We start from the raw sequence: 54,922 nt of genomic DNA on the forward strand, positions 1-54,922 counted from the left end.
ATGGTCGCGTCGGGGTGCTGGGCATGCCCGCGTAGCGCCTCGATCGTCCCGTCGTCGATCCGGGCGTGGAAGACCTCGTCATCGATCCGGAACTCGTACACCGCGCGCAGCCCTGCTGCGGCTTCGGCGTCGAAGCAGGCCCGGAGACCGAGCACGGCCCACCCCGGATGGAAGGCCTCGGTCTCGCGCCGTTCGCCCATGGCCCACTTCAGGCCCCAGCGGGCCAGTCCCAGGATCGGTGGTCCGAGTTCCTCGCCGGCCTCGGTGAGGGCGTACGCCGGGGTACGGGCGGGCGGTGGGAGCGTGATCTTATGCGCGAGTCCCTCGCGTTCGAGGTGTTTGAGGCGGGCGGCGAGTAGGCCGGTGCCGAGGCCGCGCAGACTGGTCTGGAGATCGCCGAATCGTTTGGGGCCGGTCAGCAGTTCGCGGATCAGCAGCAGGGTCCAGCGCTCGCCGACGAGGTCGAGGGTGCGCGCGGTCGCGCAGTACTGGTTGTAGGTTGCGCGGGGACGGGGTCCGGCTCGACATGGAAGTCGAGCCCAGGCCGGCGTCCAGCCGCCGACCGTCGGCGACAGCGACGCCCTCAGAGCTGTGCCGCAGCCGATCGGACCTTCGGAATACGCGGTGGTTACTTCTTCCTCAGTCCGTCCAGGGCCCGCTGGGCTTGGCTTCTGGCGATCGTGCCGAGCTCGTCCAGGTCTACCGAGGGCTCGCCGTGCTGGCGCAGGATGGGGATTCGGACTCGCACCGAGACGTTGCTGTCCTGCACACCGACGACGTAGTCCATTCCAGTGGTCTGACTGGAATCCGATACCGCGGTGTGCCAGTAACCCTGGGCGCCGATTCCGGTGATCTCGCCGGAACCCGCCCCGGACCCGGTGGTGGTGTCTTGGCGTTTCCAGTCGTCATAAGCGGGTGCGGCTCCGGCTGTTGTGAACTCGACGCGGAGGTCGATGGCCGCTTGATTCCAGTGGACACCGTCGCTCGCGAGGCTCTTGTAGCTGAATTGGCATGACAGGCGGCCGGTGTCATAGGCGCTCGGCGAGGTTTCGTGATGGTAGGGCGGCTGGTCCGGTGTGGACGACCATTTGTGCAATGGGGCAGGGTCGACCAGATCGCACGCATCGGCGATTCCGTTCATCGAATAGATTCCCGGCTCCGGCTCCGGACGCGGAGTAGTCGTGGCGGTAGATGATGTCGCCGGCGCTCCGGCGGGCCCCTCGACAGCGGCGGACCGACTGCCACTGCCGCCGTCGGCGATGACGATGCCGATCACCACACCGGCGCCCAGCGCAGCCGCCAACGCCACGACACCGGCGGCGATCAGGCCTGGCTTACGATGACCGGCAGGCGAGGACGGGCCCTGCGGAACAAGCGGCGGATATCCACGACCAGGTCGGCCGTGTTCGGTGTCGGGCCGTGTCCAGTCGCCGCTCGCCAAATGTGGTTGCCGCGCAGTGATATCGGAGTCGTCCGGAATGGGGTGGTCGGGTGTGTGCCGCGGGTCTGTCATCTCTCGCAGCCCTTCGATTCCTCGACGTGCTCCCCGTCGAGACTCCTCAACTCAGCGCCGATCGTACTTTGCCGGTGGCCGTATAGTCACCTGACCGTCCTCATCGGCCCGTTCGATTCGATGGTTGCTAGTTCTGTCGCAGTCCGGCCAGCACCTCGCGGGCTTGTGATCTGGCGACCGAATCGAGTTGGTCTCTATCCACCACCGGGGATTCCTTCTCGCGGGAGAGGTCGATCTCCACCCGCACCGCGACACCGCCGTCCCATACGCACATCACATATTCGGCGTCCACGATGCCACCGAAGTTGTCGGCTTCGAACTGCCAGTAACCTTGGGTGCCGATGCCGGTGAACTCCCCGGATGTCACCACCGATCCGTCATCGGCGAGGTCGGCGGCGCTGCGTTTCCAATGGTCGTACGTTCGCGAAGCCGAACCGTCCATGACGTCAGCCCGGACCCTGACCGCCGCGGTGTTCATCGGAAAGGTGTCGTCGGTCGAATTGCCATAGTTGATAGTGCAATTCAGGATGCCGAAGTTGCCGGACGACGCAGTTTCCTCATGTTCGGGATCGCCGAGCGGCGCGGAGGCCCACCTGGTCAGAGGAGTGCGATCGACAAGGTCGCACGCATTGGTGATCGCCTTCATCGAATAGGTCGCCGGTACCAGCGGCGCGGTGGCCGAGGCGCCGGCGGGAACGGTATCGCTTTCTCGATCACGCACGGCGACACCGATCACCACCCCGATCGCCAGCACCATCGCTCCTAGCCCGGCAACACCGGCAACAACCAACCCCGGCTTGCGGCGACCGGCCTGCTGCGTCGGATACGCCTGTAGCAAAGGTTGTTGCGGCGGCCAGTGCCCCCGACCGGCGTGCTGGTGCCCGACGAACGGCTGATCGGAGGACGAAGCCGCCATGTGAGAGTGGACGCCCGAATCCGGAGCCGGCTCATCTGTCGCCGATTCAGGTTGCCGTGCAATAAAAGCGGCGTTGCCCGCCCGCACCTGATCACCCGGATCGTACGGACCACCAGTCATTCCCGTAGCCCCTCCGGTCCTGGACGGACCCCCGCCACGTCGTCGAGTCGGCCTGATCATAACTGTTCGATCGAAACCGGTCGAATACGTCTACCGCTCCTACGAGCAGTCCGCCGCCGGCCCCAAACGGCAACTGCGCGTATTCGGTCCGGCCGAAGCGGGAATGACATTGTGATCGGTTTGGGTTGCGGGTGGGCGCGGTAGGTGCTCGGCTTGGCTGCCGATGGGGTTGATCGGTGTGCTGGCGGGCGGGTTTCGTGGCGACGAGGGTGTTCGCGGACGAGGAGTCGACGCGTCTTCGGGAGCTCCCGGAGATCAGCCGCGAGGAGTTGTTCCGGTTCTTCACGTTGCCCCCCCGGCGGACCTCGCGTTCGTCGCGCCGGGGCGGGGGCGCGGTCCGGGGGATCAGCTCGGCCTTGCGGTGGCGTTGTGCGCGCTGCCGTGGTTGGGTTCGTGCCGGACAAGGTGGTTTCGGATGAAGTGGTGCACGTCACAAGGGTTCGTGTCATGTTTCGGCGGTCCATGGTGTCTTGAGGGCATGACCCAAGAAGGAACTCTCCACAACGTCGTTGTCATCGGTGGCGGCTACGCTGGAACACTCGCGGCCAACCGTCTGCGGATGCGCACCGATACCACCATCACGCTGGTCAATCCTCGCCCGGAGTTCGTCGATCGAGTCCGGCTGCATCAGTTCGTCGCCAGGACCGGCGACGCGACGATCGACTACGGCACGCTGCTCGGCGAGGGCATCCGGTTGGTCGTCGACAGCGCCACGCGCATCGACGTCGCTGCCCGTACGGTGCGGCTGGCGTCGGGTCGCACGCTGGACTACGACCACGTCATCTACGCTGTCGGCAGCACCGCGGCGATACCGGCCGTGCCCGGCGCGGCCGAGTTCGCTTTCCCCATCGCCGAAATCGAGTCCGCGCAGCGGCTGCGCGCCAGACTGGACGAACTGCCCCTCGATGCTCCGATCACGGTGGTCGGTGGTGGGCCGACCGGCATCGAGACGGCCGCCGAACTGGCCGAACAGAAACGCACAGTCACGCTGGTGTGCGGCGGAACCCTGAATCCGTCATTGAGCCCGCGCGGTCGCCGGTACGTCACCAAGTGGCTGTCCCGGCACGGTGTCGCCGTGCTCGGAACCGGCCGGGTGAGCGAGGTCGGGCCGGATGCGGTCGTCTTGGCCGACGGTGCGGTGCGTGCGAGCGCACTCACCATCTGGACCGCGGGTTTCGGCGTCCCCGGATTGGCCGCCGCGAGCGGGCTCCGAACCGACACGCTCGGCAGGCTGCTCACCGATGAGACGCTGACCAGCATCGACGACGACCGCATCGTCGCAACCGGCGACGCCGCCGCACCCTCGGGTCAACCGCTGCGGATGAGCGGCCAAGGCGCCGGGCCGCTCGGAGCGCAGGCCGCCGATACCGTGCTGAGCCACATCGCGGCCACCCAACCCGAGGTGATCGACCTGGCCCTCACCGGGACGTGCATCAGCCTCGGCCGTCGTGTGGGCATCCGGCAGCTCGCCCGCAAGGATGACACCGCGGTGAACCTCTACATCGGCGGCGGCGCTGGCGCCAGGATCAAGGAGCTGACCTGCAAGATCGGGGTCGGGAAGATCCGCCGTGAGGCCCGCAAGCCGGGTTCGTTGCTCTGGCCCAAGGGCGGCCCGCGACCCGCACAGCCCAACTCCTCCGCACAGGTAGTCACCTCCGCATGACGACCGACGAGCATGCCGAACGATTTACCCTGCTGCGGCCGCTGCTGTTCACGATCGTCTACGAAATCCTCGGCTCGGCGACCGAATCCGACGACGTGCTGCAGGACAGCTACCTGCGGTGGGCCCAGGTGGACCTGGCGACGATACGCGACACCAGGTCGTATCTGGCACGGCTGGTGACCCGCCAGGCGCTCAACGCGGTGCGGGCCGGCGCGCGCCGTCGCGAGGACTACATCGGCCCGTGGCTGCCCGAACCGCTGCTTCTCGACGAGAACGAGGCCTCAGCGGATCTGATACTCGCCGAATCGGTATCGATGGCGATGCTCGTGCTGCTGGAAACACTGAGTCCCGACGAGCGTGCGGTCTTCGTGCTGCGGGAGGTATTCGAGTTCGGCTACGACGAAATCGCAGTGACGTTAGGGAAATCCGTGATGACGGTGCGTCAGGTGGCCCACCGCGCCCGCTCCCATGTGCACGCGCGGCGCAAACGTTTCGAGCCGGTCGACGCGGCCGAGATCGCACAGATCACCCAGCAGTTCATGACAGCGGCGACCACCGGCGACACACAAGGACTGCTCGCGCTGCTCGCTCCCGAAGCCACCTGGACCGCCGACAGCGGCGGCAAGGTCACCGCGGCGCGCCGACCGGTAGTTGGTGCCGAGAAAGTGGCCGCGGCCCTGGTCAACATCTTTCACAGGAGGCGACGGGCGTCGGACGTGCGGATCGAGATGGTCAACTACAACAACACGCCCGCGATGCTCGCCTACAGCGGCGGCCATCTGGAAGGGGTCTTCCTGATCGAGATCCTCGACGGCAAGATCACCAACGTCTACGCCATCCGCAACCCCGACAAACTCGCCACCGTCGCGGTTCCGCGCCGGATCAGCCGGTAGTCGACCCGCCGCTGTGAAGTGACCTGCTCGGGCGGGAGAAGGTTCAGCGCACGGAATCGGTATTCCGTAAGCCGTTCCGCTCGAGCCGCACCGTAGCCCTGCAAACGCCGAGTTCCGAGCGAACGAGGTGGCCACTGAGCGAGTGCGCCTCTAAAATAGAGGCATGAATGAAAGTTTGGTTCTTCCCAGCTGGCGGAGCGGCGACATGAAGCGGGTCACGAGTTTGTTGTGCACGGACACGACGTTCTCCAGTCCAGTCGCCGACTACCGCGGACGCGCGGATGTGGCGCACATGCTGGGGTTGATCGCGGCAGTTCTGGAAGGAGTGGAACAGACCGGTAGGTGGGGTGGCGAGCGGGATCGCTTGTTCGCGTTCACCGCTCGGGTGGACGGCCACGAGCTGCAGGGCATATTGCGAGAAGAGTTCGCCACCGCGGGTGGGCTCGAACACGTGACGCTGTTATTGCGGCCCTATCGCGTGCTGCGCACGGCAATCGCGAAAATGGCGCAGCAGCTGAAGGTTTCGCCGTTGCCCGGGCAATCGGCATAGTGGTGGAAGCCACGGCTCCGCGCCCGGGGCGTCCGGTTCGAGGGTCGACGTCCGGGCGACCGATCATGGCCCTGTTCGACCTGATCGGGCGGCGGTGGATGTTGCGGATCATTTGGGAACTCGACCGAGCCGATCATCCTCCGACCTTCCGGGAGCTGCGGACGGCGTGTGGCGACATCTCGTCGAGTGTGCTCACCCGGCGGCTGCACGAGCTCGCCGAAGCGCGCATCGTCGAACACGTCACCGGTTATGCGCTTACACCGCTCGGCCGCGGGCTCGTCCGCCATCTCGAACCGGTCACCGAGTGGGCGGAAACCTGGGCAGAGCAACTCCATTGATACCGCCGTACCGCATGGAGACTTCGACCGCGGCGTACGCGGGGACTACACATCGTGCTCGCGTGCTCCTTCGCGGAGCGAGCGTGAGTGAGTTCATAGAGCGCGCGCCACATTCGCAAGTAGGTTCTGGAATATGGATAACGACGGACCCAGCCGGACCGCGCTCCTCACCGCGTACGCCCGCGCCTATCACCAGATCGCTGACCGACCACAGATCTTCACCGACCCCTTGGCGGCCCGTCTGCTCGGCGTCACCGCAGACGAACTGGTCGAATTGGGGACGCCCACAACCAATCACCTCGGTGACGGGGCCGGCGATCGTCCCCGCCGACTGTTTTTCGCCGCACGCGCGCGCTTCGCCGAGGACGCCGTGGCCACGGCCATCGCCGCTGGTGTGCGGCAGGTCGTGATCCTCGGCGCAGGTTTGGACACCTTCGCCTATCGCAATCCGCTCCCGGACTTGCGCGTCTTCGAGGTCGACCATCCCGCCACCCAAGCGTGGAAACGCGAACGCCTTACTGCCGCCGGAATCGACCTCCCTGAGACGTTGACCTTCGTGCCGGTCGATTTCGAAACCCACACGCTGGCAGAAGGATTGGAATCCACCGGATTCAAACGGACGGACCCGGCCGTATTCGTGTGGCTCGGCGTCGTCTTCTATCTGACTCCGAACGCCGCCCACGCCACTCTCGAATACATCGCTGGTCAGGCCCAGCCGGTCGAGGTGGTCTTCGACTACCTGCAGCCCGCGGACAGCGACGAGGACCGTGCGCACCAGCAGGCCCGTGCCGATCGGCTGGCCGGTGTCGGCGAACCCGTGTTCAGCTACTTCACGCCCGACGACATCGCCGCGCAGCTGCGCGCCCTCGGCTTCACCGACCTCGAAGACCACTCCGCCCCCGACCTCGTCACCCGCTACCTCGACGGATCCGAAGGATTCGGAGGCGAACCGCCCCGCGCGCTACGCGCGATCCGCATACTGCGCGCGAGCCGCTGACGATTGCCCGCCGCGTCGACCAGCACCATATCTGTCGCGACGGCTGGCATCTCCGGCATCAGCCTCGCGACGGCGTCTTCCTCCGCGCGCAGGCGCGCGATCGCCAGGTGCGGCCGTTTTGTCGTTCTCACCGACCGGATCGCAGCTCGTGGTCGGCACCGCGAACGGACAGGCACGGCTGCTGGACGCCAGCAGCCGTGAGCAGCTTCGGCTCCTGGCTTCGACGGATCTGCCGGGCCCGGTAACGGCCGCAGCGTAAGACCTTGGCAGTCGCCGGCGAGGGATCGGCCGAGCTCTGGCCGCCCCCGAGAGGTCTGGGTGACGCTCCGACGGCCAGACTGGCAGCACCCGGCGAAATCCGTTCGCTCACCTTCTCCGGGGATGCGCAGAACCTCATTGTCACCGACAGCTCTGGAACGGTGCAGACCTGGCGCATATTCACCCGCGGCGGCTGACAGCGTTGGTGTTCGGCTGGCGTGGTGCACAATCGGGCGTATGACACGATCTCTTCCCGAGGGCGAATCGCTTCTGGTGCGTACGGACTTCACCGACGACGTGGCGTGGTCCCAAACCCTCGCGGCGGTCATCGCGTCCTACGACGAAGACACGATGACAGAGCTGACACCCGTCGACGACGTGTCCTTCGAGGGGCTGACCCCTGCCGACCTGGCTGATCTGGTCGATGGCCGAACCTATGTGTTCCTCGCCGACGCCACCACGATGACCGCCCCCGAGCATCCACTGCTGGCGGTCGATACCAGCGACGCGGACGCCCGAGGTGACGGCAACCCGGTGTTCCGGATCGCGCCGATCGCGATGGCCGAGGTCGAGGTCAACTTCTTGCTCGCCAATATGGACTTCGAGGACTACGCGGGCGGCGTCGACGACGACGGTGTTTTCCGCGGCTTCGATCGGTGAACGCGGCCGGCTTCGTGGTCGGCCACAGTTCCATCTCAGTGGAGCTATGGATGGACGGAAGGGCAGCGAGGGTAGCCCTGTTTGGGGAAGGCAGACGCTGGTCGCGGCGATGATGATGGATTGGTGGCCAACACACGAGCAAATGATCTCGGCGGGTTTCTGCGCAGCCGCCGCGAACGACTGACTCCTCTGGAAGCGGGCATCGAACCCGGCGCTACCCACCGGCGAGTCCCGGGGTTGCGCAGGGAGGAACTAGCCGAGCTGGCGGGGGTCAGTGTGGGCTACTACACGCGACTCGAACAAGGGGTCAGCGATAGCGCGTCCGCCGCCGTGATCGACGCGTTGGCCGCGGCGTTGCGGCTCGATTCTGCCGAGCATGAGCATCTGCGCATTCTCGCTGCTCCGAGACGCCCGATTCGCTCTCGTTCCCGCAGGAGCAGACTGCGGCCCTCGATACGGGAGTTGCTCGCCGTCATCCCCGGAATACCGGCGATCGTAATCGACCACCGTGCCGACATCCTGGCGTGGAATCGCCTCGGTCACGCTCTCCTGGCCGCCCATGTCGACTTCGATGCCCCGGACACGAGGATCCGGCCGAACATCGCCCGAATGCTGTTCCTCGACCCCCATCACCGCGCGCTGTATTGCGACTGGCACGCCAAAGCGCAGGTCACAGTCGCGGCACTGCATCATGCGGTGGCGCGGCATCCGGGCGACCACCTGCTCGAACAGATCGTCGGCCGGCTTGCCGTCGACAGCGCGGAGTTCGCGAGAATGTGGGCGCGGCGCCCCGTCCAAACGTGCTCTTACTACGTGCGCGAGCTCGACCATCCGCTGGTCGGCCGAGTGACACTGGCGAATGAGACAGTGACCCTGACTGCTGACGACCAGCAGATCGGGCTGTTCTACGCGCGTCCGGGAACATCCGATGCCGACGCGCTCACCCTGCTGACGCAGAGCCTCGAGCCCAGCCTCGCACCGGCAACAACCGCGTCTCGGAAGGAGAACCCACTGTGAGAATCATCGTTGTCGGCGGCGCGGGCACCATCGGACGACGGTTGGCGCCCGCGCTGCGATCGCACGGCCATGACGTTGTCGTGGCCGGACGCACCTCTGGTGATGTGCGTGTAGATCTGACCTCACACGAAACCATCGAGTCCATGTATCGCGAGGTCGGGCCGGTCGACGGCGTCGTGAGCATCGCAGCGCATGGTGCGCTCGACGAGTTCAGCACGCTGACAACGGACGCGCTGTGCCACAACATGCGAGCCAAGTTCTTCGGGCAAGTCGATCTGGTCCTCACGGGGCAGCATCACTGTGCCGACGGTGCGTCCTTCACCCTGACATCCGGCATTTTCGCCGACCAACCGTGGCCGCACGTCACTGGCGGCGGCGTCATCAGTGGCGCCTTACACAGCTTCGTCCTCTCGGCTGCGATAGAGCTACCGCGGCGTATGCGGATCAACGTGGTGAGCCCCACCATGATCGCTGATTCCGTCGACGCCTTCGCCGGAGACTTTCCCGGTATGCGTCCGGTGCCGATGGACGAACTGGTCGACCACTACCTGCGCTGCATCGAAGGCAACGACACCGGCGGTGTCATCCGCGCATACGGATGACGCTCTATCCCATTCGAGCTGTATCCCCGCTGCACCACTCGCTCACCTCAGCGTCTTCAGTGCCGCCGCGTCGTACGGCTTCAACTCGTCGATCCGCCCTGCCAGCACCTTGGAGGCCCACTCCGGGTCCTGGAGCAGGGCACGACCGACGGCGACCAAGTCGAATTCTTCGCGCTCCAGGCGATCGAGGAGGTTGTCGATGCTGCCGAGTTCGGCGCCCTCACCGGTGAACGCGCGGAGGAAGTCGCCGTCGAGGCCGACCGAGCCGACGGTGATCGTGGGCTTGCCGGTGAGCTTTTTGGTCCAGCCTGCCAGGTTCAGGTCCGAGCCGTCGAACTCCGGGAGCCAGTAGCGACGGGTGGAAGCGTGGAAGGCGTCTACGCCGGCTGCGGCGAGCGGAGCAAGGATCGCCTCCAGGTCCTGCGGGGTCTCGGCGAGCCGCGCGTGGTAGTCCTCCTGCTTCCACTGCGAGTAACGGAAGATCACCGGGAAGCCGGGCGAGACGGCGGCACGGACCGCGGCCACGACCTCGGCGGCGAACCGTGTGCGGGCCGCGGTGTCGCCGCCGTAGGCATCGTTGCGGCGGTTGGTTCGCGCCCACAGGAACTGGTCGAGGAGATAGCCGTGAGCACCGTGCAGTTCGACGCCGTCGAAGCCGATGCGCTCGGCGTCCGCCGCGGCCTCGGCGAAGGCGCCGATGACGTCGTCCAGGTCACCCTGGGTCATCGCCTTACCGAGACCCTCGGTGCCGTCGAGGCGAATACCGGAGGGGCCCACGGCGGGCGCATCGGGGTAGGGTGCGTCGCCCTGGTTGCGGACCATGCCGATGTGCCACAGCTGCGGCATGATCGTGCCGCCTGCCGCGTGTACGTCCTCGGCGACCTTCGCCCACCCCGCCAACTGCTCTTCGCCGTGGAATCGTGGCACCCGATCACTCTGCCCTGCGGACTCGTGGCCGACGTAGGTGCCCTCGGTGATGATCAGGCCCACGCCGGCGGCGGCGCGGCGGGCGTAGTACGTCCGCACGTCGTCACCGGGAACGCCGTCGGGGGAGAACATGCGCGTCATCGGCGCCATCACGATGCGGTTGGGGACGGTCAGGCCGTTCAGCGCGACGGGTCGGGACAGGATCTCGGCTGTGCGAGAGGCGTCGGACGCGGTGACGATCACTGAATACTCCTCGGGGGTACGAGTGCGATGGTTGAGAACTTCAAGCAATAGCCACACGCTAGGGGTAGATATTTGAGATAGTCAAGTTTCTGCGGATAGGCTGGCTGTCATGGCAGAAGCCCCCCGCGTCGACACGGCCCAGCTGATGGAGCTGCTCTCGGTGTCGCTCGGCGTCTACTACGGCGACTTCACCGTCGCGGCGGCGAGTGAGAACCTGACAGCGAGCCAGGGCAAGGCGCTGACCGTGCTGCGCCGGGGGCCCGTCGCGATGCGCGCCCTGGCCGAGACCTTGGCCTGTGACGCCTCCAACGTGACCGGGATCATCAACCGGCTGGAAAAACGTGGACTCGTGCGACGGGAGGCCAGCGAATCCGACCGGCGCGTCACCAATCTCGTCATCACACCCGAGGGCGAGCAGGTAACCGACACGATCCGGGCGAAAATGCGCGCCACCCAAGACGGCCTGAACAGGCTCGATGACCAGGACCGGGACCGTTTGTACGCACTGCTGGAACGGGTTTTCGCGTCCCGGCCGGTCAGCCGATCGGACTCACCTACGCCGGTCGCGGATCACCGCTGCCCGGCCCCTCCGCGCCGGTGACCACCAGCCTGTTCGCCGCTTGCCCCCGGGCGAGGTCATCACGAGCCGGACCGGGGAGCGTCGGTAGGCGGAAACATACTCGCGTAACGAGGCGTCCATAAGTACCTCACCTGAGACCTGCGGTTCGATCCAGACGCTCGGCGCCGCTCAGGGATCGAGTTGCGGGGGCGATGTGAAGGACACCTTGGTCGAGGTCGAGCATCAGTGCCCCGGAGGTTGCTTGCAGCTTTCTGCGTAACTGATCGGGGATGTAGTCCATGGTGGCGATTCGATCGCGGTAGTTGAGAAAACTGTGGCATCCGATCGCCTTGACTCCCGACCAGCGGATGCTGGCCACAGCGTCCCTCAGGGTCCACAAGGCCTGTTCGGCCGGCTGGATGATATCGATGGCGTCGAGGTGCCGCGACCGGATCTGCCCCGCAAAGAATCTCGCAGCGAAGTGGCGGTAGAGCACATACTCCGAAGCGCCGGTCCACTTCTCGTGCTCTACCGTGGCCAGGAATGCCTCCCAGAACGGTCTCTCGTGCTGATCCTCGACTCGCCGCATCAGGTCCGCGAGTATCTGCCTGTCGAACACCATGTGATGCTGCATCCCGCTGTAGGGGTCGACCGGCTGCCACTCGGCAAGTAACCGAGTCGAGGCGGTGATCGCGGAGTGGCGGTCAGGGATCGCGTGCCGACGGGTGTCGAGGCGCCATTGCAGCGGGTATCCGAACGCCAGACAGGATTTGCCATCGTTTTCGACGAATACGACATCGTCGACGATCGCGTAGTCCGCATCGAGCACCAGGAGGTGTCGGCCCGTGCTCGGCAGGATGCGGAAGCAGTGCAGTTTGAGCAGCTGCTGGAAATACCACGACGAATTGCGGTGATGGCCACCCGATCTCCGCAGGGTCGCCTCGATGGCGGCCGGTGTGGGCGAGACCGCTTCCTCATCGATCCACTGCACCACGTGCTCGGTCCGCACCTGTGCGAGCAGTCGCGCGGACCCGACGACATTCACCGATCGGATCGGATTACGGCAGTGTGCCCTCAGCCCGGTGATACAGGCGTCGAGGCTGAGCAGGTCCTTGGTCGCTACCGGGATCATGACGTCGATTGCCGGTAGGGGCGCAGTGTCGGTGGCCACGTTCACACTCCGTAGGCTGGGTCGGCACTGGTAACCATAGCCAGGATTCGCGCTCGGAAAGCGCCGGAACGCCAGCGATTTTCGTCGCTCTGCGCAGCGGGTCAATCTGCCATCCTGCCGAAAGCGCGCCGCGTTCGACGGCGTTGCGGCCGCGGTAGATGTCGGCGTCGAATGTGAGGGCCCACTCGAGTCCTCGCGCGAGAAGAGCCGTGACCGCGGCGAAGTTCGCACCTTCCGCAGGCTGCTCGACGCTTATGAGAACGCGTAGGCGGGCGGGGCGCAGACGGCGGCCGCACCGACCGGAGCTGACTTCGGACAGAGCTGCCCGACTGGCGTGGCTCATTAGGCTGGCTGGGTGGAGTTCACAACGGATTTGGAGCGTGGTGGGTGGCTGCTGGCGCGTGTCGGCGAACACGGGGCCGGCGGTGTCGCTGGTACCGGCTTCGAGGCTTATGCGCGAATCCTGCACCCGGTCGACGCGACCCGCCGCGACTTCACTGTCACCGACGAGTGGCCCGAGATCGTGGAGGAGGCGATGTGGCCGTGGGCCGAGGTCGCCGTGCGCAACGGCAGAGTGATGCATCCGCTGGTGCAGTGGCGCAACCTCACCGATGGTGAGGACGAAGCGGCGATGTCATTCGATGACGGCTGGAGAGTCGGCCAGACTGTCGAGGGGTGGTTCGACCCGAGCCTGCTGGCCGCGCTCACTGTCCACCTTCGCGCAGCCACCGAGGCACCGGAAGAGGTGACGGCTGGAGTATGGAATGGATTCGGCGAGCTGAACACATCCTCGGGTGCGGTGTTCGTCGCGTCCACCGACGGCGATCCGCAGAACGTCGAGCGCGAGCGAGCTCGAATCGACGCCGAGCTGGCTGGGTCGGTCTCGCCGCAGGTCAGACGGGCGGTCGAGGCAGGGCCTTTCCTGCAGTGGCCGGGACGCGACTTCATGCTGTTCGACACCAGTCTCTCCGAACTCGCCGACCCCAGCTGGGTGCATGCGGCGGGCCTGGGATGGACGACCGACTTCCCCGGAGTGACGCCCCAGCTGCTGTGGCCCGCCGACCACGCATGGGTCGTAGCCAGCGAGATCGACTTCGACTCCACGATCGTCGCCGGCTCACGGGCTTTGATCGACGCGGTTTTGGCCGACGATCGTTTCGAGGCCTTCGAGATCGCCGAGGAATCGGATCTGAGCTGGTACGGCGACACAATCAACCCCGCGCCGAAGCATTGAGATGTCGGCGAGAGCTCGACCAGGGCTTGCAACCGAGGTCCACGACGATCTCGCGAACAGGACGGCAGTACTGATGGAGTCGGCGGCCGCACGCCCCGAGGCGGCTCAGTAGTCCGGGCGAGGAGCAGTGACCGGACGGCGACCGATGATTGCACCCACGCCGACACCCACGGTCCGCTTGCCGAACACACGACCTCCGCGCGCCCAGTCGGGGGCGGAAGGTGTCCTGCAATGAACCGAACGTACCCTGGCCCCTTGAGAACGCCGAGGGTCTCGGTCCTCACTCGAGGCGGTGGTTGGTCGCCCCCGTCCAGCTCGACGTCATGTATCAGGCCGACTGGACACCGATGCCCAAGGACGAGTTCCGGGCCGCGGTCGTCGACCAACTCGCACAGTGTGCGTTGGCGCCCCCTTGGGAACCACCACGGCAAGCCCGGCGATCTGGTGTGGATCGAATCGACGAGCGCGGCACCGGAATCCAGTTCGATTCCGCGAGCGGCGGGTGTCATGTGGCCGAGGCTGTGTAGGTCCGGTGGATATCAAGCGGCGGCGGGTGCGGTCGGGGCGCGCACCAAGGATCGGCGCGGCGGTGGCACAGTGGAGCGGAGGGGGCCCGGTGAGGAGGAACAGAGGATGAGCGGACGTACGCCCAGCCAGTGGGAGGAGATCACTGCTGCTGACCCTGCGCATTCGACGTGGTACGTGGAGCGGTTCCGCGCAATGGCGGCTGAGGGCAGGGATATCGTCGGGGAGGCGCGTATGGTCGACGCGATGCTCGACCGTGGGGGGCGAGTCCTGGATGCGGGGTGCGGGCCGGGACGTGTGGGTGGCTACTTGCATCGAGCTGGTCATGCGGTGGTCGGGGTCGACGTCGATCCGGTGTTGATCGCCGCGGCGGAGCAGGACCACCCCGGGCCGACCTGGGTAGTCGGTGATCTCGCCGAGTTGGACTTGCCGGGACGTGGGATCGCCGCCGACTTCGATGTCGTCGTGTGCGCGGGGAACGTGATGACATTTCTGGCGCCGTCCACCCGGGAGGCGGTGCTGGCCGGGTTCGCCCGCCACCTCGCCCTGACCGGTCGGGTGGTTGTGGGCTTCGGTGCCGATCGCGGTTACGAGTTCGCGCAGTTCTCGGCCGACGCCGAGAACGTCGGACTCACAATGGATTTGCGGCTTTCCACGTGGGACCTACGCCCATTCACCGACGAGTCCGACTTTCTGGTGGCGGTGTTCTCGCGCGCAAGCTGAAAGCTTAAGATCGATTCCGCTGGACAGGATTTCCTCGGCCACGGGCAGCCGGATGACGCGGCCTACGTGCCCGGCACCCGCGCTCGATCGGTGAATTCGCGCTGCGCAGTGTGGATCAGCTCGATCAGTTCGATGTCTATGCCGGTATAGCGAAGATCGCGCGGGCTTGCCGAACACATCGGGAGACCATAGGCACGCGAGAGATCCGGTACCGTCTTGCGGTGCTGCTGAAGCACACGAGGAGGTGGGCTGCATGGGCACTGTGCGGGATCTGCTGTATGCGACGAAACGACGGATGTATCAGGACAACCGGCCGGGGACGCTGGCCCGGGTGCTGAACCGGGCATCGGAATGGATGTATTCGGCGGGTGTGCTGTCCCCGGGCTATGCGATGACCCTGGAAGTGGTCGGTCGGCGCACCGGGCGCCCGGTGAAGCTGCCGATCGTGGTCGCCGAGTACGAGGGACAGCGATACCTGGTGTCGATGCTCGGCCGGGACGCGGGGTGGGTGCGCAACGTCTGCGCGGCTCACGGCCGCGCGTTCCTGCACCGGCGCGGTCGTGAAGCGGTGCAGCTCACCGAGGTGGAAGTGGGGGAGCGGGCGCCGATCCTGCGCCGTTGCCTCGCGGTGGCTCCCGGCGCCCGTCCGCACTTTCCGATCTATCGCACCGCCGCACTCGGTGAGTTCGCGCGGATCGCGGACCGGTACCCGGTCTTCCGGATCGACCCCGCAGGCCAGCTCGGGCCGACGCCAGCTGGCGAAGCTCCTGCGGCTGCGTGATGTGAAGGGAAGAGCTTCGCACACCCCCATGAGGCCTTGCGGCTTGGCGGGACGTTTCCAGGTTCCAGTAGTAGATCCGCGACCGGCTCGGGGGGTGCGGAGGGTGGCTCGCCCAAACATGTCATCAGCGTCGTCCCGGCGGCCGTGGTTCGCGCTAAGTCACCGATGACCCGGCAGGAGGTGGCCGAGGGCCCCTCGCCGGTAGTGCTTCGTGCGGTTACGGCCGAGTCTGTCGATCTTGTCCTTCTGGCTGTTTCAGCTTGGAGGCGAGTACCGCGGCTTGAGTGCGGCGTTCGACACCGAGTTTGCTCAGCAGTCTCGAGACGTAGTTCTTGACGGTCTTCTCTGCCAGGAACATTCGGCCGGCGATCTGCCGGTTGGTCAATCCTTCTGCGAGTAACGCGAGAAGGGTGCGTTCCTGGACGGTGAGGCCGGCGAGCGGGCCGGTCTCCGCTTCGGCACGGAGCTTGGCCGTGAGCGTGGCGGTCGCACGGTTGTCCAGCAGCGATCGACCGTCTCCGACGGCACGGATGGCATCGATGAGTTCGAGGCTCTTGATGTCTTTGACGACGTACCCGCCTGCCCCGGCCAGGATGGCATCGAGCTTGGCCTGTTCGTCGGTGAAGGAGGTGAGGATCAGGCAGCGCAGGCCCGGATCGACCGCGAGTAGTTCGCGGCACAGTTCGATGCCGTTGCCGTCGGGTAATCGCACGTCCAGCACGGCAACGTCGGGGCGGAGCGCGGGAATGCGGGCCAATGCTTGCGAGTAGCCGCCCGCTTCGCCGACGACATCCAGGTCGGGCTCGAGGTCGACGAGGTCCGCAACGCCGCGGCGGACGATCTCGTGGTCGTCGACCAGGAACACCTTGATCATGGACAACCCCTTCGTATGGTCACCCACAGGTTACGGAGTCCCTGGCCGGCGTATCTGGAAGTTGGAACCTCGGATGGGGACCGAGGTCTCTTGACAGATGCCTTCGACGCCATCGGATCCGATGACGTCGCGATCGTGGTGCGTGCAGGCGTAGCCGCCGATGTCAGTGCGCGCACGTTGCGAAGGCAACGGCTATTACCACGGCATGTCTCGAGATGTCACTTCGTCGAATACCGCGAAACCTGTGATATTCGTTACGCCCAAAGGGCTGCGACCGTTCGACGATGGAGGGGCTCGATGAAACCGCATTACGCGTATCGGTGGGTCAACAATCACGGGTTGATCCGCCTGTTCAACACGATGCTGCTCCGTCGTGGTGATCTGTTCGCTCGGTTGATCGGCAGCGCGGAGGGTATCGAGAATCCGTACGCTCTGATCGAGGAAATGCGCGGAGAGGGCGGATTGCACCGCACCCTTCCGGTGTGGACCACCTTCGATCATCATATGGTCCGGGAGATTTTGCGCGACAACCGTTTCGGTGTCGGTATACCGACCGTGTTCGGTATACCGCAGCCCTTGTCGCGCGCGCTGGAGCGTCGGCCCCTCCCACCGAATCCGGTGGATCCGCCGTCGATGCTGGTGCTCGACGAGGCCGAGCACGCCCGGATGCGCAAACCGGTCACTGCGGCCTTCACCCCGCGTGCCGTCGCCCGGCTGCGCGACAGGATCGAGTCGGTCACCGAGGAACTGCTCGCGGCGCTGCCCGACGACGGCCCCACCGATCTGGTGGGGCGGTACGCGGCACAGGTGCCCATCGCCATCATCTCCGAAATGCTCGGCTTCCCGGACTCCGATCGCGAGATGTTCCTGCGCTGGGGCGACGACATCAGTCCGTTGCTCGACCTCGGGATCTCCTGGCGAACGCACCAGCGGGCGATGGAATCGTCGGAGCGGGTGTACCGGTATCTCCTCGAGCACGTGGAGCGACTCCGCGCCGAACCCGGCGACGATATTCTCAGCAGCCTGGTCGCCGCGGGCGATCTGTCCACCTACGAGCTGTGCGCGTCGGCGACCCTGCTGATGGCCGCGGGTTTCGAGACCACGGTGAACCTGATCGGCAAGGGCATCGTCTGGCTGCTGCGCCACCCCGATCAGGTGGACCGGTTGCGCGCCGAGCCAGAACTCTGGCCCAATGCGGTCGAGGAGATCCTGCGGATCGATCCGCCGGTGCAAACCACCGCTCGCACCACCCGGACAGCGCTGGAGATCGGCGGTACCCGGTTGCGCGCGGGGTCGACCGTGGTGCTGTCGCTGGCCGGCGCGAACCGCGACCCCGCCGTGTTCACCGACCCTGCTCGTTTCGACATCACCCGGGACAACGCCAAGAATCATCTCTCCTTCAGCAGCGGTGCCCATGTGTGCCTGGGCGCGGCTCTGGCTCGTATGGAAGCGGCGCACGCTCTGCGCGCCCTGTTCGAGGCGTTTCCGGACCTGCGATTGACCGATCCGCCCACCCGACGGCCATTGTTCACCCTGCACGGTTACGAGCACCTTCCCGCCCACACCGGTCCGCGCGTCCGCAGCCACCAGTCCACCGGCTGACCGGCACCTGCGGCGTGTGTTCGCCGACCGGAACAGGGTTCACCGCGTCGGCGCGGACTGCTTTTCGGCCGCTGCGGTGGTCCGACCTCTTCAACTGCGGACACGAGTAGCCGGTCGGGCTCACTCGGCATCCGTTCGAGCGAGCGCTTCATCGGCGAGAGCTACCGCCGCCTCCTCCGGCGCGTAAGTGGCCAGCGCGGCGACGAGGTCACGGATATCGTTGCGAATCCACGGGGGCAGCTGCGCGTGGCGGGCGATGTCGAGTTCGTTGGCGATGGTCAGGACGGCGAAATCACGGAGTTCGGTTCCTTCGATCGTCTTCGATCCGCCGGTGAATCTATCGATCACGGGCAAGGGCCGTCGGCCGAGCTCGCGGTAGGTGCGCGAGCGATCGCATGCGCCGTAGAGGTACACCAGCGCCGCCGCGTCAGGGCCGATGACGTGGCACAGCTGTTGGTCATCCGTGGTCGGCAGCAGGGCGTGCCGGAACCCGTCGGTGCCGTATGACGCGTGACAGATCGACGCCAGGCGGGTTCGTGGCGCCGCGTTCCATTCGACGGTGAGGGCGTGCACCCGGCGAAGGTGCTCGAAAAGGGTCCCGCCTGGGTGATCGATCCGTTCGGCGCCGAGCGTGCGCTGCAGCTCGAACGCGCGACGGACGACGTCGTCGGTACCGAGCCACCTGGTGGCGTGCGTGGAGACGATGCGGGCGAGTTCCCCGGGGGCGTCGCGAGCGACGAGATGCCCGGCGTCCGGTACGCGGGTAACGGTGACGCGTCTGTTGGCCGTGCGTAGCCGGTCCACGTCGGCGTCGCCGAGCGGGGAATGCCGCCCTCCCCGCACGAGCAGGATGGGCAGGTCCGATGCCGCGATGATCGCGTGGAGCTCGGAGCGGGACGCGAGAATGTCATCGGTGAGCTGGGTGTTGCGCGCGAGTAGCCCGTGGTCGTCGAGCCAGCGGCGGGCCCGATCCGCATCGACATCAGGAACGACGTCCACGAGCACGAGGCCGGCGACGCGCTGCGCGACGGACCGCTCCGCGAGGGCGGTGACGGCGGCGAACCCGCCGAGGGAGGCGCCCACCACGACGATCGGCGCCGGTTCGCGAGCCACCATCTCGATCACGTCATCGGCGATCGCCCGCAAAGTGGTCGCCCGCCCGGAACTCTCGCCGTGGCCGCGTAGATCGAAGGCCACCGTCCGCAGTCCGCACTCGGTCATCCCCTCCGCGACCGGTGCCCAGACGTCGCGACGCTCTTCGCCCGCGTGAAGCAACAGGACCGTGGGCCCCGTGCCGGTCACCGTGGCTCGAAGTGTTACGTCGTGCAGCTCGAGGCTCATGTCTGTCATCGCCGATCCACCTCCTGGCCGAATTCCCCGCTCAGCTCTGCGATTTCGAACATCTACATGCCCCTCCGATCTACCTTGAGATGTCCAGGTAACGGTACGCGGTAGAACCTTGGCAAGTCAAGGTAAGATTCCGGCCGTGACCAACCCGAGAACGCGCAGATCACCGGATGAAGCCCGCCGGTTGATCCTCGATGCCGCGGCTTCGCTGCTGAGCGAGGGAGGCGTCGCCGCTGTACAGGTGCGCGCGGTAGCAGCGCGGGTCGGGATGACCGACGCCGGCGTCACGCATCACTTCGGCAATCGCGAGAAGCTGCTCGCCGAACTCCTTCGTCACGGTGGACGCCGGCTTCGGGCCGCGCTGCAAGACGTCATCGCCGCATGGCTGGAGCACGGCACCGATCTCCTCGACCTCATCGAGTCCCTCGGGACCGTGTATCGGGGCGGCTATGGCGAACTCGCGGTGGCGCTGCACGCGGCGGGATGGCGCGACCGTGGCGCCGGCATGCTCGACCCGGTCGTCGACGCTCTCCATCGGAGTCGGCCCCCCGGAAGTTCTCTCGACGAGACACGACTCGCGGTCGCGGCCCTTCACCAGGCGATGGCAACCGAGCCCCTCTACGGCAGCGACTTCCGTCGGAGCGCCGGCATCACCGGCGCCGCAGCACAAGACTCGACCGCTCAGCTGCGCTGGTGGGCCAGTCAGCTCCAACGCGCGCTCGACATCGAACCGGCGCGCCGTTGACCGGAGAGGCGGTCAGCGCCCCTCGGTATCGGCAGTGCGCACCGATTGCCGGTGAACTGGGATCAACAAGAAAGCATGACCGCGCTCGCGACGCCCGCAGCAACATGCCTCCGGCCTGCTCAGGGCACCCCGCTGGAGGCGGCATGCCGGATCATCGTCCTGGAAGACCAGCTCGCCGAAGCCCTCGAATTCTCCCGACAAGACCCACCCGCACGGACCCCGACAGCTGAACCTCACCAGCCCCCACACCGGGCGCCGAGTTCGGCCCACACTGTTTTGCCGCCGCCGTGATAGTTCACACCCCAGCATGTGGCCAGTTCATCGACCAGGATCAACCCGCGCCCGCCGGTGTGATCAGGTTCGCGGATGCGTGCCGGCGCGCGTGAGCCGTCGTCGGCCTCCACACGAAACCAGCCGCGACCAGCCCTGATCAACCGGCACCCGCGCGGGGCGCTGGCATGCACGACAGCGTTGGCGGCCAACTCGTCACACACCTGCACCGCGTCCTCGACGCCGATACCAGTGGCATGCTCGAGCAGGCGCCGCACCGCGGCCCGTACCTGCCCCAATGAGACGGCCTCGAGATCCAACTCCACAACAACGCCGTCCACGCGGTCACCGGTACGCGCCGGAACCAGTGTCGAAACGCCCACCCTGCACCCCCTCCTTCCACTCGTCCAGTACCGGCCTCCACACGGACGGCCCTACTCGGCGACGACATACCCCCACCGCACCCCGCGAAAACCACGCACCCCACACTCACCGGAGCATCAACGAGGTGTCGCAAACAATCCTTTCGCGACACCTCCGCCGTGCGACCCCGCCGGTTCCGTGAACCCTGAGGTCGACACTCGGATTCGAACCTCAGCCTGGCGGCCCAGCCCTGGCCGAAAGCGAGAAACCTCACCCGATGAGTGCGAACCGCCCATCACAGGCTATTGTCGATCAAGTGCGTGACAAGTCACGCCAAGCGTCGTAGATCGCATTCGCTTCGCAACCAGCGCTTGCCGCATCCGCTCTTCTTACGGCGATCGATTTTGCCCATCGGCAATCTCGCCATTTCGTGCCCCGGCGCGGACCCGGAAGGTCCACAGACGGCTCGGGCACCACCTGATGTCCGAAAGGCACCGCAACACCTATGAGTTCTGCTGACATCACTTTCGCCGCGCTCGGTGTGAGCGCACCGCTGGTGAAGGCGTTGACTCGCGCCGGGATCACCGAACCTTTTCCGATCCAGACCGACACCCTGCCCGATTCCCTGGCCGGACGCGACGTGCTGGGCCGTGGCCGGACCGGCAGCGGCAAGACGCTCGCCTTCGCCATCCCGATGGTCGACCGTCTCGGCGGTGGTCTCGCCGGTAGGCGCGCACCGAGCCGCCCGACCGGCCTGGTGCTGGCGCCGACTCGGGAATTGGCCAGCCAGATCACGGCCGCGCTGGAACCCCTCGCCGCGGCCTATCGCATGACCGTCACCACGATCTTCGGTGGGGTCCCGCAGAACCGGCAGGTCCGGGCGCTGCGCGCCGGTGTCGACATTGTCGTCGCCTGCCCCGGCCGGCTCGAGGATCTGATGAACCAACGTCTGATCTCCCTGGATGCCGTCGAGGTCACCGTTATCGATGAGGCCGATCACATGGCCGACCTCGGGTTCCTGCCAGGCGTGACCCGCATTCTCGCGGCCACCCCGAACGACGGTCAGCGCTTGCTGTTCTCGGCCACCCTGGACAACGGCGTCAACAAGCTGGTCAGCCGCTTCCTGCCGGATGCGAAGCTGCATTCCGTCGATGAGGCGAACTCCCCGGTCGCCGCCATGACCCATCACGTTTTCGAAACCTCGAGCGTCGAAGCCAAGCGCGAGGTCGTACACCGGCTCGCCTCGGGCTCCGGTCGGCGAATCCTGTTCATGCGCACCAAACATCAGGCTCGCAAACTGGCCAAGCAACTGACCCTCGCCGGAATTCCGGCCGTCGATCTGCACGGCAACCTCTCGCAGGGCGCCCGCGACCGCAACCTCGCGGTCTTCGCCGCCGGTGATGCCCTCGTGCTGGTGGCGACCGATGTGGCCGCGCGCGGCGTGCACGTCGACGGTGTCGAACTGGTCGTGCACGTTGATCCGCCCGCCGAACACAAGGCGTACCTGCACCGGTCGGGCCGTACGGCGCGGGCCGGCAACTCCGGTGAAGTGATCACCCTGGTGCTGCCCGGTGAACGACGCGACCTGGCCGACCTCATGCGCAAGGCCAAGATCACTGTGACCCCGCAGCGAGTCACCGCCGATTCGCCCGTGGTGGCCGAGCTCGTCGGCACGGTTGCCCCCTTCGTCGCGCCCTCCTACAGCGAGCGGGCGGCACGTGAAGACGACCGCCGCAGCAGCGGACCGTACCGTAGCAGTGGCGGACCGCGCAGGGGCAGTGGCGGAACGCGCCAAGGCAGCGGCCGTGGCAACGGCAGTGCGGCGCAAGGTCGGTCGCGTGCCAAGCCGCGCGGTTACTCCCCGCGCGGAACGGCCGCATAGGGCCCGTTTTTCGGTCGCTCCACCAGGCAGGCCGAGATCGCCGGGTCGCTGAGCATCACCGCTGAGCTACCGGGCATCGAATGCTGGTGAATGTGGCCGATGACGCCGGTACCGGCGGGCAACCCATCGAGCGCGAGGCAGTCGCGCCCGATGGGTTGCCGTGCGATTGCGTAGCCGCGAAATCCGGACGTGGCCAAGAGGGACACGCCGGGACATGACGCTTGGACATGACGTCGAACGCATCGTGCGCAGCAGGTCAGGGCAGGTGACGGACTCGCAGCCAAGTACCTCATCGATTCGGGCAACGCCCCCGCCCGACGCGATCTCGCCGAATCGCTGCACCGAATCACCGACACGGCTCGGTGAGCCGGCGGATCACCGAGCCGATCACCCGCTGCCCAACTACCCCGCGACTCGTCCCCGGGCCGGTCCAGGTGGGTGGTCACTGATGGAGACCGCCGCGAGCGAGCCAGACCCGACGCCGCGGGTCGAGCCGGAGCGTAGGGCGATAGCCGTACGGCAGCACCGATCGCATGACCCGGCAAGCTGGGTGCCGGTCCATAGCGGCTAAATTCGGATTGTGAGCGAAATCATCTATCCTGTTGCGGTTTTCATAGTGAAGGCCGGTCAGCGCGTATTGCGCCTGCGGACTCGGATAGTCGATGAATCACACCTGCCCCGTGTCGGAGGTGCGGTGGTGGCCAGCAATCACGTGTCGTATTTGGACCCCTTCGCTATCGCGCTTGCTGCGGACAAGAGGAGCCGGGTGGCCAGGTTCCTGTCGACGCAGGAGCATTTCGACCATCGTATATATGGCGCTGCGATGCGCAGGATGCGGCACATCGCAGTCGGTTCCGGCGGTGATGGCGAGGCCTACCGCGCCGCGACCGCCGCGCTCGACGCAGGGGAGCTCATCGGGGTGTTTCCGGAAGCGACGATCGCACGATCTTTCACCGTCCAGCGGTTGCGGACGGGAGCGGCACGGTTGGCGGCAGGATGCGGGGTGCCGCTGGTGCCGGTGGCTGTATGGGGCACGCAGCGGCTGTGGACCACGCGCCACCGCGAGCTCGCTCAGCGGGGTCTGCCGCTCACGGTGATCGTGGGTGAGCCGACGTTTCCCGCCGCTGACGACGACCCGGACTACGTCACCATCCAGTTGCGTGACCGTATGAAGGAACTTTTGGACCGGGCACAGCGGGAATACCCCCAGTCCGGGACGGGACAGTGGTGGCAACCCCGCCATCTCGGCGGATCCGCACCCACCCCTGCCGAGGCTGTGGCCCTGGACGCCGCGGAGAATGCCGCACGCGATCGGCGCGAAGCGTGATATCCCAAACCCCCGTCGAGTGTCTCGGCGCGCCGGATTCGCCATGGGTCTTCGTGCACGCGCATCCTGACGACGAATCACTGTTGACGGCGGGAACGATGCGCAGGGTCAGCGAGGCCGGACGGCGCACGGTCGTCGTGTTCGCGACCGATGGCGCCGCAGGACTTGCGGACTCGCCACCAGGTCTGCAGCTCGCAGCGCGTCGCGAGGGGGAGGCATTGGCATCAGCCGCAGTCCTGGGATGCGACCGGGTGGAATTCCTCGGGTACGCGGATTCCGGACTCGACGGTCACGTGCCAGGGGGCTTCTGCAGCGTACCTGTCGCCCAGGCGGCCGACCGGCTTGCTGCACTTTTGATCGAGGAGCGGGCCGGGGTGGTCACTTCCTATGACGCATCCGGAGGTTACGGACATCCCGATCATGTGCAGGTTCATCGGGTGGTTGCGGCGGCGGCGCGGCAGGCCGCCACACCGTTGTTGCTGGAGGCGACAGTCGATCGCGATCAGTTACTGAGGGTACTGCGCTTGGTACACGCTGTCGGATTGTTGCCCGCGGGGGTAGCGATGGATCGGTTCAGCGCGAGCTTTGTCCCCGGCGCGGACATCACCCACCGGGTCGACGTGCGACGGCATGCGAGCGTCAAGCGCGCCAGCATGATGGCCCATGCCAGCCAGGCGGGTGGCGGTGACGGCGTGCGCACCCTGCGCTTGTTGCAGCGGCTGCCGATGCCGCTGTTTCGACGGATCTGCGGCACGGAATGGTTTGTCCAGCGTGATTTTTGACCTCCGGATAGAGAGAGACCTGTCCGTTCCGATGCCGGATGGTGAACGCCTGCTCGCCGACCGGTACTACCGTGCGTCCAGTGCACCCGGACCGACCATCCTGGTGCGATCCCCTATGGGACGTCGGCCGCTCGGCGTCATCTACGGACTGTACTTCGCGTGCGCGGGATTTCAGGTGGTGGTGCAGGGCGGCCGCTCGGCCGAGGATGTGTTGCCGCTGAGCACCGAGCGTTCCGACGGGTTGGCGACGATCGAGTGGCTTCGAGGTCAGGTGTGGTTCGACGGACGGTTGGCGTTGCATGGAATGAGCGCGATGGGGTTCGCGCACTGGGCCATTGCGGCCGATATACCCGAATTGCGGGCTGTTTCAGTTCATGTCGCGTCCTCATCGGTGGCCGACACGATCTTCATCGGCGGTTCGACTGCGCTGGAGTCCGTGCTGATCTGGTGTTCGAATCACAGCTTCATCACCGCGCTGCGGGCGCCCCGTCGGGCGCGCCGGGCGATCGCGTCGGGCCGCCCGGCCGCGGAGTTGGATGTGCTGACCGGTGGTCGAACGGTCTCCTTCTATCAAGCCGTGATCGCCGACATCGGGGCGGGCAGCCCGTTGCGGGAACTTCTCGATCACGGTCGCGCACCCGCGAAGTGCGCCGGAACCCCGGTGCATCTGGTCGGCGGCTGGTACGACATCTTCCTGCCGGGCCTCGTTCGCGACTATGCCGCATTGAGTGCGGCTGGTGGTACGCCGCGACTCACCATCGGACCATGGGGGCATTACAACCTCCGCCAGTTCGTCGTCGCGAATCGTGAAGCCCTGCAGTGGTTCCACACCCACCTGCGTGGAGGTGAGAATCGCTTGTCTCGCAGGCCCGTTCGCCTGTTCGTCACCGGACTCCGGCGCTGGCGCGAATACGCTTCCTGGCCTCCACCTGGAACCAGTCCCGTACGATGGCACTTGCGTGAGTTCGGACGGCTGTCGCGTGTGTCCGCTGAGCAGGCCGGTAGCGATCATTTCCGATACGACCCTGCGGACCCCACGCCCGCTCCCCGTGGTCCCGTGATCGTCGGGTTCTCTCGGCCACAGGACTGTCGGCAGATCGAAAGTCGGACCGACCTTCTGACCTACACCAGCGACCCGCTCGGCGCACCGCTCGAGATCATCGGAACGGTGGTCGCCGAGCTTCGGTTGCGCATAGCCCCCGCACACCCGCAGTGCGGGCGTGGCGTTTGCGATGTCGTCGTGCGCGTGTGCGACGTTCATCCCGATGGGCGATCTCTCAACATCTGCGAAGGCGTTCGGCGGGTCGAGCCACACACCGATGAGGACGACATCCGGGTCGAGTTGTGGCCGATCGCGCACCGGTTCGCCATTGGACATCAACTCCGCGTGCAGGTGTGCGGAGGGGCGGTTCCGCGCTACATGCGGCAGCCGGACCCGACCGCCTACGAGCTCATTCGCGAGCCCAGCGGTCTTTCGTCGGTGATTCTGCCGACGGTCCCCACCGGTCTCGGAACGTGCTGAGGGCGACGGCCTCGTTACGGCCGGACCTGTTCACTGTGTGGTGCAGCGCGCCTACGAACGCGCCCGCCGCCTCGATCGGCACCCCGCGTACCGGTATCACCAACCGCGGTACACCCCGGCGCGCCAGGTGCCCGGAGATCCACACGTCGTCCTGCCATCGCATTTCCGGCGGCCAGCCGTCGAAATCGTGGACATCGTCGTCCAGCGCCCCGGGCGGGATCAGATATCCCCACATACCCATCAGCACATCGACTGGGGTGGCCTCGGACACCGCGGTTCCGCATACGTGTCCGAAGTATCGTGGGTCGCGATCGAACCGCACACTTGATCCCCGCACTCCCACAGCGGCCTTCGGCTCCATGCGATGCGCCGCGAGCAGATCCGCGACGAACGTTTCCGGATAGATCGCGTCATCGTCGGCCACCACGATGACCGCGTCCGGCTCGGCCAGCAGCGTGGGCAACAGTTTTGTCGCTGGGCCCAGATCCGTACACCGCAGCACCTCCACACCAGATGGCAGTGCCGGCGGTTGCGGGTAGGGGTCACCCGTGCGTAGCGAGTGCAGCGGCCAGGTGAGTACAACTCGATCGGCGGGTTCGGTCTGGTCGAGCAAGCTGCGCAGCACCGGACCCAGGTACCGCACACGGTGCGGCACCGTCGACAACGTGATGATCACGCGCTCGGCGCGGGCAGGCGTCGTGCGCGTCGGCGGATCCTGGTGCAGCAGCCGTACGGCCCGCGCGAGGTCATGCGCAAAACCGCTGATCGTCGTGTTGACGAACCGTTTTCGGAAGTGCTCGACGTTGCTCCACCCGATGCGGGCGACATGTATTGGCGAGATCATCCGAGCGTGTCCTCCCCGTGGGCCGCTGCCATCACGCGCCGTGCGGCATCGTCGTAGCAGGTACGCAGCCGATCCAATACGACAGGCCAACTGAATTCGGCGGGGGGTACGGCTCGATTATGGGCGCTGATGCGTTCCCGCAATGTCCGTCGCCGGCCCAACGATACCAGTGCGGTGACGAGGTCCTCGGTGGAGCGGCCCAGCAAACCCTCACGGCCGTCCTCGACAAAATCTGCGACGCCGGTGCCGGATCGAGCGATCACTGGAACACCGGCCGTGCGGGCCTCCAGGGTTGCCAACCCGAAGGCCTCGCGACGTGTGACATTCAGGTACACGTCCGCCGACGCCAAGATCTCGCGCACCACCCGATGATCCTGCGAACCCACCAAGTGCACCCACTCGGCCATGCCATGCCTGCGCATATAGCGGAGCATCGCACCGCGGCGCGGTCCCGAGCCGACAATCGTGGCGCGCACGCGCACCTCACCGGCCAGCCGGTCCTGCGCCAGCCGCAGCACCTCGAGCAGCGTCAACGGTTGCCTGCGCGTGGCCAGCCTGCCCACCGAAACGACATGCAGATCGGTGCCACCCGCGGACGGCGCCCTCCACAGATCAGTTGCCACCGCGTTGGGCACTACGACGGGGGTACTGGACAACGCGCGCCCGACCTGGTCGGCGACGACTGTACTCACCGCCGTGAACACCATGCCGTCGTGCCAGCCGGCCAGCCGCCCGATCACGCTGTAGCAGGCCCGGACCGGGGGATCCCACATGCTGTGCACCGTGATCACGAGCGGGATACACGACCGAAGCGCGTGGTGCGCGGAATACAGCGCCAGCGGTGACGCCACACTCACGTGTATGTGCACGACACTGGGCCGCAGGCGCCGAAGTATGCTGCGCACGTCGGTCATTCGGCGTGGTCGATGAACGCGGAACGGCAGATCCGAGTCGCTGCCGCCGACGGTCGCGGTGATGACGTGAACTTCCTCGCCGACAGCGGCCTGTGCGCGAGCCAGGGACTCGACCAGCACCTCGATGCCCCCGACCCGGGGCGCGAAAACATCGGTCAGATGCACTATCAACGTCGGCCCCTGCGCCACGGTAAGTCCCCCTGGATGTCATCAACCTTCGGAAGAATAGATCTGGCGTGCAAGCAATGTCGGAACTGAACGCATAATCCTCGGCATGGATGAGATGCGGATCATCACCGAGGACGGCGTCGGACTGCATGTCGAACTCGACGGAGACCCGGCCGGTCCGCACACCCTCCTCTTCGTCAACGGTATCAATACCGGCTTGATCTATTGGGGCCGTCAGCGCGCGACTCTCGCCGACCTGGGTCGCATGGTGCTGTTCGACCACCGTGGGCACGGCCGCTCCGACGAACCGGCGACCGGCCGGGCCACGGTCTCGCAGCTAGGGCGTGACATCGGAACGGTCATCGACGCTATCGCCTCCGAGCGTCCGGTAGTGATCATCGCACACTCGCTGGGAGGGATGGCGGTGTCCGCCTTGGCCGAACAGCGTCCGGAGCTGTTCGGCCGCCTGGTGGCCGGAGTCGCACTCCTGGACTGCGTTCACCGAAGGTGGGGTGCAATCGCCTTGCGTCTGCCTGATTTCGTCGTCGGTCCCGTGGTGCGCGTGCTGTGGTGGGCGATACCCCCGTTGCGTCGCCTGCTCACCGACACCAGCGAACGCCGACACCCTGAACTCGCCGGACGTCGGACTGCGCCGAGCGGGTGCACGCCGTTCGTCTCGCTCCATCGCGCCCGCAGGCTCATTGCTTCCCTGCGAACGATGACGTTGCTGTCATTGCTGGCCGATGTGTCGACCTGTGACCACAGCGCTGGTTCGTCGGCTCTCGGGCGCGCACAGGTCCTGGTCATCGCGGGCGCCGAAGACCGCATGATCCCGTTACGGCACAAGGTGCGCGCCGCCGCCCGGATACCCGGTGCTGAACTGGTGATCGTGGCCGATGCCGGTCACCTCAGCTCGATTGTCAAACCAGCCGACGTCGATGGGCATCTGCGCGCCTTCATCAGCGCACTACCGGTCCCGCGCGTACAGAGGAACCGTCGAGGGGGAGAGGACGATCGCGAGCGTGCCGATCCGCGACCGATGCTCACCGAAGGCGGCGCTGTTCCCCAACCAGACCCGCAATCATGAAGAGATTCCTGAGTCGACCAGCACCGGACTGATAAGCCCCAGGTCGCTATTCGAGTTATCGCCCGAGGAGCGGCTAGGTGCGGTAGCTCTCCTTCGCGCCGGATTTCGTGATTTCGGACTGAGCCGACGGAAAACAGTGCAAGCGCACGACTCCGGCCGGCCGGTATCGCACTGGCGCAGGTGTGCCGAGATTCAACAGTCCGCGCGTGCGGATGGACAGTGGTGAGCGGGTCGACGGTCGCTCGAGTCTCGCGCGTGGCTGTTGTGTAGCGGGCGGCGATTCTGGTGACGGCGGCTGCAAGTTCCGGTGCTCGTTCGGTGCCGAGGTGGAAGTCGAGGTCCATCGCGGCGAGGTATGCCGCGAGCAGCAACCCACCAGCTGTCGGCGTCGTGGCCTACCCCCGCGCAGCCGCGTTGGGGCTGATGTGCAGAAAGCCGCAGTGAATCCTTTCGGGTCGTTGGCGTCTCTTATGGCCGGCACGACCACTCAGCCGGGTGAGCAGCACGCGGAACGCAGTTCGAAGGCATCCGGCTGGTCTCACCGCAGCACCGCCTCGACCCCGCCCGTCCGGAACCACAAGGGAGCCGACATGTCCGCTTTTCACCCGCCGCAGCCGACAACGGCAACACCCGACCGCGGGCCGACGCCCCGCCGGGGCCGGCTCGCCTCGCGACACCCGACACCGACCCTGGCCGTCGTGACGGCCCTGGCCGCCGGCATGGTGCTGATCGCTCCCGCCGCTGCTGGCGCCGCCCCCACGGCCGGTCGGCCCGCTCACACCGAAATCGACTCGGCTGATCACCTCGACCTGTCACCGTCGTTGACAGCACCCACCCACGTCGTCACCGTCGCTGGATTGCCGATCGCCTACCGCAGCTTCGGACACGGACCAACTCTCCTGCTGACCCCATGTCTCGGATTCAGCATGGACGACTGGGACCCGGCGCTGCTCGACCGACTGGCCGCGACCAACCACGTCGTCATCTTCGACTCCGACGGCGTGGGACGGACCCCAGCCGGGTCGTCGGCCGTTTCGACCGTCCCGCAACTCTCGGATCAGGCCACCGGCCTGATCCGGGCTCTGCACCTGAACCGCCCCACCGTTGTCGGCTACTCCCTCGGAGGATTCGTTGCGCAACGCATGGCTGTGGACCATCCCGATGACGTCGGGGCGCTGATCCTGATGGGTACCGGCCCCGGTGGATCACAGCAGGTGCTGCCCGACCTGCCCAGTCTGGTCCGGGCATACCTGCATTCGACCCGCTTGTGCCTGCCGACCAAGTCATCCCGCTGTACTTCAGCGGCCACCCCGATGCTCTGGCCGCGTGGAGTCGACGAACAGCTCTGCGCCACAACCGGGTCGGCGTGAACCTGACCGGCCTCAACCGTCAACGCGCCGCGATGACCGGCTGGCTCTTCGACCCCACCACCAACGTCGTCAGCAGCCTGCCCGCCCTGCGGCTGCCCACCCTCATCTTGGGCGCTGAAAACGACGAGCAAGAACCTGCCGCCAACTCCAGCGTGCTACACAGCTACATCAACGGTTCGGAATTGCTGATCTACCCCGGGCTCGGTCACGCGTTCCCCTTCGAAGCACCAGAGCGCGTCGCGAAAGACATCGCCCGGTTTGCTCGGTAGCAGCCCCACCAGCGGCGGCATGAGCATCGGGCTCACAGCGCAGTGCCGCATGACGCCGCCCTCCGGATGTAGCCAGGCCCGGCTCCGCGAAGGTGCCGCCGTGTCCACCCCTCCGTGACGGCGGCCTGCTCGAGAACCGTGGCGTCGTCCCGCAACTGATGCGGGCGGACGACCTCGAGCAGGCCGCCACCCTGTACGCCGAGGCGTCCCGCGCCGTCACCGTTGCACCTGAGCGCGACCACCTCCCCGACGCGGCAGTCGCTGCGTTCCTGAACCCGGTCGCGGCAGAGCCACATTCGACCTGGCAGTCCCTGACGAGACGCTGCGCTGTCGATGCGGGGATCGGCAGTGGCTCAGCGGATATCGCTCTACGCTGAGCGCATGGTCACCATCATCGGCGGAGGAATCGCAGGGACGGCTCTCGCCGGAGCCCTTGGCGGCGAGGGCATTCCGGCCCGGGTATACGAATCTCAGCCATCGGTCGGCGCCGGTGCATTCCTGGTGCTGGACGACCGTGCGCACGCCGCGCTCACCGGCCTCGGCGTGCCCGCCGACCGGCTGGACGAGGTCGCTCATCCAGTGGATGCACTTCGGGTCGAATACCAGCCGCGCGAAGCGCGTTTCGGGCCGAGCCGTGGTCATCGGCTGTACCTGCGCGCCGAACTCATGTCGGTGCTGACCGAATTCGCCGCCGCTACAGCGGCGGAATTCCATTACGGCACTGCGGTCACCGATGTCGACCAGGGTGTGCTCTACAGCGGCGCTACCCGGCTGCCTACCGACGACGTCGTCATCGCGGCCGACGGCATCGACTCCCTCGCCCGCCGCCGGATCGAACCGGAGCGAACACCCGAGTACGCCGGGCAGATTGTGTTCTACGGCCGTACCGAGCGTGCCCAAGCGTTGCGCACCAAGAGCACGGTGCTGCATTTCGACGGCCGGATCGATGCGGACGGCCGCCCGGCGGGCGTGTTCGGCCACTTCTGGGACGAAGGACTTTCCGTTTGGTTCGCCAGAGTCACCCGCCCGCCTCTTCCCGTCGAGAACATCGGCTTCCATCTGGTAGCGGAGTGGGCGGAACTCATTCGAACGGTCGCCCCGGGCGTCTCCGACGTGGTAGATCTTCTGTTGGCCGAGACGGAGACCGTGCATGTCTCCAATGCGCGCAACGTCCCCTTCGCCGCCGCCGCTGCTCCACGGCTTCCGGTGGTCCTGTGTGGCGACGCCGATCACGCCATCACACCCGCTGAAGGAGTCGGGGCGCGGGACGCGATCGAGGACGCGGCAGCCATCTTTCGCGCGCTGTCCACCGGCTCCTCCCCCGCGGATGCGATGGCGGCCCGGCGGCGCCAGATCGCCGCCGATCGGCAACGGGTCGTTCCGCCCGATCGCCGCACCGAGAACTAGACATCCTCGCCGCTCTCGTCCGCGTTCTGCGGCGGATTCACACCCTTTCGGCTGGGGTACGGCGCTGGAGGCGCGGCCGCCACGACTGCCGCGGCCGGTCTGCCGAGGTCAGTTCCGCTTCAGAGTGCCGACATTCAGCGACCCGCTCGCAGCTGTCGGCAGCTTCCTCTCCGCCGCCCGGACATAGCTGACGGGATCTTTGTCGACGGGCTCGACGCCTGCGTAGTTCCGCGCCTCGTAAGCGGCGAAGGCGACGGCCAACCGATGGCGGCTCGACAATCCGGCCAGCCTGCGGAAGTCGGTGAGTCCCTCGCGTTCTTCCTCGGCCATGTGATCACTGTTGGCCGAGTTCGCCGCCGCGACGGCGGCGTACCAGTCCTCGGTGCCGGCCTGATGACGCGCCACTTCGGCGATCGCGTCCCTGATCTCGTTGTGGTCGCCGATAGCGTCGAGTGTCTCGTCTTCCACCCCGCCCGCGCGCCGGGCCGCGATGCCCGCCTGCAGCAGTGCGGGGTAGAAGATCTCCTCCTCCGCCTGCGCGTGCAGCTCGAGGAAGGCCGCCAGCCTGCTCCAGACCGCGGAGAGCGCGTCGGTCTCCGTGGGCTCGATCTGCTCCAGGATCGCGAACAGCCGCCGCTGCTCGTGGTGGTCATCGAGGATCAGCTCGGTAATGTCCATAATTCCTCCCCTGATACGTACTTCAGGTCAGTACTGAACGCCTGGGCCGACCGACGCTCGAGGCGGATTGCATGTCCCTCAGGGAGCCTGACGATAATCCATCGGGGAGCCGTGGCGCCGCTGACGCACCGCCGAGCTCAATTGCCGCGATTCACCAGCAGGAGACCGACCGCATTCCGCACTCCGACCGCCGATACTGTTGAATCGCCGCAGCGATCGAGAGGGCGGGGCAGGACTGCTGGCCGCTTCTACGCTGGACCGGTTCTAGGGGCCACCGCGATATGGCTGACACTGGTGTCGGCACCGGCCATGGCCGGATTCGCCGTACCCGTCGACACCGAGACGCTGGTGTTCTTCGAATTCGCCCCAGGCGGAGCCCGCAGTGAATGCCGCAGCGGCAAATTCCCGGGCGAGCCGGATGAATTCAGATGCGACAATGACAGATGCGTTCAGAAACAATGGCTGTGCGACGGCGACGACGACTGTGGCGACGGATCCGACGAACGTAACTGTCAGTAGAACACCCTCCGCCGGGCGGCGGGCTGTCCGGCGCCGGTGGCTTACGCATCCGCGCCGAGATCGTCGACTCCGTTCACCGCTGGCGGTTCCGACCAGCCGAGGCCAGCAGCGCGACAGCCCGACGCTGACCGAGCGCCACGCTCTGCGGTGGGTTGCCGGGCGCGCACCTCAACTTATTCGGGACTCCACCCGCTACAACAAGCCTTCAGGACCAGCGGGCCCAGGCGCACCACGGATTTCCAGTGCCGAAGAGACCTGCTGCGGAACTAACCTCGTACTGTGACCACGGATCTACACCGGGCGGCACTGATCACCGAAACCGACGCGCTCGCAGAACTTCTGCGCGAGGCTGATCCCGCAACCACGATTCCCACATGTCCGGGCTGGACACTGGCCGACCTCACCACCCACGTCGGACGGGCCCAGCGATGGGCGGCGGCGATGATCACCGATCGATCCACCGTGGAGCTCGACACCAGAGCCGTACCCGAGGGAGCACGGCCCGCCGACCCGCGGGCAGCGGCACGATGGCTGTCGGAAGGCGCCAGACTCGTCCTCGCCGCCGTCGACAGTACCGGCGCACATGTCGAGGTCTGGACCACCCTGGGAACACCACGCCCGGTCGGCTGGTGGATTCGCCGCCTCACCCACGAGGCCGTCGCGCACCACGCGGACGCACTACTGGCCCTCGGGCGACCGGTTTCGATCGAACCCGCCGTGGCTGCCGATGCCATCAGCGAATGGCTCGACCTGCTGAGGGTCGGACTCACCCGGCGCGCGGAAACCGTCCTGCCCGGCGGCGCCACATTGCACCTGCGCGCCACGGACCAGGGACTCGGTTCCGACGGCGAATGGTTCATCCGTCCCTCGGGTCCTTCGATCGCCTGGGAACACGCCTCCACGAAGGCGACCGTCGCCGTGCGGGCACGCGCCGCCACCCTCCTGCTCGTCCTGCTCGGACGAATTCGGCCCGACGGCCCCGGAGTCGAAATTCACGGCGATCCCAGCACCCTGATCCGGTGGCTCGAACGAACTCCGTTCTGACAGTCGCGACTCGCACCGTGCACAGGGCCGTTCCGATACGGCTCGGAATGATTGCTGCCGCCGTCACGGCAATACGAGCGGTGCGACGCACTCCATGCGGAAGGCCGGCGCGTCCTGATCGAGGGTGAGTCGCGCGGGGATCTCCTTTGCATGCCGGACACGCTCGCTCATTCACGGCCCCTACCTGTTTCGAACGAAATACATCATGCGGTGCCCGGTGCGTGGCGACGCGGGTTCGGTGTATTCGCGGGACACGCAGCCCCCGCGGTTGTCGCGCAGCTCGGTCCGTGCCGGCTTGTAGCATGGACTCCTCGGTCAGCATCACAGTCGCGAGGAGACGATGCCCGATACGACACCAGTGCCCGACCGGCGCCGACTCGCGCCGTGAACGCCATGCATCCGACCGCACAGTCGTCTGGACCGTCCGGCTCCACTGCCAGGCCGCGGAAGTCGGTGCGGATGGCGTGGTGGGGCGACAGCCTGATCGAGGCCTGCGAAGCGTACAACCCTCGTCTCTCCGACCCAGCAGACCTCCCGGAGGTCGGAAGCATGGTGGCGGTCACCCAGTGGCGACACCGTGGCTTCGCCCACGCCGTCACCATCACCTTGCAAACCCGTCACCCGTCGCTCGATATCGAGTCGGTGAACTTCGCGGTCGGCGGAGCGACCTCATCTGACGTCCTCGCCGAAGTCCGGGCCACCGATCCCGGCCAAGGGTGGCAGGTAGCGGTCGTCGGCTGCGGCACCAACGACGTCTGGCTGCGTTTTCAGCAGCGACCCGAAGGCGTGCCGATCGACGCGTATGAGGCCAATTTGCGGGCAGCCCTGCAAGCGCTCGAACCGCACGCACAGACGCGGGCGGTGATCGCGGCGCCGCCGATCGGGTGGCTGCCCGGCATCGACACCGACAGGGTCAACGGCGAACTCGCCCGATACAACGAACGTGCGCGCCAGGTAGCTTTCGATGCCGACGCGTGCTTCATCGACGTGTGGGACCGGTTCATGACGACGGGATCGGCGTTGGGGTGGGTAGCCGGTGTTGCTGCGGCAGCCGCAACACCGGCCTCGCTGTGGCGTGCCGACGGAGTGCACCTCTCCGATCTCGGTGATCATCTCGTCGCCGAGGAAATCGTCCGCTGCCTCACCGAGGCGGCCGTCATCGACCACGCGCTCACGACCGACTCGACCCGCATCACACCGGAGCGAGAATGACGTCAGCGACCCTCAACCCACCGGGAACGATCGAACACTCCGAATCGAACCCTGATCCGAAAGGCCGGGTGGAGCACAGTGAGTGAATCACGGGCAGATGTGTTCGACGACAAGCTCGGCGAGTTCCAGCGGTGGCAAGCCAGTCCATGGGGCCGGCTGCGGTACACGACCGCGGCCGCGAACCTGACCACCCACCTACCTGTGGGGTCGTTGGAGGTTTTGGACGTGGGCGGCGGTAACGGGCTCGACGCGCTGGAACTGGCCGCCCGGGGCCATCGCGTCACTATCGCCGACATCTCCGAGCAGTCCCTCGCCGAGGCGCGCGCCGCGGCCGCGCAACGCGGCCTCGCCGACCGTGTCACCACCCGCCAGGCCGGCTTGGACACCCTAGGTCACGAGTTCGGTTCGAGCCGCTTCGATGTTCTGCTGTGCCACAACGTGATCCAGTACCTGCCCGACCTGGTAGGGGTGATCGCAACACTCGCGGTACCCCTGCGGGTAGACGGAGTGCTGTCGGTGATCGCGCCGAACGCCGACGCCGATCCACTGCTCACCGCGGTACGAAGCCTGGATCTGGATGCGGCGTTGCGGATGCTGGACGCCCCTACCCGCTACAGCGTCGCCTACCGAGCCGAAACCCGCGCTTGCTATCCCGAGCACGTCAAAGCCGACTTGGTGGCCGCCGGATTCGATGTCCTCGCCCATCTCGGGATCCGGAACGTTTGCGACTACATCGTCGACGACGAACGCAAGTCCGATCCCGAGTTCTACCGCAAGCTCGAACGCCTCGAACTGGCGCTGGCCCACCGCGTCCCCTACATTCACACGGCCCGCTTCTTCCACCTCATCGCCCAGCGCCCAGCCCCACAGTGACGTATCTGGCGCGGATCTCACGGGCGGGAGCCAATTTCCGCATCTATCAGTGAATCCCGGGGGATGACAGAGAAACCCTCTGGTGAACTGAACGCCGGCCGATCAGGAACGCGATCTCGGAATAGCGGTTCACGCGTTCGACGATGCCCTTGGACTCGGGGTCGAACGGCTTGCACTGCATATTCCGGGTGGCTGGCGTCCCGGTGAAAGCCACCACCCCCTGCCAGGTATCCGCGCTTACCGACCCCTGATTCGTTGTCTTACACAGCCTGCGTGGGACCTTGCCCAACTGCCTCGCCTGGTGGCAGCTGGCCGCCTTTTTGGACGACGGATCAGCGGCGGATACAGTCGAAATCGATAGGGATCGCAGGAGGGTATCGCTCATGTCCGTGAACATTCACCTCTCGCTGTACGTCGAAAAGCTCTCCTCTCCAGCGGAAGCCGACAACATCGAGGTGGCTGTGGAGGGGGTGTTGAAGGAGCACGGGATCGACTCGTGGATGCAGGTGAGCGTCTTTCACAACCCGCCCTGGGTAAAGGCATCCAGCGAGAATGGCCCGATCATCGTCCGCGGGTTCGGCGAGTGGAGCAAGATCTTCGAACGCGACGTCACAGATGTCATTCGCGGTATCGCGCCTGAGGCGGACATCGATCTGGAATGGGGATATCCGGACCAGGACTGAACCGCTATTCGGTGCGCCTGTGGTGGTCCCCCGTGTTCGCCGGTCGAGGGACAGCGGGTTGAGAACCGGCGGGGGCTTTCACCGATTTTCGGGGTGACGGGGGTGCCGCCGGGGGATCGGCAGAGACTCGATGTCGCAGAGCGGATCCGGTTGGTGGATCGGTGCGGATTCTTCGATCGTGCCTGGGCGTGGCGAACGTGCGCCTGCGTCTGACCGGAGGGTCTCGACGGGTTCGACGACCAACCAGGTGATCGCTGTCCATATCGATGCGAGTAGGACCGCGCCGATGATGTCGGTGGGGTAGTGCGCACCGGCGTAGATTCGCTGCACGCCCACCAGCGCGGGGATCAGGATGATGGCGGCGGACAGAAGCCGATGCCGTCGTCGGCGGGTGGTGGCCCACAGGAGTGCGGCGGTGGCTGAGTAGAGCGTCAGCGAGGCGGCGACGTGTCCGGAAGGGAAGCTGGCGGTGGGTGGCAGGTCGGGATTGAGGTGCGGAACCTGGGGGCGGTCGCGGTCGACGATCGCGGCGGTGGTGAGAAACAGCGTGATCTCACCCAGCAGCGCGCTGCCGAGGAACAACACCGGGCGCCAGCTGCGCAGGACGCCCACCGCCAGCGCGGCGACGATCAGGGCGACCGTGATGACCGCGGTGGTATTGCCGAGTTCGCCGAACACGCCGAGGACGGAGGTGAGCGTCGGGTTACGGTGCTCGGCAAACGTTGCCACGACGCTGTGATCCCATCGCAGGACGGGGTTTTCGGCTTCCGGTGTGCGCACCAGCATGCCGATTCCGACGAGCCCTCCGACGAGCAGCACCCACGCGACCGCGAGTTCGCCGATTCCTCGCCATGGGTGGGGCAGGGTAGGCGCATGCCGAAGCGGGACCGGCCGCAAGTCGTCTTCGTCGGCCGGTGGTACGTCACCGGGCAGCGGGCCCGCGTTGCCGACTCGGGCGTCGCCCCGCCATCGGTGGAACGCGGCGGTGGCCAGCACAAGCCACAGCGATCCGAGCAGCCAGCCCCCGAGGACGTCGGTGAGGTAATGCGCGCCCAGCGCTATCCGGCTGAGGCCGACGGCCGCCACGATCAGGACCGCGAACACGGTCACCGCGCGGCGTGGGCCCGCCGGCAGGATCGGCGCGAAAACCAGCAGGACAACGCCGTAGCACACCAGTGAACTCATCGCATGTCCGCTGGGGAAGCTCCACCCGTCGGTGCTGTAGACGGGAGTCGCCACGACCGGACGTAGCCGGGCGACAAGCTCTTTGACGATCGGGTTGAGGATCAACCCACCGGTGCCTGTGAGCACCACGTAGACAGCAAGGCGTGGTAGACGACGAACGAGCAGCCAGAGCCCACAGACGGCGAGCACCAGGACCAGCGTGCCGGTCGCGCCGAGATCGGTGATGCCGGTGAGGATGTTCCGCAGAATCCTGTGCTCCGCCACCACGGAGACCAGGCTGTCGGTGACCGCCTGATCGGCTGTCTGCATCGGTTCCCACCGTGCGCGGACCAGCGCTGTGAGCACACCGAACCCGATACCGACGGTCCCAGCGCCCAACAACGCCGCGGCACTGCGGACAGCGAATCGTTCGGCGGCCGCGGCCGCACTCCGAGGGGCCGGGCCGCCAGGGCGGTCGGCGCCCGTCGCGGTATCCCCGTCGTGGCGGTCGGCAGACAACGCAACACCTCCTGCGATCGTGCGAGACCCCGCCGTGCGGCGAAGACCCGCGACAGGTCACCAAAGAATTTCCGGGTCCGGATCGTTCGTTGTCCACGGTTTCCCGAAACGAGCGGCCGCAATCAATCCGGATAGGTCGTACCTGGGCAGGGCCGGGGTCTCGCCGCCGCGACCCAAACGTCTCCGCCGCGAGACGACGTAGCTCACCACAGCCGATCCTGCCGCCCGGCCGTGGCTCGGGCGAACCACCGGATCGAGCGGTACATGTCCCGGGGCCTGTGCTGAACGCACTCATGGGCCCGGCCACCGACCGCCCCCGCGCCCCCGGCTCCGCATTGGGTGCGGTGGGACTGGGCAGCTCGAACGACTTCCACAAACCGGTGCCCGCCAGCGGGCGTATCGGGGCCGTTCCGGTGCGAATCGACGCCGCGCGAACCGAACTCGTCGACGTGGGCAAGGCCGGCGTCTTGCCGGCCGACGGCACGCGTGCGGTGCGCTACTCCTGCTCAACGCGAGTATGGGACTGGTCGCCGCAGGCAATCATTCGTTCAACCAGGCCACCGGGGTGGTCGGTCGGCTCAAGACGCGCAACGTGGAGGCGGCTGATGATGCGGAGATCGTCGAGTTGGCGACCCGCCTGCTGTCGCGCATCATGGACATCGACGAATCGCAGGCGCGCAAGGTGTACGGCATTTTGCTGGACGGCCCCGCGTCGGTGCCACATGCGCTGCGAACGCCGTGCGAGTCGCCGCGCAACCCGCGGTGATGAAGTGGCTATTTTCCAGCATGTCGCGAAGGTGAATAGCCGGAGGACTTTACTGAGATCCGATTGTGACGGTGGCACTCCTGGTACCTGGAGATTGCGACCACCAGTAGTAGTGTGTAACACCGCTGGCGACATTGATCGTTCCTGAGCCGTAAGCATCGAACGTTCCAAGGTTCGGGCAAGTGATCTGGCCCGAAACCTCGTACTCCTGAGAGCCTTCAGACACTCCGCTCACGGATATGGTGGATGCCGTATTCGGTATCGGGACGGTCTCCCGCGATCTTCGTCGTCAACTGCGAGACGCACTGGTTCGAGTCGCCCCGGTACTTCAAATAAATCGTCGCCGCCGGATCGGCGTACGCGCCGTATGGGGCCGACGTCGTCGGTGTCGTCGCTGCTTCAAACGATCAGGTGGGACTCGCTTGCGGTCACTGTTACCCCGGCAAATCACGCGTAAACCGGGGGTCTTCTCAGCCCCTTCTAAGATGCCCTGCTGCACTTCCTCTGCCGCGCAAGCACAAACAGCGTCGGTTGCCTTATTCGCAGGCGACGCCATCCTTATCGCGGTCCAGCTCTGATCTGTAGCCGGGTTCTCCCCGCCGCAGCGGCGCGGCACCCGCGGCCTTGGCGGCGGCGCAGTTGGAGTAGTAGACGTTGGGAGCTGCCGGTCGCGGTGGCACCGGCGCGACCACCGCTGGAGGTGTGGGTACCACTGCTGCGGGCGGGGCAGGCGCGATCGCAGCTGGCGGCGGGGTGGGTGCGGTGGTCGTTTCCAGTGCGGTCGGAGCCGGGGGTGCGGCAGTGGTTGTAGGCGGCAGGTGTGTCGTATGGGCGGCGGTTACGACTGATGTCGTGACCGGTGTTGTGGTGGTTGGTGTTGATGCTGTTTCGGCGGTGCAAGCGGCGGCTGTGAGCGTCACTGCCATGCACGAAAGGAGGGTGGCAGCATGTCGCCGGGGTGATGTCATGGTCTCTTTCCGAGGTAGGGGTGTACGTCCGAGTGCAGGTGCATGCCTCCGCGTCGACGGAAAGGGTGACGTGCGGCCATGACGCACCGCCATGGCAGTGCACCTTGCGTTGTCGGCTTTGGTTCCGTCCCGCAGATTCTGCGTAGTGTGCAGCTCGGGAACTGCCAGCCTTATCGGAATCGGCCCGGCTTGTGTTTCGGGTAGCCAACGCAGTTGGTCTGACCCTCTGGTTCGCCTCGGCTCGAATGTCGGTGGTCCTGCCGGTTGGACCGTAGTCTTGCTTCCGAATCGAGTTGCTTCTGAGCCCATTTACCAGTCCCAACGGCGAGACTCCGCACAGCCGGCAGGTCTGTTGCCCTGGCCTGGCCTGGCCTGAGACTGTCACCGGAATGGTAGATGAAAGGCCATCGATTCAGGTTGCCGCGGTGGCCGTGTTCGCCACTGATCACCACGAATTCGTCGGTTTGCCATTGCGGCAGTAGAAATAGACGTCGGAGATTGACCCTGACGCAGGGTCAACCCCTCAGCATGGTGGGCATGACTACGAAGACCGATGCGATGCGGCACTTCACGGTTCACCACGACGGTGTCACGATCCCGGTGTCTCGCGGTGGCGAGGGGCGACCGCTGGTGCTGTGCCCTGGGCTGAGTTCGACACAGTCCGATCTCCACGAGCTGATCGAGCTGCTGCGGCGCGACCACGACGTGGTGACCTTCGACCTGCGGGGGCACGGTCTTTCCTCGGCCGCCGACCGGTACTCCTTCGAGGCGTTCCTCAGCGATCTCGTTGCCGTGATGGCGGAGCTGGGACGCCTCGACCCGCCGTCGGAGCCGGTGCTCGTGGGCTACTCGCTGGGCGCGGACCTGGTCGTGCACTATGCCTGCGAGCATCCTGATGCCGTCGCCGAACTCGTTCTCGTCGACGGCGCGAACCCGGTGCCCGAACCGTTCATCACCGAGGTCGATCTGCCGGAGTTCCGCGCAATGTGGGAGTACCAGGCGACGCGGCCCGAGGCCGAGCAGGCCAAGGGCACCGCGCGTCAGGTGTTGCTCACCGGACAGGAAATCCTCGACCTGAACCTCGAGCTCGATGTGATTCGGTCCGAAATGATCCTCGACCGGTACCGGAAGACCGAGTGTCCGATCACCATGATCATGTCGACCAATATGGCCGGCGACAGCGGTGAAGGGCGTGCATCGCGGCTCAATCAGAACTGGCGTGCCGGCATCGAGCATCTCGTCCGCGAGCGGCCGCACATCTCGACGTTCTGGCTCGATGCCGGTCACGGGCTGGTCTTCACCCATGCCCTGGAAGTCGCCCAGCTCATCCGGAGTGCACAAGGCCGAGCCCCTCAGGCGACGTCGTAAGAGTTCCAGGACTGGAAGACTGGTCCGATGCTGACCATTGGCGAGCTGGCGTCGTACGCCGGAGTGACAGTGCGCGCGGTGAGGCACTATCACGCCAAAGGGCTACTGCCGGAGCCGGAGCGGGATCACTCCGGCTATCGGAGATACGACGCGGGCACGCTGGTCGAATTGATCAAGATCCGGACCCTGGCCGAGGCCGGGGTTCCGCTGGCGCGCGTGCGAGAGCTGCTACAGGCCGACGAGGAGGAGTTCGCTGCGGCGGTCGCGGATATCGACAAGCGGCTGCGGGCGGAGATCAGGCAGCGGCAGCGGCACCGCGAGCGGATCGCCCACCTCGCCGCCGGGGAGAACTTGGCGCTGCCACCGGAGGTAGTGGAGTTTCTCGACCGGCTGCGGGCGCTCGGGGTCGAGGAGCGGATCGTCGAGGTCGAACGCGACGGCTGGATCCCGCTGGCAGCGCACTCACCCGCGCGAGTCTCGGAGTGGGTGGCACGCAAGCGGGAGCAGATCGCCGAACCGCAGTTCATCGACTTCTATCTCGCCCTGGGCCAGGCTCTCGAATGGACCGATGACGACCCGAGGCTGGTCGAGCTTGCCGACAAGACAGCCGCCTACATCACGCAGGTGGCCGACGAGCAGGGCGAGGACTACGTCGGTGATGTCGACATCGAGCCACCATTCGCGAAGCTGCTGGACACGCTCGCGCTCGACAGCGCGCCATCGGCCCATCGACTGATCGAGCTGTTGAAGCAGCGAGGCTGGTCCGGCTGGACCAAGCTCGAGCGCGTGGACCCGAAACAGGGTGCGTCCGAACCATGGCAGGAAGACAGCGCGTTGCAGCGTTCCCGCCGTTCATGATGAGACAGACGCTATGACCGCCGCCCAACTTTCACGTCCCGCCGATCCGCACGAAACCGCGGGTCACCACCCAGCAATGACCCGCCCCGTGGGCCAGCGGTTACGGCGGACTGTGCGGTCCGCCGTAACCTGAGAAGTTCTCGGCGACCCCGGCAAAACCGCGAACCGGAATTTTGAATCGGGCTCGGACCTCGGGCACGCGCGACACCGGGATCTGGCGCTGTGGGCTCGATGGATGGCGGTCATTGTGTGATCACTATCTTTCCGTTGGCTTTGCCGCGCTCGACATAGGCCATCGCCTCGGGGGTGTCCTCGAATGGGAAGGTCCGGTCGAGCACGGGGTACAGGATCTGCTGGTCGTAGAGCGAGGCCAGATGCGCGAGCTGGTTGCCGTCGGCTCGCATGAAGAAGAACGAGTAGCGCGCGCCCAGCTTCTTGGCCTGCGCGCGGATCTTGCGGCTCATCAGGTACATGACGGGTGAGAGCAGCGGCTGACCGATCTGTTTGGCGAAGCCCGGGTCGGGTGGTCCGACGACGCTGATCGCGATACCACCGCGGGCGAGTACGGTCAGTGACTTCTGCAAGCTGGCTACACCGAGAGAGTCGAGGACGACGTCGTAGCCGGAGAGCTCCCGGGTGAAGTCTTGCGTGGTGTAGTCGATGACCTTGTCGGCCCCCAACGCCTGGACCTTATCGAGGTCTTTGGTGTGCGCGGTGGTGGCGACAAAGGCTCCGAGGTGTTTGGCGACCTGGATGACCGTCGATCCGAGACCGCCGGCGCCCGCATGGACCAGCACCTTCTGTCCGGGCTGAAGGTCGGCGGTCTCGACGAGTGCCTGCCAGGCGGCGAGTGCCACCAGCGGCACTGCGGCAGCCTGCTCGAACGACAGCGAGCCGGGCTTGCGGGCAACGTCGGCGGCGTCGATAGCGATGGCCTCGGCGAAGGCCCCGATTCGCAAATCTCTCGGCCGGGCGTAGATCTCGTCGCCGACTTCGAACTCGTGCACGTCTTCCCCGACGGCAGTCACGACGCCGGCGAGGTCGTGCCCCAGGACGAAGGGCGGTTTGTACTCGAGAAGTCGTTTGAATTCGCCGTTACGCACCATCTTGTCCAGCGGGTTGATGCTCGCCGCGCGGATGTCGACGAGGACGTCGTTGCGGCCCGGTGTCGGGGTGGGGATATCGGCGAGTTCGAGTCCGTCCTCGCCGTAGTGGTCGACCACGAATGCCTTCATCGGTGCTTCCATCCTTACTGTTGTGGTGAGCCCGAGGGGGTTGTCGACGGCTGGGACAGGGCCAGGGCGTTGGTGAGGCCGCCGGCGAGGACACGATCGGAGAGTTCGCGATCGGTGAGCGCGCGGGCGAGCTGCAAGGTGCAGATCAGTACGGTGAACAGCCCTGTCGCCCGATCGTAGGAAGCCTCGGGGTCCTCCGGGTCCATGCGGTGTGCGATGAGGGCGAGGATGGACCGCATGCCGGTCGTGTACGCGTCACGGATCTGTATGTCGCAGCGGCTGATCTCGTCCAGCAGTGCCGCCGACGGGCATCCGTTCTCCCGGTCATCGCGGTGGGCCGGTGAAAGGTACTCGCGAATGAAGTGCTCCAACCCATCGGGCCCGTCGGGCATCGCCTCGATCATCGCGCGCTGGGCCGCGAGCTGATCTGCGACGACGCTCGCGACGAGATCGCCCTTCGAGGTGAAGTGCCCGTAGAACGCGCCGTTGGTCAACCCGGCGTCTCCGACCAGGGACGCGATGCCTGAGCCGTCGAGACCGTCGCGCTTGAACCTTCGTGCGGCGGCATCGATCAGCCGTCGTCGCGTCGCGTTCTTGTGATCAGCGGCGTACCTGGCCATGGGTGGTGCTCCGTTCGCGTTCAGTGTCCCTCTCGACATTACATTACGATCATAATAGTATGATCGTAATTCAATGAAACTCGTGCGGAAGGCGCCTTCATGCCCACCTGGAAAGACGTACCAACGCAGACCGTCGAGGCCGCCGGTGTCACCTTCGCCTACCGGGAGCTCGGGGCGCAGTCCGAGGTGCCGGTCGTGTTCCTGCACCACTTCACAGCCGTCCTCGACGATTGGGATCCGCGGGTCGTCGACGGCATCGCCGCGCACCACCGCGTCATCGCCTTCGACAACCGAGGAGTGGGCGCGACCGGGTCGTCGGTGCCCTCCGATATCGAACAGATGGGCGCAGACGCAATCGCGTTCATTCGCGCGCTCGGCTACGAGAAGGTCGATCTGTTCGGCTTCTCCCTCGGCGGCGCGGTCGCGCAGATGATCGCCCTGCAGGCTCCGGACCTCGTGCGTCGCATGATCCTGGCCGGGACCGGGCCGCGTGGCGGCGGCGGCATCGCCAAGATGCCCTTCATCGTCGGCGGCGCCTATCTCAAGGGCTTCCTGACACGCAAGGATCCCCGGTACTACTTGTTCTTCCCGCGTGACGCAGAAGGCAAGAAGGCGGCGACCGAGTACTTCGACCGGCTGGCCGAGCGCACCAGCAGCCGCGACAAGCCGGTCTCGCATCAGGCCCGGATCGCCCAGTTGCGTGCGATCACCAGCGCGGGCCTGCACGCTCCCGACGACCTCTCGACGGTCACGGTTCCGGTCTTCGTCGCCAACGGCGATAACGACCTGATGGTCGCCAGCGAGCACTCGGCCGACCTGGCGCGTCGCTTGCCCGACGCGTCGCTGCAGATCTATCCCAACTCAGGCCACGGCGGGGTGTTCCAGCACCACCGCGCGTTCGTCCCCGAAGCGCTGAAGTTTCTGGCCGCCGCCGACACCCACCCGACTCGCCAACCACAACTGGAGGCCCAGCCATGAATTCCGACCAGCACCCGAATGGCATCGTGAAGTCCTACCGGGACGCGCCCACGCGGACAATCGAGGCGGGTGGGATCACCTTCGCCTACCGCGAACTCGGCCCCCGCGGTGATATCCCCGTCGTGTTCTTCGTTCACCTCGCGGGGAACCTCGACAATTGGGACCCCCGAATCATCGACCCGATCGCAGCCGGTCGCCACGTGATCGCCTTCGACAATCGCGGGGTCGGCGCTTCGACCGGTTCGGTCCCCGACACCGTCGAGGCCATGGCCGACGACGCGGCCACGTTCATCCAGGCGCTGGGTTTCGAACAGGTCGACATCTTCTCCTTCTCCCTCGGCGGCATGGTCGCCCAGGCCCTCGTCATCCAGCGCCCGGAACTGGTACGGAAGCTCGTCCTCACCGGCACCGGCCCGGCCGGCGGTAAGGGCATCGACAAGGTCGCCTACACCACGTACTTCGACATCACGCGGGCCGCATTGACACGCTCGGACCCCAAGGAGTACCTCTTCTTCAACCGCGATGTCGAGGGCAGGCGGGCTGGTCGCGCATTTATCGAACGCCTCCAGGAACGGACCGTCGATCGCGACGTACCGGTGGCCGTGACGACGTTGCGGACCCAGCTCAAAGCGATCAAGCGATGGGGCCGTTCGGCACCAGCGGACCTGTCACAGCTGAGCCAACCCACCCTGATCGCCAACGGCGACCACGACCGCATGGTGCCGTCGCAGCTCTCCGAGGATCTCCACCGCCGAATCCCCGGATCGGACCTGATCATCTACCCCGGCTCCGGACACGGCGGAATCTTCCAGTTCCACGACAAGTTCGCCCCGATCGCGGTCGCCTTTCTCGCCGACTGACGCAGAGGCCATCCGAACGCGTCGGTTCGTCCAGCCTGATGTCCGTCGCGAAGTGTTCCTGCGCCTCTCTGGCTCCAGCCCCCGAAAACTTCTCCGAGGGAAGAAGTTGAGTAGGTCGGCATCGACAACGAAGTCTGGATGGACGAACACCGGATCATCAGGCGCAAGCACCATCCGGTTCACAGCAGCCGGGAGATCCTGTATCCCTAGAACCCCTTCGGCAAGGGAGTGGCCCGTGGGGTCGAGGTCAGAAGAGAGTGTGCGGACGCGGAGCGACCGGTATCCGGTCGGCCCGAGCTGGGCGAGTTCGGCATCGAAGTCGACCTCGATCGCGCCGAAGACGTTGATGTCGGCGCTGTGCGCCGGGGAGATGTGGGCCAGCACCTCGTCGTCGATCCGGCGACCTTGCCGGCGCATCTGCTCCACCGCGAGTCCGTAGTACTCCGTGGGCGTTCGACTGGTTAGATCGCTGACGCCATGCGTCACAGTGATTCGACTTGCGCATGCCTGTTCTCCGGTCGTTGAACGACGCGAGGAAGTAGGTTGGGAAATGTCCGATTCTGTGGGAAATGAAGAGGTCTGGCGTTTGATCGAACAACCGATAGGAGCTGTCTTCCCAGATGATGGGCTGACTCGCACACCTCGGCTGCATCAGGTGCTCCTGGACTCAGTCGACGTCGCTCGCGAGTTCGGACATAGTTACGTCGGCGTCGAACACCTTATGCTCGCGATCTTGCGTGAGGGGAAGTCGGTACCCATCCATGTATTAGCGCAGATGATGAACCCGGTTGATTACATCGAGGCATTGACTACTTTTCTTCGTTCGGATGGATACACCGGGCCTGAACGCGGCCAGTGATCGGAAGAAGCCGACTGTGTGTGGTCGGCCGACCTGATCTCATGCAACCCATCTAGAACCATTCGAACACGTTATGGCGAAAGAAGTTGGTAGGCAGCACAATCGAGGATCGTGCTGTTCCCACCCAGCGCATGGGCTACATGGCGATGTCGCCGAACAGGTCGAGCTGCTCGTGGCCGGTGAGCGTGAGACGGTTGCGCGGGCGCGCCGCGGCGCGGCCGAGCAGGGCATGGACGCGGTCGCGGTCGGGTGCCTGCTGACCGAGACGGGCGGCGACGACCGCGGGTGGTAGGCCTTCGCGCCGCATGCGTTGCTCGGCGGTCGCGCGCAGCGTGCCCGGCGAGATGTCCAGGCCGGCGTCGGCGCCGACGGCGCGGATGGCGTCATCGACGGTGCGCACGGCCAAGCGCCGGTGCGGGGCCTGCTCGGCGATGAACAGGGCGACCTGTTCCGGCTGTCCGCGTACCAGGCGTCGGCGTTCGGCCAGCCACGCGACCAGCGCGGCGCGGGTGCCCGGCTGCAACGGCACGGTGCGCGAGCCGCCGGTGGAGTCGGTGATGGCCAGGGTGCCGGGCCAGTCGGCCAGATCCAGGCCGGTCAGGGCGAGGGCTGCGATCTCGGATTTGCGGGGTCCGGCGTCGAGGCCCAGGACGATCATCGCGAACGCCCGCGGTCCGCGCGCCGCAGCGGCGCGCAGCACGGAGCGTTGCTCGGAGGGGCCGAGGGTGCGGGGGTTGATCGGCTCCACCACCACACGCGGCGTCGCCGGCACGCCCAAGCCCAGCCAGGTATAGAACACGGTGAGCGCGGTGAGAGTGAGATTGGCAGTGCTCCCGACGACTCCGCGTTCCTCGATTGCCGCGGTCAGGTAGGCGTCGACGGCGCGGTCACGGCCGGCGGTGGAGTGAAGGGCATCGTCGTGGCCGCGGTTGTCGCCCAGCCAGCTCAGGAAGTGCCCGACCCGCTCGAGGTGGGTCTCCCGCGACCGGTGGGCCAGGTCGTCGCGGTCGGCCAACGCGGCGGCGAAACCGGTCAGCACCGGGTCGGCGGCGATCTCGATCGAGAAAAGCCCCAGCATGTACTGGGCGTTGTTCTCCACCACTGACCTCCATGCCGAAACCTATTGGGTAGCAGCATCGCAGCAGGCACCGACAACATCACGGCGGAGATCAGCGGCTCAGCTGAGGCCGTATCCGATTCCGAACGTGATCGCGAGCCATCTGAGGATCACGTGGAGGTCGACGCCGAGATCGAGGCCGAAGGAGTCCATCGATCTCATCTCCTTCCGAGATCGAATCTTCTGTGGTCCCCCTACCTGTTCATTATTTTATCGCTGGTCGCAGCCCTGCGGCATCATCGATCGGCGCTGATGGGTGGCTGGTCGGCGCGGTTGGTGACGCGGGCGCGGCCGAGGGGGAACGGGAGGGTGGTGGGGTCGCCGGGGCGGTGGGCCTCGATGAGTGCGAGGTGTGGGGTGAGGCCGGTCAGGCCGGTGAGGCGGGCTTGGCTGTAGGGGGTGCCGACGAGCAGGACTTCGACTTCGCAGTCGTGCACGGTGTCGGTCGGTAGCGAGCGGTCGAGGGTGGCCGCGATCGTCGTGACCGGTTCCAGGCCGCGGTCGAGATAGCCTTCGCCGGCGTCGGAGGGTTCGTAGATCCATGTGAGGACTTCCGGGCCGGAGCATTCCCCGAGAAAACTCCAGCCGCGTACCCGCATCATGATGTCCAGCCCGGCGAACACCCGCATATCCGCCGCGGGCACGGGGTGACCGCAGGGTGTGCCCAGCGCCTGCATCACCGACGACGGTGGGTATCGGCGATGCCAGATGTGCGCGCGCATCGCCGCGACCCACGCAGCCTCACCGCGAGCGGAGCCCCAGCCCGCGTCACCGCCGGATCGCCCGGCACGGCGGGCTGGTTTCTTCTTCACACCGGACATGGGCGCTCATGCTCGCAGCCCGCCTACCCGCACCCTGGCAGACACGCCCACCGCGTGGCGCTGAATTTTCCGGCGCCGAGTATATGACCGGTTGTGCGCCTGGCATCCGGTCGAAGATCAGCTCACAGTGCAGGCCGGCTAGTGTGGCGACCCTTGCACCGTTGGTGGTCAGTGGCCTGTTCCGGTTCGCGACGGCCGTCCGCCTCCTGCGCCGTGCGGTGACCGTCGCGGTGTCAGCGGTGGGGATGCTGTTCGATAGGTGTCGTGGACAGTGTCGACTTCGCACGGGTCGTAGCGGAATTCGGTCCCGGCTCCGCGCTGCTGGTCGAGCCGGGGTCGTCGGCCGCGGCTCATGCCCCGGCGCGATGGGCCGGGATCGCAGCGGGTGGCGATTCGCACGCCCGGCGCGCGGCCGCGGTGGCCCTGTGGAATCTCGACTTGTTCGTCGACGTGCTGCCACGGTTCGGGGCTGTGTTGGAGGAATGCCTCGACGATGTGCGGGTCTGCCTGCGACGTGGTGACTGGGTGCTGCTGTATGCGCTGCGAAAGCCATTTCAGCCCCACGAGTTCCGTATCGGATGGGATCCGGAGACGTTCGGCGCCGACCGGCCACCGTATTGGGATGCGCTGCCCGATGCGCTACGGGTTTTCCTCACCACGGTGCACGCGGGTTTCACCGATCTCGATGAGATCTCCTACGGCCCCACCCGACCCCGGAACATGCAGACCTATTCCGTGCTGAACTTGCCCAAGGCAGTGCACAATTGGGAAACGAACGAGGACATTCCGGGCGACAGGGTGATGCTCATCGCCAAGGGCTTGGGCGATACGCGCTACTTCGTCTCTCCCGACCTGCTCCGAGGCGCCGTCGGCTGGGAGGCCGACGGCCATATGGAGCGGCCACTGGAGTTCGCGCGGACCTTCGACGAACTGATGAGCTACGGCTTCCAGCTCGAGCGTGACCACCCACCCGAGACCGCCGCGCCCGCGACTCCACCGACACCGGATGAACTGCGGCAAGCGAGCATGTCCCTGCCCCGGGCGGCGCGGGCGGTCGTGTGGAACCGCGAACTCACCGAGGACGCTGCGCGCGACCGTATCCGCGATCTCGTCGCCGAGCTGCTCGACGCGCTGGGCGGGCAGATGCGCATCCGCCCGCAGGAAGGTATCGACGGAGAGACGATACTGCCGTTCGATGACGACGCGGGCAACATCTACCAGGTCGACCGACTCGAGGCCCGCTACTTCCTCGACCCACCTGCCCTCGACCGCGCCGACATCTATCCACCTGTGATCGTCCGGATCTGGGAGCAGCAGGGCTGGCGGTTGACGCTGTCCACCGACGCCGACGGCATCGTCACTCACGCCCGCACCTCCGACTGGTACGAACTGACCCTGACCCACCGTGACGCCACGTTGCGCCTGTCTGTCGCATCGCCCGGTTTCCACCGACCGCACTGATCACTGAGCGGTACGCGCCGATCGCAACCACTCGAGCCAGCAGACCCGCTCAGACGCCGCCGACACCCGCCGGGGAAGCGGTCGCTTACGTCTCGTAGCTGGTGTCCGAGCCATGCGGGATCGCGCCGCTGGAATTTGGATGGTCCGGTCGGACTGATAATCTCGTGCGCTCCGAGGGACCGAATAACCGGCCCTGGATCCGCCGGCGTTCGGGAATTGCAGCGGTGTGATCCCGACCACGAACTGGACGATCGCGCCACTGCGCTGAGCGGCTGGGGCCTGCACATGACCCCACCGGGCGGCCTAGACCGTGCTGACCACCTCGTCGTAGTCCAGTCGCGGTGAACGCGGGAACCATGCGTTCGGGCCCGGCTTGCCGATATTGACCACCACGAGACTGGTGTGGTTGCCGTCCGGGAAGAAGTCCTTGTCCAGGCCCGGACCGTCGAAGCCGTTCATCGGGCCCGCCGCCAGCCCGGCGGCGCGGATGCCGAGGATGAAGTAACCGATCTGGATCAAGGTGTTGGCGCGCGCGGACTCGGCGCGTTGATCCGGATCGGCGAAATAGTCCTTGGCGTCGGGCGCGTGCGGGAACACCGTGGGCAGGTTCTCGTGAAAATTCAGGTCGGCTGCCAGGATCGCCGACAGCGGCGCGGCGGCGGTCTTCGGTTTGTTGTTGTCGATCATGTGGGTGACCAGCCTGGCGCGCGCCTCGGCGCCGCGCACCAGGACGATCCGCAGCGGTTGCTGGTTCATCGACGTCGGGCCGAATTTGACCAGTTCGTAGATCTCGCGGATCTGTTCGTCGGTGACCGGCTCATCGGTGAAGGTGTTCGCCGTGCGGGCCTCCCGGAACAGCAGGTCCTGGGCGTCGGCGGCGAGCGTGAGCACGGCTGGCTGAACGGAATTCATGTAGTTTCTCCTCGAACATATTGGGGAACAGTCGAAATCAGTCATGTGAGACACGCCGCGACCGGGTCAGCACGGCGCCGTCGACGCGCACGAGCACGTCGTGTACGACGCAGCTCGGCGCGATCTCCGGGCTGCTGTTCGGGCGGATCTTGACCACCAGGCAGTAGGCGGTGGACACAATGGTGCCGTCGTCCTGCGGCTGCAGGTTGATCATGTTGAACCAGTGCCGGCGCTGCATCGGGTCGGTCTCGAAGCGCTTGTGGAACTCGACCAGGTCCGCGATGATGCCGGCCCTGGTCCGAGCGGGCGGAATGCCCGGTGTGTGCTCGAATTCCGCGTCCTCGGTGAACGTCGCGGCGTAGCCGGGGATGTCGCGGCTGTCCAGCCGCTGCATCTGCTCGGCGTAGAACTGCTGGACCTCGGCGTACAACTCGGTGCGGCTTACGACGGTGGTCATGGTTGCTCCTGTGATCGCGGCGGGGCTCGGCTGCACGCCACAGTGGCCGATGCCACTAGAGCCTCGGTTGAGCCGCGGTTGGGCACCGGCGATTGACCGGATCTATAGGACGCCGGTCGACCCTGGTGATCGAAGAGCCCGGCGAGTTCGGAAGATCTACCGATGGAGGAGTCATGGCGGAAAATCGGCGCGTCGCGCTGGTCACCGGAGCGACCAGCGGAATGGGCCTGGAAATCACCAAAAGCCTGGCGGCCCAGGGCATCGCGGTGTTCCTCTGCGCTCGCGATCAGCAGCGGGTGACCGACACGGTGAAAAGCCTGCAGGACGACGGTCACGAGGTGGACGGCACCATCTGCGATGTCGCCGACGCCGCGCAGGTCCGCGAATACGTCGACGCGGGCGTGCGGCGCTACGGCCCGATCGACATCCTGATCAACAACGCGGGCCGCAGCGGCGGCGGCGTCACCGCCCAGGTGACCGACGAACTGTGGTTCGACGTGATCAATACCAATCTCAACAGCGTGTTCCTGATGACCAAGGCGGTGCTGAACGCGGGCGGCATGCTCGAACGCGGCAGCGGACGCATCGTCAACATCGCTTCCACGGGCGGCAAGCAGGGCGTCGTGCACGGTGCTCCGTACTCCGCGTCCAAGCATGGGGTGGTCGGCTTCACCAAGGCGCTCGGGCTCGAACTGGCCAAGACGGGGATCACGGTCAACGCCGTATGCCCCGGTTTCGTGGAGACGCCGATGGCCGAGCGGGTGCGCGAGGTGTACTCCGGGCTGTGGGGCGTGGACACCGACGAGGTGCACGCCCGAGTCAGCGCGCGGGTGCCGATCGGTCGCTACGTGCAACCGTTCGAGGTGGCGGCGATGGTCGACTATCTGATCGGCCCGGGTGCGGGCGCGGTCACCGCACAGGCGCTGAACGTCTGCGGCGGTCTCGGTAATTACTGACAAGGAGTGACGGCAATGACCGCAGTGGACGAAAACGCCGCCGCCCCGGCCACGGGGCACGAAGACTACCTCCGGGTGCTCGAGGCGATCCAGACCGGCGCGTTGCAATTGCTCGCGGGTTTCCCGCAGCAGCCGACCGCGCTGCGCTTCCAGGTGGGGGAGGTGACCGTCGAGGCCGAATGGCACGCCGCGGTCTCGGCCGTCCCCGCGGCGATCCCGGCGGCACCGATGGAAGCCGTTGCCGCCCAGGATGTTGCGGCGTTCGGCGCGGTCGTGCGTGCCCCCAGCGTCGGCGTGTTCTATCGGTGCCCCGAGCCGGGCGCGGACCCGTTCGTCGAGGTCGGCGACCGAGTGAGCGCCGGACAGCAGATCGCCATCGTCGAGGCGATGAAGTTGATGATCCCGGTGACCGCCCAGACGGGCGGCGTGATCACCGGGATACTCAAGGAAGACAACGAACCGGTTCAATTCGACGAGCCTTTGTTTTCGTATTCTCCGGAATGACGTCGCAGTTCAGGCGAGCGGGCTGCTGCGGCGCCAGGTGAGCACCCGCCGCTGTGTCCGCCCGCCTACCTGTGCTGAGCCGATCAGCGTGAGCACGTCGCCGTTCAGCGACATCTGCCGCACCTGCTCGGTCTGCGCCCACGCGGGGTTGGAGCAGACGCTGATCGCGTGCACCACCTCGGTGCCGGACCGCCGCCACGTGCCGGCGTAGCCCATGAACGGGTTGGCTCCCGAGGCGCCGTCCGTGCGCATCATGCTCACCGACATGTAGCCGTGCGCGCCGTAGATCAGCAGTCCGCGCGGCGAGTCGCCGAGGGGCCCTTCGCTGGTCGCGTCGTGCTGATCGATGTCGTAGTAGGACAACAATTCCCAGGTACCCACAAGATCGGTTGCGTTCATGGCACCGACGATGGCGGCAGCCGCTCTAATCACGCTGTAGCCGCGTGGCGGGCGAAGTCGTGACTGATCCGCACCAACTGCCAGACGACATCCAGCTCCGCACGATCGCGCGGCCCGTAGACCATCACCAGCGTCCCGGGCAGGTAGCCCTGCCGGGCCATCGGATGCGGTTCGGCCCAGCCCTGCCGGACCGCCTGCGCCACGACGTCTTTCGGCAGGCATATGTGCAGGCTGCCGTCGCCGTGCCCGTGCAGGTGGGCGAATTCGGTGCCCGCGAGGTACGCCTCGTCGGGCCCCTCGGCCATCCGCGGCCGCAGGTGCAGGGCGCGGGTGTCGGGCAGGGACACTCCGCTGCGGCCGAGCAGGACGCCGTCGAGCGTGGCCATCCGCGACCAGAGTTCCTCTTGCAACTCGGCAGGCGCGATCTGGCTGAGCTGCTGGTGCGGATTGTGCTCGCGGGTGCTCGGCCGGTCGCCGCGGCGGCGCGGCAGGTCCAGGCGTCCGTCCACCGTTGTCGTCGTCATGACTGCGCTCCCTTCGGATTTCGCGTGTGCGCGAACCTGGGACC

At 66.4% G+C, this 54,922-nt stretch carries 58 protein-coding genes and 2 pseudogenes (1 of these 60 running past the window's edge); 37 read left to right on the forward strand and 23 right to left on the reverse strand.

Translation table 11 applies throughout. The features are described 5' to 3' along the window. Positions 1 to 25, reverse strand: the 5' end (the start) of a protein-coding gene (locus ABZ420_RS08775; protein WP_357119056.1) for a hypothetical protein. It extends 254 nt beyond the left edge of the window; 25 of the gene's 279 nt are visible here — the first part of the coding sequence; its start codon is at positions 23 to 25; the stop codon falls past the left edge of the window. Positions 26 to 65: 40 nt separating this feature from the next. Here ABZ420_RS08775 and ABZ420_RS08780 point away from each other — a divergent pair, with 40 nt between their 5' ends. Next, positions 66 to 359 carry a hypothetical protein gene (locus ABZ420_RS08780; RefSeq protein WP_357119059.1) on the forward strand — a complete coding sequence of 98 codons (294 nt, stop codon included), beginning with the start codon at positions 66 to 68 and terminating at the stop codon, positions 357 to 359. Here the strand turns inward: ABZ420_RS08780 and ABZ420_RS08785 are convergent. The 3 genes and pseudogenes from ABZ420_RS08785 to ABZ420_RS08795 all read right to left on the reverse strand — a co-directional run. Then, a pseudogene (locus ABZ420_RS08785) lies at positions 258 to 605 on the reverse strand (helix-turn-helix domain-containing protein); the annotation flags it as partial. The gene ABZ420_RS08780 and the pseudogene ABZ420_RS08785 sit on opposite strands and share 102 nt — an antisense overlap. 23 nt (positions 606 to 628) lie before the next feature. Further along, entirely contained in the window at positions 629 to 1,309 is a 681-nt protein-coding gene (locus ABZ420_RS08790) for a hypothetical protein (RefSeq protein ID WP_357119062.1), read from the reverse strand. A gap of 331 nt (positions 1,310 to 1,640) precedes the next feature. Further along, positions 1,641 to 2,516, reverse strand: a complete 876-nt coding sequence (locus ABZ420_RS08795) for a hypothetical protein (RefSeq protein ID WP_357119065.1) — start codon at positions 2,514 to 2,516, stop codon at positions 1,641 to 1,643. Between the two features lie 290 nt (positions 2,517 to 2,806). Between ABZ420_RS08795 and ABZ420_RS08800 the strand changes: the two are divergent. From ABZ420_RS08800 to ABZ420_RS08840, 9 genes and pseudogenes are all read left to right on the forward strand, one after another. Then, positions 2,807 to 3,023: pseudogene (locus ABZ420_RS08800) on the forward strand (DUF4158 domain-containing protein); the annotation flags it as partial. Positions 3,024 to 3,087: 64 nt separating this feature from the next. Beyond that, entirely contained in the window at positions 3,088 to 4,272 is a 1,185-nt protein-coding gene (locus ABZ420_RS08805) for an FAD-dependent oxidoreductase (protein ID WP_357119068.1), read from the forward strand. After that, a complete protein-coding gene (gene sigJ / locus ABZ420_RS08810) occupies positions 4,269 to 5,165 on the forward strand; it encodes an RNA polymerase sigma factor SigJ (protein WP_357119071.1) in 897 nt (298 codons plus the stop codon). Before ABZ420_RS08805 ends, sigJ begins: the two co-directional genes overlap by 4 nt. A 163-nt stretch (positions 5,166 to 5,328) precedes the next feature. Further along, on the forward strand, positions 5,329 to 5,715 hold the full coding sequence (locus ABZ420_RS08815; RefSeq protein ID WP_357119074.1) for a hypothetical protein: 387 nt from the start codon (positions 5,329 to 5,331) through the stop codon (positions 5,713 to 5,715). 65 nt (positions 5,716 to 5,780) lie between these two features. Beyond that, positions 5,781 to 6,053, forward strand: coding sequence for a helix-turn-helix domain-containing protein (locus tag ABZ420_RS08820; RefSeq protein WP_357119077.1), 273 nt, complete (start codon positions 5,781 to 5,783; stop codon positions 6,051 to 6,053). 133 nt (positions 6,054 to 6,186) lie between these two features. Beyond that, the gene (locus tag ABZ420_RS08825) at positions 6,187 to 7,050 is read left to right on the forward strand and encodes a class I SAM-dependent methyltransferase (RefSeq protein WP_357119080.1); all 864 of its coding nucleotides are present in this window, start codon (positions 6,187 to 6,189) and stop codon (positions 7,048 to 7,050) included. A gap of 495 nt (positions 7,051 to 7,545) precedes the next feature. Next, positions 7,546 to 7,968, forward strand: coding sequence for a hypothetical protein (locus ABZ420_RS08830; RefSeq protein ID WP_357119083.1), 423 nt, complete (start codon positions 7,546 to 7,548; stop codon positions 7,966 to 7,968). 123 nt (positions 7,969 to 8,091) lie between these two features. Then, positions 8,092 to 8,985 (forward strand): helix-turn-helix transcriptional regulator, encoded by an 894-nt coding sequence (locus tag ABZ420_RS08835; RefSeq protein ID WP_357119086.1) that lies wholly within the window; start codon positions 8,092 to 8,094, stop codon positions 8,983 to 8,985. Further along, entirely contained in the window at positions 8,982 to 9,587 is a 606-nt protein-coding gene (locus ABZ420_RS08840; RefSeq protein WP_357119089.1) for a short chain dehydrogenase, read from the forward strand. Before ABZ420_RS08835 ends, ABZ420_RS08840 begins: the two co-directional genes overlap by 4 nt. Positions 9,588 to 9,629: 42 nt before the next feature. Here ABZ420_RS08840 and ABZ420_RS08845 read toward each other — a convergent pair whose 3' ends face one another. Further along, positions 9,630 to 10,757 carry an NADH:flavin oxidoreductase gene (locus tag ABZ420_RS08845; RefSeq protein WP_357119093.1) on the reverse strand — a complete coding sequence of 376 codons (1,128 nt, stop codon included), beginning with the start codon at positions 10,755 to 10,757 and terminating at the stop codon, positions 9,630 to 9,632. Between the two features lie 109 nt (positions 10,758 to 10,866). Between ABZ420_RS08845 and ABZ420_RS08850 the strand changes: the two genes are divergently transcribed. Further along, complete coding sequence (locus tag ABZ420_RS08850) at positions 10,867 to 11,358, forward strand: MarR family transcriptional regulator (RefSeq protein ID WP_357119096.1); 492 nt, start codon at positions 10,867 to 10,869, stop codon at positions 11,356 to 11,358. A 106-nt stretch (positions 11,359 to 11,464) separates the two neighbouring features. On the opposite strand, the gene ABZ420_RS08855 is transcribed toward ABZ420_RS08850, so the two are convergent. Beyond that, positions 11,465 to 12,493, reverse strand: coding sequence for a DUF6492 family protein (locus ABZ420_RS08855; RefSeq protein ID WP_357119099.1), 1,029 nt, complete (start codon positions 12,491 to 12,493; stop codon positions 11,465 to 11,467). A 349-nt stretch (positions 12,494 to 12,842) separates the two neighbouring features. Here ABZ420_RS08855 and ABZ420_RS08860 point away from each other — a divergent pair, with 349 nt between their 5' ends. The 3 genes from ABZ420_RS08860 to ABZ420_RS08870 all read left to right on the forward strand — a co-directional run bounded on the left by ABZ420_RS08860 (position 12,843) and on the right by ABZ420_RS08870 (position 15,750). Further along, positions 12,843 to 13,721 (forward strand): hypothetical protein, encoded by an 879-nt coding sequence (locus ABZ420_RS08860; protein WP_357119102.1) that lies wholly within the window; start codon positions 12,843 to 12,845, stop codon positions 13,719 to 13,721. Positions 13,722 to 14,354: 633 nt separating this feature from the next. Further along, positions 14,355 to 14,969 (forward strand): class I SAM-dependent methyltransferase, encoded by a 615-nt coding sequence (locus ABZ420_RS08865; RefSeq protein ID WP_357119105.1) that lies wholly within the window; start codon positions 14,355 to 14,357, stop codon positions 14,967 to 14,969. Positions 14,970 to 15,222: 253 nt separating this feature from the next. Further along, on the forward strand, positions 15,223 to 15,750 hold the full coding sequence (locus ABZ420_RS08870; protein WP_357119108.1) for a nitroreductase/quinone reductase family protein: 528 nt from the start codon (positions 15,223 to 15,225) through the stop codon (positions 15,748 to 15,750). A gap of 217 nt (positions 15,751 to 15,967) precedes the next feature. On the opposite strand, the gene ABZ420_RS08875 is transcribed toward ABZ420_RS08870, so the two are convergent. Beyond that, complete coding sequence (locus tag ABZ420_RS08875; RefSeq protein WP_357119111.1) at positions 15,968 to 16,624, reverse strand: response regulator transcription factor; 657 nt, start codon at positions 16,622 to 16,624, stop codon at positions 15,968 to 15,970. 297 nt (positions 16,625 to 16,921) lie between these two features. Between ABZ420_RS08875 and ABZ420_RS08880 the strand changes: the two genes are divergently transcribed. Next, on the forward strand, positions 16,922 to 18,226 hold the full coding sequence (locus ABZ420_RS08880; RefSeq protein WP_357119114.1) for a cytochrome P450: 1,305 nt from the start codon (positions 16,922 to 16,924) through the stop codon (positions 18,224 to 18,226). Between the two features lie 120 nt (positions 18,227 to 18,346). On the opposite strand, the gene ABZ420_RS08885 is transcribed toward ABZ420_RS08880, so the two are convergent. Next, positions 18,347 to 19,576, reverse strand: a complete 1,230-nt coding sequence (locus tag ABZ420_RS08885; protein WP_357119117.1) for an alpha/beta hydrolase — start codon at positions 19,574 to 19,576, stop codon at positions 18,347 to 18,349. Between the two features lie 181 nt (positions 19,577 to 19,757). Between ABZ420_RS08885 and ABZ420_RS08890 the strand changes: the two genes are divergently transcribed. Further along, entirely contained in the window at positions 19,758 to 20,318 is a 561-nt protein-coding gene (locus tag ABZ420_RS08890) for a TetR family transcriptional regulator (RefSeq protein ID WP_357119120.1), read from the forward strand. 233 nt (positions 20,319 to 20,551) lie between these two features. Here the strand turns inward: ABZ420_RS08890 and ABZ420_RS08895 are convergent, their stop codons facing one another. Then, entirely contained in the window at positions 20,552 to 20,971 is a 420-nt protein-coding gene (locus ABZ420_RS08895) for an ATP-binding protein (protein ID WP_357119123.1), read from the reverse strand. 485 nt (positions 20,972 to 21,456) lie between these two features. Between ABZ420_RS08895 and ABZ420_RS08900 the strand changes: the two genes are divergently transcribed. The 4 genes from ABZ420_RS08900 (at position 21,457) to ABZ420_RS08915 (ending at position 26,464) form a co-directional block, all read left to right on the forward strand. Further along, a complete protein-coding gene (locus ABZ420_RS08900) occupies positions 21,457 to 22,833 on the forward strand; it encodes a DEAD/DEAH box helicase (RefSeq protein WP_357119126.1) in 1,377 nt (458 codons plus the stop codon). A 616-nt stretch (positions 22,834 to 23,449) separates the two neighbouring features. Beyond that, positions 23,450 to 24,160 (forward strand): lysophospholipid acyltransferase family protein, encoded by a 711-nt coding sequence (locus ABZ420_RS08905; protein ID WP_357119427.1) that lies wholly within the window; start codon positions 23,450 to 23,452, stop codon positions 24,158 to 24,160. After that, positions 24,157 to 24,942 carry a PIG-L family deacetylase gene (locus ABZ420_RS08910; RefSeq protein ID WP_357119129.1) on the forward strand — a complete coding sequence of 262 codons (786 nt, stop codon included), beginning with the start codon at positions 24,157 to 24,159 and terminating at the stop codon, positions 24,940 to 24,942. Before ABZ420_RS08905 ends, ABZ420_RS08910 begins: the two co-directional genes overlap by 4 nt. Positions 24,943 to 24,973: 31 nt before the next feature. Then, a complete protein-coding gene (locus ABZ420_RS08915) occupies positions 24,974 to 26,464 on the forward strand; it encodes a CocE/NonD family hydrolase (protein WP_357119132.1) in 1,491 nt (496 codons plus the stop codon). On the opposite strand, the gene ABZ420_RS08920 is transcribed toward ABZ420_RS08915, so the two are convergent. Further along, a complete protein-coding gene (locus ABZ420_RS08920; protein ID WP_357119135.1) occupies positions 26,394 to 27,308 on the reverse strand; it encodes a hypothetical protein in 915 nt (304 codons plus the stop codon). The two genes, ABZ420_RS08915 and ABZ420_RS08920, sit on opposite strands and share 71 nt — an antisense overlap. Further along, on the reverse strand, positions 27,305 to 28,387 hold the full coding sequence (locus ABZ420_RS08925; RefSeq protein WP_357119430.1) for a glycosyltransferase family 4 protein: 1,083 nt from the start codon (positions 28,385 to 28,387) through the stop codon (positions 27,305 to 27,307). Before ABZ420_RS08925 ends, ABZ420_RS08920 begins: the two co-directional genes overlap by 4 nt. A 109-nt stretch (positions 28,388 to 28,496) precedes the next feature. Between ABZ420_RS08925 and ABZ420_RS08930 the strand changes: the two genes are divergently transcribed. The 4 genes from ABZ420_RS08930 (at position 28,497) to ABZ420_RS08945 (ending at position 32,523) form a co-directional block, all read left to right on the forward strand. Further along, complete coding sequence (locus tag ABZ420_RS08930; protein WP_357119138.1) at positions 28,497 to 29,477, forward strand: alpha/beta fold hydrolase; 981 nt, start codon at positions 28,497 to 28,499, stop codon at positions 29,475 to 29,477. A gap of 698 nt (positions 29,478 to 30,175) precedes the next feature. Continuing rightward, positions 30,176 to 30,847, forward strand: a complete 672-nt coding sequence (locus ABZ420_RS08935) for an alpha/beta hydrolase (RefSeq protein WP_357119141.1) — start codon at positions 30,176 to 30,178, stop codon at positions 30,845 to 30,847. Then, positions 30,844 to 31,116, forward strand: a complete 273-nt coding sequence (locus ABZ420_RS08940) for an alpha/beta hydrolase (RefSeq protein WP_357119144.1) — start codon at positions 30,844 to 30,846, stop codon at positions 31,114 to 31,116. Before ABZ420_RS08935 ends, ABZ420_RS08940 begins: the two co-directional genes overlap by 4 nt. A 381-nt stretch (positions 31,117 to 31,497) precedes the next feature. Continuing rightward, positions 31,498 to 32,523, forward strand: a complete 1,026-nt coding sequence (locus tag ABZ420_RS08945; RefSeq protein ID WP_357119147.1) for a hypothetical protein — start codon at positions 31,498 to 31,500, stop codon at positions 32,521 to 32,523. Positions 32,524 to 32,631: 108 nt separating this feature from the next. Here ABZ420_RS08945 and ABZ420_RS08950 read toward each other — a convergent pair whose 3' ends face one another. Further along, a complete protein-coding gene (locus ABZ420_RS08950) occupies positions 32,632 to 33,201 on the reverse strand; it encodes a hemerythrin domain-containing protein (protein WP_357119150.1) in 570 nt (189 codons plus the stop codon). Between the two features lie 798 nt (positions 33,202 to 33,999). Between ABZ420_RS08950 and ABZ420_RS08955 the strand changes: the two genes are divergently transcribed. The 3 genes from ABZ420_RS08955 (at position 34,000) to ABZ420_RS08965 (ending at position 36,849) form a co-directional block, all read left to right on the forward strand. Continuing rightward, complete coding sequence (locus ABZ420_RS08955) at positions 34,000 to 34,764, forward strand: maleylpyruvate isomerase family mycothiol-dependent enzyme (protein WP_357119153.1); 765 nt, start codon at positions 34,000 to 34,002, stop codon at positions 34,762 to 34,764. Between the two features lie 549 nt (positions 34,765 to 35,313). Next, positions 35,314 to 35,976, forward strand: coding sequence for an SGNH/GDSL hydrolase family protein (locus ABZ420_RS08960; RefSeq protein ID WP_357119156.1), 663 nt, complete (start codon positions 35,314 to 35,316; stop codon positions 35,974 to 35,976). 78 nt (positions 35,977 to 36,054) lie between these two features. Further along, the gene (locus ABZ420_RS08965) at positions 36,055 to 36,849 is read left to right on the forward strand and encodes a methyltransferase domain-containing protein (protein ID WP_357119159.1); all 795 of its coding nucleotides are present in this window, start codon (positions 36,055 to 36,057) and stop codon (positions 36,847 to 36,849) included. A gap of 46 nt (positions 36,850 to 36,895) precedes the next feature. Here the strand turns inward: ABZ420_RS08965 and ABZ420_RS08970 are convergent, their stop codons facing one another. After that, on the reverse strand, positions 36,896 to 37,234 hold the full coding sequence (locus tag ABZ420_RS08970; RefSeq protein ID WP_357119162.1) for a hypothetical protein: 339 nt from the start codon (positions 37,232 to 37,234) through the stop codon (positions 36,896 to 36,898). On the opposite strand from ABZ420_RS08970, the gene ABZ420_RS08975 reads away from it, so the two are divergent. Beyond that, on the forward strand, positions 37,233 to 37,532 hold the full coding sequence (locus tag ABZ420_RS08975) for a hypothetical protein (protein WP_357119164.1): 300 nt from the start codon (positions 37,233 to 37,235) through the stop codon (positions 37,530 to 37,532). The genes ABZ420_RS08970 and ABZ420_RS08975 overlap by 2 nt on opposite strands. A gap of 78 nt (positions 37,533 to 37,610) precedes the next feature. Here ABZ420_RS08975 and ABZ420_RS08980 read toward each other — a convergent pair whose 3' ends face one another. Then, a complete protein-coding gene (locus ABZ420_RS08980) occupies positions 37,611 to 39,026 on the reverse strand; it encodes a phosphatase PAP2 family protein (RefSeq protein ID WP_357119167.1) in 1,416 nt (471 codons plus the stop codon). A 706-nt stretch (positions 39,027 to 39,732) separates the two neighbouring features. On the opposite strand from ABZ420_RS08980, the gene ABZ420_RS08985 reads away from it, so the two are divergent. After that, positions 39,733 to 39,981 (forward strand): hypothetical protein, encoded by a 249-nt coding sequence (locus ABZ420_RS08985; protein WP_357119170.1) that lies wholly within the window; start codon positions 39,733 to 39,735, stop codon positions 39,979 to 39,981. Positions 39,982 to 40,517: 536 nt separating this feature from the next. On the opposite strand, the gene ABZ420_RS08990 is transcribed toward ABZ420_RS08985, so the two are convergent. Next, on the reverse strand, positions 40,518 to 41,258 hold the full coding sequence (locus ABZ420_RS08990; protein WP_357119173.1) for an excalibur calcium-binding domain-containing protein: 741 nt from the start codon (positions 41,256 to 41,258) through the stop codon (positions 40,518 to 40,520). 228 nt (positions 41,259 to 41,486) lie between these two features. Here ABZ420_RS08990 and ABZ420_RS08995 point away from each other — a divergent pair, with 228 nt between their 5' ends. Together ABZ420_RS08995 and ABZ420_RS09000 are read left to right on the forward strand one after the other, a co-directional pair. Beyond that, positions 41,487 to 42,317: an alpha/beta hydrolase gene (locus ABZ420_RS08995; RefSeq protein WP_357119176.1), complete on the forward strand. Its 831-nt coding sequence runs from the start codon at positions 41,487 to 41,489 to the stop codon at positions 42,315 to 42,317. 27 nt (positions 42,318 to 42,344) lie between these two features. Then, positions 42,345 to 43,175, forward strand: a complete 831-nt coding sequence (locus ABZ420_RS09000) for a MerR family transcriptional regulator (protein ID WP_357119179.1) — start codon at positions 42,345 to 42,347, stop codon at positions 43,173 to 43,175. Between the two features lie 242 nt (positions 43,176 to 43,417). Here the strand turns inward: ABZ420_RS09000 and ABZ420_RS09005 are convergent, their stop codons facing one another. Together ABZ420_RS09005 and ABZ420_RS09010 are read right to left on the reverse strand one after the other, a co-directional pair. Continuing rightward, complete coding sequence (locus ABZ420_RS09005; protein ID WP_357119182.1) at positions 43,418 to 44,410, reverse strand: NADP-dependent oxidoreductase; 993 nt, start codon at positions 44,408 to 44,410, stop codon at positions 43,418 to 43,420. 14 nt (positions 44,411 to 44,424) lie between these two features. Further along, positions 44,425 to 45,030, reverse strand: coding sequence for a TetR/AcrR family transcriptional regulator (locus ABZ420_RS09010; protein WP_357119185.1), 606 nt, complete (start codon positions 45,028 to 45,030; stop codon positions 44,425 to 44,427). 99 nt (positions 45,031 to 45,129) lie between these two features. Between ABZ420_RS09010 and ABZ420_RS09015 the strand changes: the two genes are divergently transcribed. The 3 genes from ABZ420_RS09015 (at position 45,130) to ABZ420_RS09025 (ending at position 47,727) form a co-directional block, all read left to right on the forward strand. Next, the gene (locus tag ABZ420_RS09015; protein ID WP_357119188.1) at positions 45,130 to 46,008 is read left to right on the forward strand and encodes an alpha/beta hydrolase; all 879 of its coding nucleotides are present in this window, start codon (positions 45,130 to 45,132) and stop codon (positions 46,006 to 46,008) included. Beyond that, positions 46,005 to 46,868 carry an alpha/beta hydrolase gene (locus ABZ420_RS09020; protein ID WP_357119191.1) on the forward strand — a complete coding sequence of 288 codons (864 nt, stop codon included), beginning with the start codon at positions 46,005 to 46,007 and terminating at the stop codon, positions 46,866 to 46,868. Before ABZ420_RS09015 ends, ABZ420_RS09020 begins: the two co-directional genes overlap by 4 nt. A gap of 550 nt (positions 46,869 to 47,418) precedes the next feature. Then, positions 47,419 to 47,727 (forward strand): Clp protease N-terminal domain-containing protein, encoded by a 309-nt coding sequence (locus tag ABZ420_RS09025; protein WP_357119194.1) that lies wholly within the window; start codon positions 47,419 to 47,421, stop codon positions 47,725 to 47,727. 136 nt (positions 47,728 to 47,863) lie between these two features. Here ABZ420_RS09025 and ABZ420_RS09030 read toward each other — a convergent pair whose 3' ends face one another. Both ABZ420_RS09030 and ABZ420_RS09035 read right to left on the reverse strand, forming a co-directional pair. Further along, positions 47,864 to 48,829: a site-specific integrase gene (locus ABZ420_RS09030; RefSeq protein ID WP_357119197.1), complete on the reverse strand. Its 966-nt coding sequence runs from the start codon at positions 48,827 to 48,829 to the stop codon at positions 47,864 to 47,866. A gap of 251 nt (positions 48,830 to 49,080) precedes the next feature. Continuing rightward, on the reverse strand, positions 49,081 to 49,665 hold the full coding sequence (locus ABZ420_RS09035) for a hypothetical protein (RefSeq protein WP_357119200.1): 585 nt from the start codon (positions 49,663 to 49,665) through the stop codon (positions 49,081 to 49,083). 264 nt (positions 49,666 to 49,929) lie between these two features. Between ABZ420_RS09035 and ABZ420_RS09040 the strand changes: the two genes are divergently transcribed. Further along, complete coding sequence (locus tag ABZ420_RS09040; RefSeq protein ID WP_357119203.1) at positions 49,930 to 51,126, forward strand: hypothetical protein; 1,197 nt, start codon at positions 49,930 to 49,932, stop codon at positions 51,124 to 51,126. A gap of 303 nt (positions 51,127 to 51,429) precedes the next feature. On the opposite strand, the gene ABZ420_RS09045 is transcribed toward ABZ420_RS09040, so the two are convergent. After that, positions 51,430 to 52,038, reverse strand: coding sequence for a malonic semialdehyde reductase (locus tag ABZ420_RS09045; RefSeq protein ID WP_357119206.1), 609 nt, complete (start codon positions 52,036 to 52,038; stop codon positions 51,430 to 51,432). 37 nt (positions 52,039 to 52,075) lie between these two features. Continuing rightward, complete coding sequence (locus ABZ420_RS09050; RefSeq protein WP_357119209.1) at positions 52,076 to 52,495, reverse strand: nuclear transport factor 2 family protein; 420 nt, start codon at positions 52,493 to 52,495, stop codon at positions 52,076 to 52,078. Between the two features lie 173 nt (positions 52,496 to 52,668). On the opposite strand from ABZ420_RS09050, the gene ABZ420_RS09055 reads away from it, so the two are divergent. Together ABZ420_RS09055 and ABZ420_RS09060 are read left to right on the forward strand one after the other, a co-directional pair. After that, complete coding sequence (locus ABZ420_RS09055; protein WP_357119212.1) at positions 52,669 to 53,451, forward strand: SDR family NAD(P)-dependent oxidoreductase; 783 nt, start codon at positions 52,669 to 52,671, stop codon at positions 53,449 to 53,451. 15 nt (positions 53,452 to 53,466) lie between these two features. Next, complete coding sequence (locus ABZ420_RS09060; protein ID WP_357119215.1) at positions 53,467 to 53,955, forward strand: biotin/lipoyl-containing protein; 489 nt, start codon at positions 53,467 to 53,469, stop codon at positions 53,953 to 53,955. 9 nt (positions 53,956 to 53,964) lie between these two features. Here ABZ420_RS09060 and ABZ420_RS09065 read toward each other — a convergent pair whose 3' ends face one another. Further along, positions 53,965 to 54,354 carry a lipocalin-like domain-containing protein gene (locus ABZ420_RS09065; protein ID WP_357119218.1) on the reverse strand — a complete coding sequence of 130 codons (390 nt, stop codon included), beginning with the start codon at positions 54,352 to 54,354 and terminating at the stop codon, positions 53,965 to 53,967. Between the two features lie 29 nt (positions 54,355 to 54,383). Beyond that, the gene (locus ABZ420_RS09070; protein ID WP_357119221.1) at positions 54,384 to 54,878 is read right to left on the reverse strand and encodes a luciferase family protein; all 495 of its coding nucleotides are present in this window, start codon (positions 54,876 to 54,878) and stop codon (positions 54,384 to 54,386) included. Positions 54,879 to 54,922 lie beyond the last annotated feature (44 nt).

Source organism: Nocardia sp. NPDC005745, assembly GCF_040630775.1.
GTDB lineage: Bacteria > Actinomycetota > Actinomycetes > Mycobacteriales > Mycobacteriaceae > Nocardia.

Bases quoted from the DNA above. Each gene is read 5' to 3' on its own strand.
- ABZ420_RS08805 (WP_357119068.1), top strand. From the start codon at position 3,088: ATGACCCAAGAAGGAACTCTCCACAACGTCGTTGTCATCGGTGGCGGC.
- sigJ (WP_357119071.1), top strand. From the start codon at position 4,269: ATGACGACCGACGAGCATGCCGAACGATTTACCCTGCTGCGGCCGCTG.
- ABZ420_RS08815 (WP_357119074.1), top strand. From the start codon at position 5,329: ATGAATGAAAGTTTGGTTCTTCCCAGCTGGCGGAGCGGCGACATGAAG.
- ABZ420_RS08820 (WP_357119077.1), top strand. From the start codon at position 5,781: ATGGCCCTGTTCGACCTGATCGGGCGGCGGTGGATGTTGCGGATCATT.
- ABZ420_RS08825 (WP_357119080.1), top strand. From the start codon at position 6,187: ATGGATAACGACGGACCCAGCCGGACCGCGCTCCTCACCGCGTACGCC.
- ABZ420_RS08830 (WP_357119083.1), top strand. From the start codon at position 7,546: ATGACACGATCTCTTCCCGAGGGCGAATCGCTTCTGGTGCGTACGGAC.
- ABZ420_RS08850 (WP_357119096.1), top strand. From the start codon at position 10,867: ATGGCAGAAGCCCCCCGCGTCGACACGGCCCAGCTGATGGAGCTGCTC.
- ABZ420_RS08865 (WP_357119105.1), top strand. From the start codon at position 14,355: ATGAGCGGACGTACGCCCAGCCAGTGGGAGGAGATCACTGCTGCTGAC.
- ABZ420_RS08870 (WP_357119108.1), top strand. From the start codon at position 15,223: ATGGGCACTGTGCGGGATCTGCTGTATGCGACGAAACGACGGATGTAT.
- ABZ420_RS08875 (WP_357119111.1), bottom strand. From the start codon at position 16,624: ATGATCAAGGTGTTCCTGGTCGACGACCACGAGATCGTCCGCCGCGGC.
- ABZ420_RS08880 (WP_357119114.1), top strand. From the start codon at position 16,922: ATGAAACCGCATTACGCGTATCGGTGGGTCAACAATCACGGGTTGATC.
- ABZ420_RS08885 (WP_357119117.1), bottom strand. From the start codon at position 19,576: ATGACAGACATGAGCCTCGAGCTGCACGACGTAACACTTCGAGCCACG.
- ABZ420_RS08900 (WP_357119126.1), top strand. From the start codon at position 21,457: ATGAGTTCTGCTGACATCACTTTCGCCGCGCTCGGTGTGAGCGCACCG.
- ABZ420_RS08915 (WP_357119132.1), top strand. From the start codon at position 24,974: ATGCCGGATGGTGAACGCCTGCTCGCCGACCGGTACTACCGTGCGTCC.
- ABZ420_RS08920 (WP_357119135.1), bottom strand. From the start codon at position 27,308: ATGATCTCGCCAATACATGTCGCCCGCATCGGGTGGAGCAACGTCGAG.
- ABZ420_RS08930 (WP_357119138.1), top strand. From the start codon at position 28,497: ATGGATGAGATGCGGATCATCACCGAGGACGGCGTCGGACTGCATGTC.
- ABZ420_RS08945 (WP_357119147.1), top strand. From the start codon at position 31,498: ATGGTCACCATCATCGGCGGAGGAATCGCAGGGACGGCTCTCGCCGGA.
- ABZ420_RS08950 (WP_357119150.1), bottom strand. From the start codon at position 33,201: ATGGACATTACCGAGCTGATCCTCGATGACCACCACGAGCAGCGGCGG.
- ABZ420_RS08960 (WP_357119156.1), top strand. From the start codon at position 35,314: ATGGTGGCGGTCACCCAGTGGCGACACCGTGGCTTCGCCCACGCCGTC.
- ABZ420_RS08975 (WP_357119164.1), top strand. From the start codon at position 37,233: ATGTCCGTGAACATTCACCTCTCGCTGTACGTCGAAAAGCTCTCCTCT.
- ABZ420_RS08970 (WP_357119162.1), bottom strand. From the start codon at position 37,234: ATGAGCGATACCCTCCTGCGATCCCTATCGATTTCGACTGTATCCGCC.
- ABZ420_RS08980 (WP_357119167.1), bottom strand. From the start codon at position 39,026: ATGCAGACAGCCGATCAGGCGGTCACCGACAGCCTGGTCTCCGTGGTG.
- ABZ420_RS08985 (WP_357119170.1), top strand. From the start codon at position 39,733: ATGGGACTGGTCGCCGCAGGCAATCATTCGTTCAACCAGGCCACCGGG.
- ABZ420_RS08990 (WP_357119173.1), bottom strand. From the start codon at position 41,258: ATGGGCTCAGAAGCAACTCGATTCGGAAGCAAGACTACGGTCCAACCG.
- ABZ420_RS08995 (WP_357119176.1), top strand. From the start codon at position 41,487: ATGACTACGAAGACCGATGCGATGCGGCACTTCACGGTTCACCACGAC.
- ABZ420_RS09000 (WP_357119179.1), top strand. From the start codon at position 42,345: ATGCTGACCATTGGCGAGCTGGCGTCGTACGCCGGAGTGACAGTGCGC.
- ABZ420_RS09005 (WP_357119182.1), bottom strand. From the start codon at position 44,410: ATGAAGGCATTCGTGGTCGACCACTACGGCGAGGACGGACTCGAACTC.
- ABZ420_RS09010 (WP_357119185.1), bottom strand. From the start codon at position 45,030: ATGGCCAGGTACGCCGCTGATCACAAGAACGCGACGCGACGACGGCTG.
- ABZ420_RS09015 (WP_357119188.1), top strand. From the start codon at position 45,130: ATGCCCACCTGGAAAGACGTACCAACGCAGACCGTCGAGGCCGCCGGT.
- ABZ420_RS09020 (WP_357119191.1), top strand. From the start codon at position 46,005: ATGAATTCCGACCAGCACCCGAATGGCATCGTGAAGTCCTACCGGGAC.
- ABZ420_RS09025 (WP_357119194.1), top strand. From the start codon at position 47,419: ATGTCCGATTCTGTGGGAAATGAAGAGGTCTGGCGTTTGATCGAACAA.
- ABZ420_RS09035 (WP_357119200.1), bottom strand. From the start codon at position 49,665: ATGTCCGGTGTGAAGAAGAAACCAGCCCGCCGTGCCGGGCGATCCGGC.
- ABZ420_RS09045 (WP_357119206.1), bottom strand. From the start codon at position 52,038: ATGAATTCCGTTCAGCCAGCCGTGCTCACGCTCGCCGCCGACGCCCAG.
- ABZ420_RS09050 (WP_357119209.1), bottom strand. From the start codon at position 52,495: ATGACCACCGTCGTAAGCCGCACCGAGTTGTACGCCGAGGTCCAGCAG.
- ABZ420_RS09055 (WP_357119212.1), top strand. From the start codon at position 52,669: ATGGCGGAAAATCGGCGCGTCGCGCTGGTCACCGGAGCGACCAGCGGA.
- ABZ420_RS09060 (WP_357119215.1), top strand. From the start codon at position 53,467: ATGACCGCAGTGGACGAAAACGCCGCCGCCCCGGCCACGGGGCACGAA.
- ABZ420_RS09065 (WP_357119218.1), bottom strand. From the start codon at position 54,354: ATGAACGCAACCGATCTTGTGGGTACCTGGGAATTGTTGTCCTACTAC.
- ABZ420_RS09070 (WP_357119221.1), bottom strand. From the start codon at position 54,878: ATGACGACGACAACGGTGGACGGACGCCTGGACCTGCCGCGCCGCCGC.